At 36.3% G+C, this 55,879-nt stretch carries 70 protein-coding genes (1 of these 70 cut by a window edge); 53 read left to right on the top strand and 17 right to left on the bottom strand.

Features of this window, described 5'->3' with window-relative positions:
• From iscA to rplQ, 34 genes are all read left to right on the top strand, one after another.
• Positions 1-136 carry the 3' end of an iron-sulfur cluster assembly protein IscA gene (iscA, locus tag B6C99_RS08460; protein ID WP_086359425.1) on the top strand. 188 nt of this gene lie to the left of the window's left edge, so 136 of the gene's 324 nt are visible here — the last part of the coding sequence; its start codon lies off the left edge, out of view; its stop codon occupies positions 134-136.
• A 13-nt stretch (positions 137-149) separates the two neighbouring features.
• Complete coding sequence (gene hscB / locus B6C99_RS08455; RefSeq protein ID WP_158092460.1) at positions 150-668, top strand: co-chaperone HscB; 519 nt, start codon at positions 150-152, stop codon at positions 666-668.
• A gap of 38 nt (positions 669-706) precedes the next feature.
• On the top strand, positions 707-2,566 hold the full coding sequence (gene hscA / locus B6C99_RS08450; protein WP_086359423.1) for a Fe-S protein assembly chaperone HscA: 1,860 nt from the start codon (positions 707-709) through the stop codon (positions 2,564-2,566).
• A gap of 14 nt (positions 2,567-2,580) precedes the next feature.
• Complete coding sequence (gene fdx / locus B6C99_RS08445; RefSeq protein ID WP_086359422.1) at positions 2,581-2,919, top strand: ISC system 2Fe-2S type ferredoxin; 339 nt, start codon at positions 2,581-2,583, stop codon at positions 2,917-2,919.
• A 168-nt stretch (positions 2,920-3,087) separates the two neighbouring features.
• Positions 3,088-4,179 (top strand): PfkB family carbohydrate kinase, encoded by a 1,092-nt coding sequence (locus tag B6C99_RS08440; RefSeq protein WP_216819431.1) that lies wholly within the window; start codon positions 3,088-3,090, stop codon positions 4,177-4,179.
• Complete coding sequence (locus tag B6C99_RS08435; protein ID WP_086359420.1) at positions 4,176-5,111, top strand: pseudouridine-5'-phosphate glycosidase; 936 nt, start codon at positions 4,176-4,178, stop codon at positions 5,109-5,111. Before B6C99_RS08440 ends, B6C99_RS08435 begins: the two co-directional genes overlap by 4 nt.
• A gap of 357 nt (positions 5,112-5,468) precedes the next feature.
• Positions 5,469-5,780, top strand: coding sequence for a 30S ribosomal protein S10 (gene rpsJ / locus B6C99_RS08430; protein WP_006120582.1), 312 nt, complete (start codon positions 5,469-5,471; stop codon positions 5,778-5,780).
• A gap of 31 nt (positions 5,781-5,811) precedes the next feature.
• The gene (gene rplC / locus B6C99_RS08425; RefSeq protein WP_086359419.1) at positions 5,812-6,438 is read left to right on the top strand and encodes a 50S ribosomal protein L3; all 627 of its coding nucleotides are present in this window, start codon (positions 5,812-5,814) and stop codon (positions 6,436-6,438) included.
• Between the two features lie 16 nt (positions 6,439-6,454).
• Complete coding sequence (rplD, locus tag B6C99_RS08420) at positions 6,455-7,057, top strand: 50S ribosomal protein L4 (protein WP_034902381.1); 603 nt, start codon at positions 6,455-6,457, stop codon at positions 7,055-7,057.
• Entirely contained in the window at positions 7,054-7,356 is a 303-nt protein-coding gene (gene rplW, locus B6C99_RS08415) for a 50S ribosomal protein L23 (protein ID WP_034885052.1), read from the top strand. The genes rplD and rplW overlap by 4 nt, the downstream gene beginning before the upstream one ends.
• A gap of 18 nt (positions 7,357-7,374) precedes the next feature.
• Positions 7,375-8,199 (top strand): 50S ribosomal protein L2, encoded by an 825-nt coding sequence (gene rplB, locus B6C99_RS08410; RefSeq protein WP_065561019.1) that lies wholly within the window; start codon positions 7,375-7,377, stop codon positions 8,197-8,199.
• Between the two features lie 19 nt (positions 8,200-8,218).
• The gene (rpsS, locus tag B6C99_RS08405; protein WP_024496505.1) at positions 8,219-8,497 is read left to right on the top strand and encodes a 30S ribosomal protein S19; all 279 of its coding nucleotides are present in this window, start codon (positions 8,219-8,221) and stop codon (positions 8,495-8,497) included.
• 13 nt (positions 8,498-8,510) lie between these two features.
• Positions 8,511-8,843 carry a 50S ribosomal protein L22 gene (rplV, locus tag B6C99_RS08400; RefSeq protein ID WP_034884235.1) on the top strand — a complete coding sequence of 111 codons (333 nt, stop codon included), beginning with the start codon at positions 8,511-8,513 and terminating at the stop codon, positions 8,841-8,843.
• A gap of 14 nt (positions 8,844-8,857) precedes the next feature.
• Complete coding sequence (rpsC, locus tag B6C99_RS08395; RefSeq protein ID WP_034884234.1) at positions 8,858-9,595, top strand: 30S ribosomal protein S3; 738 nt, start codon at positions 8,858-8,860, stop codon at positions 9,593-9,595.
• A gap of 12 nt (positions 9,596-9,607) precedes the next feature.
• Positions 9,608-10,018 carry a 50S ribosomal protein L16 gene (rplP, locus tag B6C99_RS08390; RefSeq protein ID WP_025314389.1) on the top strand — a complete coding sequence of 137 codons (411 nt, stop codon included), beginning with the start codon at positions 9,608-9,610 and terminating at the stop codon, positions 10,016-10,018.
• Positions 10,019-10,210, top strand: coding sequence for a 50S ribosomal protein L29 (gene rpmC / locus B6C99_RS08385; protein WP_034902373.1), 192 nt, complete (start codon positions 10,019-10,021; stop codon positions 10,208-10,210).
• A 1-nt stretch (position 10,211) separates the two neighbouring features.
• The gene (gene rpsQ, locus B6C99_RS08380; protein ID WP_025314391.1) at positions 10,212-10,472 is read left to right on the top strand and encodes a 30S ribosomal protein S17; all 261 of its coding nucleotides are present in this window, start codon (positions 10,212-10,214) and stop codon (positions 10,470-10,472) included.
• Positions 10,473-10,667: 195 nt separating this feature from the next.
• Positions 10,668-11,039, top strand: a complete 372-nt coding sequence (rplN, locus tag B6C99_RS08375) for a 50S ribosomal protein L14 (RefSeq protein ID WP_025314392.1) — start codon at positions 10,668-10,670, stop codon at positions 11,037-11,039.
• Positions 11,040-11,049: 10 nt separating this feature from the next.
• Positions 11,050-11,364: a 50S ribosomal protein L24 gene (gene rplX / locus B6C99_RS08370; protein WP_065651344.1), complete on the top strand. Its 315-nt coding sequence runs from the start codon at positions 11,050-11,052 to the stop codon at positions 11,362-11,364.
• 17 nt (positions 11,365-11,381) lie between these two features.
• Positions 11,382-11,921: a 50S ribosomal protein L5 gene (gene rplE / locus B6C99_RS08365; RefSeq protein WP_025314394.1), complete on the top strand. Its 540-nt coding sequence runs from the start codon at positions 11,382-11,384 to the stop codon at positions 11,919-11,921.
• Between the two features lie 11 nt (positions 11,922-11,932).
• On the top strand, positions 11,933-12,238 hold the full coding sequence (rpsN, locus tag B6C99_RS08360; protein WP_065634459.1) for a 30S ribosomal protein S14: 306 nt from the start codon (positions 11,933-11,935) through the stop codon (positions 12,236-12,238).
• Positions 12,239-12,255: 17 nt separating this feature from the next.
• On the top strand, positions 12,256-12,648 hold the full coding sequence (rpsH, locus tag B6C99_RS08355) for a 30S ribosomal protein S8 (protein ID WP_034902370.1): 393 nt from the start codon (positions 12,256-12,258) through the stop codon (positions 12,646-12,648).
• 11 nt (positions 12,649-12,659) lie between these two features.
• Positions 12,660-13,193 (top strand): 50S ribosomal protein L6, encoded by a 534-nt coding sequence (gene rplF / locus B6C99_RS08350; protein ID WP_086359418.1) that lies wholly within the window; start codon positions 12,660-12,662, stop codon positions 13,191-13,193.
• Between the two features lie 9 nt (positions 13,194-13,202).
• Entirely contained in the window at positions 13,203-13,556 is a 354-nt protein-coding gene (gene rplR, locus B6C99_RS08345) for a 50S ribosomal protein L18 (RefSeq protein ID WP_086359417.1), read from the top strand.
• Positions 13,557-13,570: 14 nt separating this feature from the next.
• A complete protein-coding gene (rpsE, locus tag B6C99_RS08340) occupies positions 13,571-14,071 on the top strand; it encodes a 30S ribosomal protein S5 (protein ID WP_025314399.1) in 501 nt (166 codons plus the stop codon).
• Between the two features lie 6 nt (positions 14,072-14,077).
• On the top strand, positions 14,078-14,257 hold the full coding sequence (gene rpmD / locus B6C99_RS08335; protein ID WP_025314400.1) for a 50S ribosomal protein L30: 180 nt from the start codon (positions 14,078-14,080) through the stop codon (positions 14,255-14,257).
• A gap of 5 nt (positions 14,258-14,262) precedes the next feature.
• A complete protein-coding gene (gene rplO / locus B6C99_RS08330) occupies positions 14,263-14,697 on the top strand; it encodes a 50S ribosomal protein L15 (protein WP_086359416.1) in 435 nt (144 codons plus the stop codon).
• Between the two features lie 8 nt (positions 14,698-14,705).
• Positions 14,706-16,043, top strand: coding sequence for a preprotein translocase subunit SecY (secY, locus tag B6C99_RS08325; RefSeq protein ID WP_086359415.1), 1,338 nt, complete (start codon positions 14,706-14,708; stop codon positions 16,041-16,043).
• Between the two features lie 26 nt (positions 16,044-16,069).
• The gene (rpmJ, locus tag B6C99_RS08320) at positions 16,070-16,183 is read left to right on the top strand and encodes a 50S ribosomal protein L36 (RefSeq protein WP_034884218.1); all 114 of its coding nucleotides are present in this window, start codon (positions 16,070-16,072) and stop codon (positions 16,181-16,183) included.
• Between the two features lie 170 nt (positions 16,184-16,353).
• Complete coding sequence (rpsM, locus tag B6C99_RS08315) at positions 16,354-16,710, top strand: 30S ribosomal protein S13 (protein ID WP_034884217.1); 357 nt, start codon at positions 16,354-16,356, stop codon at positions 16,708-16,710.
• Positions 16,711-16,725: 15 nt separating this feature from the next.
• Positions 16,726-17,115 carry a 30S ribosomal protein S11 gene (gene rpsK, locus B6C99_RS08310; RefSeq protein ID WP_025314405.1) on the top strand — a complete coding sequence of 130 codons (390 nt, stop codon included), beginning with the start codon at positions 16,726-16,728 and terminating at the stop codon, positions 17,113-17,115.
• A 46-nt stretch (positions 17,116-17,161) separates the two neighbouring features.
• The gene (rpsD, locus tag B6C99_RS08305) at positions 17,162-17,782 is read left to right on the top strand and encodes a 30S ribosomal protein S4 (protein WP_065577881.1); all 621 of its coding nucleotides are present in this window, start codon (positions 17,162-17,164) and stop codon (positions 17,780-17,782) included.
• Between the two features lie 25 nt (positions 17,783-17,807).
• On the top strand, positions 17,808-18,797 hold the full coding sequence (gene rpoA / locus B6C99_RS08300) for a DNA-directed RNA polymerase subunit alpha (RefSeq protein ID WP_086359414.1): 990 nt from the start codon (positions 17,808-17,810) through the stop codon (positions 18,795-18,797).
• Positions 18,798-18,826: 29 nt separating this feature from the next.
• Positions 18,827-19,213 (top strand): 50S ribosomal protein L17, encoded by a 387-nt coding sequence (gene rplQ / locus B6C99_RS08295; protein ID WP_034884211.1) that lies wholly within the window; start codon positions 18,827-18,829, stop codon positions 19,211-19,213.
• Between the two features lie 290 nt (positions 19,214-19,503).
• Here rplQ and B6C99_RS08290 read toward each other — a convergent pair whose 3' ends face one another.
• From B6C99_RS08290 to slyD, 3 genes are all read right to left on the bottom strand, one after another.
• On the bottom strand, positions 19,504-19,707 hold the full coding sequence (locus B6C99_RS08290) for a SlyX family protein (protein ID WP_086359413.1): 204 nt from the start codon (positions 19,705-19,707) through the stop codon (positions 19,504-19,506).
• A 49-nt stretch (positions 19,708-19,756) separates the two neighbouring features.
• Positions 19,757-20,428 carry a DNA repair protein RadC gene (gene radC, locus B6C99_RS08285; RefSeq protein ID WP_086359412.1) on the bottom strand — a complete coding sequence of 224 codons (672 nt, stop codon included), beginning with the start codon at positions 20,426-20,428 and terminating at the stop codon, positions 19,757-19,759.
• A gap of 168 nt (positions 20,429-20,596) precedes the next feature.
• Complete coding sequence (gene slyD / locus B6C99_RS08280; protein ID WP_086359411.1) at positions 20,597-21,169, bottom strand: peptidylprolyl isomerase; 573 nt, start codon at positions 21,167-21,169, stop codon at positions 20,597-20,599.
• A gap of 274 nt (positions 21,170-21,443) precedes the next feature.
• Between slyD and ppnP the strand changes: the two genes are divergently transcribed.
• Positions 21,444-21,734 (top strand): pyrimidine/purine nucleoside phosphorylase, encoded by a 291-nt coding sequence (gene ppnP, locus B6C99_RS08275; protein WP_086359410.1) that lies wholly within the window; start codon positions 21,444-21,446, stop codon positions 21,732-21,734.
• A gap of 109 nt (positions 21,735-21,843) precedes the next feature.
• Here ppnP and fabI read toward each other — a convergent pair whose 3' ends face one another.
• The gene (gene fabI / locus B6C99_RS08270; RefSeq protein WP_086359409.1) at positions 21,844-22,632 is read right to left on the bottom strand and encodes an enoyl-ACP reductase FabI; all 789 of its coding nucleotides are present in this window, start codon (positions 22,630-22,632) and stop codon (positions 21,844-21,846) included.
• A 193-nt stretch (positions 22,633-22,825) separates the two neighbouring features.
• On the opposite strand from fabI, the gene tehB reads away from it, so the two are divergent.
• Positions 22,826-23,686, top strand: a complete 861-nt coding sequence (gene tehB, locus B6C99_RS08265; RefSeq protein ID WP_086359408.1) for an SAM-dependent methyltransferase TehB — start codon at positions 22,826-22,828, stop codon at positions 23,684-23,686.
• A 37-nt stretch (positions 23,687-23,723) separates the two neighbouring features.
• Here tehB and fmt read toward each other — a convergent pair whose 3' ends face one another.
• From fmt to B6C99_RS08250, 3 genes are all read right to left on the bottom strand, one after another.
• A complete protein-coding gene (gene fmt / locus B6C99_RS08260; protein WP_086359407.1) occupies positions 23,724-24,689 on the bottom strand; it encodes a methionyl-tRNA formyltransferase in 966 nt (321 codons plus the stop codon).
• 127 nt (positions 24,690-24,816) lie between these two features.
• Positions 24,817-25,158 (bottom strand): hypothetical protein, encoded by a 342-nt coding sequence (locus B6C99_RS08255; protein ID WP_086359406.1) that lies wholly within the window; start codon positions 25,156-25,158, stop codon positions 24,817-24,819.
• A gap of 57 nt (positions 25,159-25,215) precedes the next feature.
• Positions 25,216-27,084: an SLC13 family permease gene (locus B6C99_RS08250; RefSeq protein ID WP_086359405.1), complete on the bottom strand. Its 1,869-nt coding sequence runs from the start codon at positions 27,082-27,084 to the stop codon at positions 25,216-25,218.
• Positions 27,085-27,346: 262 nt separating this feature from the next.
• Between B6C99_RS08250 and B6C99_RS08245 the strand changes: the two genes are divergently transcribed.
• Positions 27,347-29,068: a thiamine pyrophosphate-dependent enzyme gene (locus B6C99_RS08245; RefSeq protein WP_086359404.1), complete on the top strand. Its 1,722-nt coding sequence runs from the start codon at positions 27,347-27,349 to the stop codon at positions 29,066-29,068.
• Between the two features lie 91 nt (positions 29,069-29,159).
• Here the strand turns inward: B6C99_RS08245 and edd are convergent, their stop codons facing one another.
• The gene (gene edd / locus B6C99_RS08240) at positions 29,160-30,965 is read right to left on the bottom strand and encodes a phosphogluconate dehydratase (protein WP_086359403.1); all 1,806 of its coding nucleotides are present in this window, start codon (positions 30,963-30,965) and stop codon (positions 29,160-29,162) included.
• A gap of 47 nt (positions 30,966-31,012) precedes the next feature.
• The gene (locus B6C99_RS08235; protein ID WP_216819428.1) at positions 31,013-31,579 is read right to left on the bottom strand and encodes a gluconokinase, GntK/IdnK-type; all 567 of its coding nucleotides are present in this window, start codon (positions 31,577-31,579) and stop codon (positions 31,013-31,015) included.
• Positions 31,580-31,985: 406 nt separating this feature from the next.
• On the opposite strand from B6C99_RS08235, the gene gatA reads away from it, so the two are divergent.
• The 8 genes from gatA to B6C99_RS08195 all read left to right on the top strand — a co-directional run bounded on the left by gatA (position 31,986) and on the right by B6C99_RS08195 (position 38,769).
• Positions 31,986-32,438, top strand: coding sequence for a PTS galactitol transporter subunit IIA (gene gatA / locus B6C99_RS08230; protein WP_086359402.1), 453 nt, complete (start codon positions 31,986-31,988; stop codon positions 32,436-32,438).
• 17 nt (positions 32,439-32,455) lie between these two features.
• Positions 32,456-32,740 carry a PTS galactitol transporter subunit IIB gene (gene gatB, locus B6C99_RS08225; protein WP_086359401.1) on the top strand — a complete coding sequence of 95 codons (285 nt, stop codon included), beginning with the start codon at positions 32,456-32,458 and terminating at the stop codon, positions 32,738-32,740.
• A gap of 4 nt (positions 32,741-32,744) precedes the next feature.
• Positions 32,745-34,094: a PTS galactitol transporter subunit IIC gene (locus tag B6C99_RS08220; protein WP_086359400.1), complete on the top strand. Its 1,350-nt coding sequence runs from the start codon at positions 32,745-32,747 to the stop codon at positions 34,092-34,094.
• 108 nt (positions 34,095-34,202) lie between these two features.
• Positions 34,203-35,246 (top strand): alcohol dehydrogenase catalytic domain-containing protein, encoded by a 1,044-nt coding sequence (locus B6C99_RS08215; RefSeq protein WP_086359399.1) that lies wholly within the window; start codon positions 34,203-34,205, stop codon positions 35,244-35,246.
• A gap of 92 nt (positions 35,247-35,338) precedes the next feature.
• Entirely contained in the window at positions 35,339-36,112 is a 774-nt protein-coding gene (locus B6C99_RS08210; RefSeq protein WP_086359398.1) for a DeoR/GlpR family DNA-binding transcription regulator, read from the top strand.
• A gap of 184 nt (positions 36,113-36,296) precedes the next feature.
• The gene (locus B6C99_RS08205; RefSeq protein WP_086359397.1) at positions 36,297-37,235 is read left to right on the top strand and encodes a hexose kinase; all 939 of its coding nucleotides are present in this window, start codon (positions 36,297-36,299) and stop codon (positions 37,233-37,235) included.
• A 21-nt stretch (positions 37,236-37,256) separates the two neighbouring features.
• Positions 37,257-38,111: a tagatose bisphosphate family class II aldolase gene (locus B6C99_RS08200; protein WP_086359396.1), complete on the top strand. Its 855-nt coding sequence runs from the start codon at positions 37,257-37,259 to the stop codon at positions 38,109-38,111.
• A gap of 1 nt (position 38,112) precedes the next feature.
• Positions 38,113-38,769, top strand: coding sequence for an HAD-IA family hydrolase (locus tag B6C99_RS08195; protein ID WP_086359395.1), 657 nt, complete (start codon positions 38,113-38,115; stop codon positions 38,767-38,769).
• Between the two features lie 332 nt (positions 38,770-39,101).
• Here the strand turns inward: B6C99_RS08195 and B6C99_RS08190 are convergent, their stop codons facing one another.
• The 3 genes from B6C99_RS08190 to B6C99_RS08180 are packed head-to-tail and all read right to left on the bottom strand — an operon-like array spanning position 39,102 to position 41,951.
• The gene (locus B6C99_RS08190; protein WP_216819427.1) at positions 39,102-40,262 is read right to left on the bottom strand and encodes an ABC transporter permease; all 1,161 of its coding nucleotides are present in this window, start codon (positions 40,260-40,262) and stop codon (positions 39,102-39,104) included.
• On the bottom strand, positions 40,259-41,395 hold the full coding sequence (locus B6C99_RS08185) for an HlyD family secretion protein (protein ID WP_086359394.1): 1,137 nt from the start codon (positions 41,393-41,395) through the stop codon (positions 40,259-40,261). The genes B6C99_RS08190 and B6C99_RS08185 overlap by 4 nt, the downstream gene beginning before the upstream one ends.
• Before the next feature lie 58 nt (positions 41,396-41,453).
• Positions 41,454-41,951: a MarR family winged helix-turn-helix transcriptional regulator gene (locus tag B6C99_RS08180; RefSeq protein WP_065614700.1), complete on the bottom strand. Its 498-nt coding sequence runs from the start codon at positions 41,949-41,951 to the stop codon at positions 41,454-41,456.
• Between the two features lie 280 nt (positions 41,952-42,231).
• Between B6C99_RS08180 and nirB the strand changes: the two genes are divergently transcribed.
• From nirB to cysG, 4 genes are all read left to right on the top strand, one after another.
• The gene (gene nirB / locus B6C99_RS08175; protein ID WP_086359393.1) at positions 42,232-44,754 is read left to right on the top strand and encodes a nitrite reductase large subunit NirB; all 2,523 of its coding nucleotides are present in this window, start codon (positions 42,232-42,234) and stop codon (positions 44,752-44,754) included.
• Positions 44,755-44,757: 3 nt separating this feature from the next.
• Positions 44,758-45,090: a nitrite reductase small subunit NirD gene (gene nirD / locus B6C99_RS08170; protein WP_086359392.1), complete on the top strand. Its 333-nt coding sequence runs from the start codon at positions 44,758-44,760 to the stop codon at positions 45,088-45,090.
• 22 nt (positions 45,091-45,112) lie between these two features.
• Entirely contained in the window at positions 45,113-45,880 is a 768-nt protein-coding gene (nirC, locus tag B6C99_RS08165) for a nitrite transporter NirC (protein ID WP_086359391.1), read from the top strand.
• A gap of 109 nt (positions 45,881-45,989) precedes the next feature.
• Positions 45,990-47,363, top strand: a complete 1,374-nt coding sequence (gene cysG / locus B6C99_RS08160; RefSeq protein ID WP_086359390.1) for a siroheme synthase CysG — start codon at positions 45,990-45,992, stop codon at positions 47,361-47,363.
• Positions 47,364-47,500: 137 nt separating this feature from the next.
• Here cysG and B6C99_RS08155 read toward each other — a convergent pair whose 3' ends face one another.
• From B6C99_RS08155 to narX, 3 genes are all read right to left on the bottom strand, one after another.
• Positions 47,501-48,523, bottom strand: a complete 1,023-nt coding sequence (locus B6C99_RS08155; RefSeq protein WP_086359389.1) for a DUF4272 domain-containing protein — start codon at positions 48,521-48,523, stop codon at positions 47,501-47,503.
• Between the two features lie 202 nt (positions 48,524-48,725).
• Positions 48,726-49,379, bottom strand: coding sequence for a two-component system response regulator NarL (narL, locus tag B6C99_RS08150; protein WP_086359388.1), 654 nt, complete (start codon positions 49,377-49,379; stop codon positions 48,726-48,728).
• 3 nt (positions 49,380-49,382) lie between these two features.
• Positions 49,383-51,188, bottom strand: coding sequence for a nitrate/nitrite two-component system sensor histidine kinase NarX (gene narX / locus B6C99_RS08145; RefSeq protein WP_086359387.1), 1,806 nt, complete (start codon positions 51,186-51,188; stop codon positions 49,383-49,385).
• Between the two features lie 232 nt (positions 51,189-51,420).
• Between narX and rplU the strand changes: the two genes are divergently transcribed.
• The 4 genes from rplU to cgtA all read left to right on the top strand — a co-directional run bounded on the left by rplU (position 51,421) and on the right by cgtA (position 54,217).
• Entirely contained in the window at positions 51,421-51,729 is a 309-nt protein-coding gene (gene rplU / locus B6C99_RS08140; RefSeq protein ID WP_034883717.1) for a 50S ribosomal protein L21, read from the top strand.
• Positions 51,730-51,744: 15 nt separating this feature from the next.
• Positions 51,745-52,005 carry a 50S ribosomal protein L27 gene (gene rpmA / locus B6C99_RS08135; RefSeq protein WP_034883716.1) on the top strand — a complete coding sequence of 87 codons (261 nt, stop codon included), beginning with the start codon at positions 51,745-51,747 and terminating at the stop codon, positions 52,003-52,005.
• An 86-nt stretch (positions 52,006-52,091) separates the two neighbouring features.
• Positions 52,092-53,057 carry a DMT family transporter gene (locus B6C99_RS08130; RefSeq protein ID WP_086359386.1) on the top strand — a complete coding sequence of 322 codons (966 nt, stop codon included), beginning with the start codon at positions 52,092-52,094 and terminating at the stop codon, positions 53,055-53,057.
• Positions 53,057-54,217, top strand: a complete 1,161-nt coding sequence (cgtA, locus tag B6C99_RS08125; RefSeq protein WP_086359385.1) for an Obg family GTPase CgtA — start codon at positions 53,057-53,059, stop codon at positions 54,215-54,217. The genes B6C99_RS08130 and cgtA overlap by 1 nt, the downstream gene beginning before the upstream one ends.
• Before the next feature lie 337 nt (positions 54,218-54,554).
• Here cgtA and smrB read toward each other — a convergent pair whose 3' ends face one another.
• Positions 54,555-55,100 carry an endonuclease SmrB gene (smrB, locus tag B6C99_RS08120; RefSeq protein WP_086359384.1) on the bottom strand — a complete coding sequence of 182 codons (546 nt, stop codon included), beginning with the start codon at positions 55,098-55,100 and terminating at the stop codon, positions 54,555-54,557.
• A gap of 6 nt (positions 55,101-55,106) precedes the next feature.
• Positions 55,107-55,745, bottom strand: a complete 639-nt coding sequence (nth, locus tag B6C99_RS08115) for an endonuclease III (RefSeq protein WP_086359383.1) — start codon at positions 55,743-55,745, stop codon at positions 55,107-55,109.
• Positions 55,746-55,879: the final 134 nt, after the last annotated feature.

Here is a 55,879-nt window from a genome sequence, read left to right as displayed (position 1 = left end):
CGTTGACAAAAAGAGCTTAGTTTATATTGATGGAACAGAGCTTGATTTTGTCAAAGAAGGTCTAAATGAAGGCTTTAAATTCAATAACCCTAACGCTAGCAATGAATGTGGTTGTGGCGAAAGCTTCAATGTTTAATGGGACATGAATTGTGATTAATTACTTTGAATTATTTCAATTACCAATCCAATTACCTATTGATAGTGGTCAGTTAACGGCCAATTATCAACAATTGCAACGTCAATATCATCCCGATAACTTTGCCAATGCAAATGATAATGAAAAAGTGGCCATTATTCAGAAATCAGCGATGATCAATGATGGTTATCAGACCCTGAAAAATCCGATAAAAGCGGCTGAATATTTTTTATCTTTGCAAGGTTTTGATGTGGCAACAGAGCAAAATATTATTCATGATGCTGATTTCTTAATGGAACAATTTAGTTTACGTGAAAAATTGGACGATATTGAAAATCAGAATAATATTGATCTGTTAGATGATTTTCATTCGGAAATTTCGCATCGAAAAAAGCAAGTCTATCATCAGCTATTGCAACATATGTCCCAACAAGATTGGCAAAGTGCAGTTAATCAAATCTATAAAATCCGTTATCTGGCTAGATTGATTGAACAGATCGAAAAGTTACAAGATAAGCAATTTGCTTTATAATTTAAGATTAAGTAACACATCAACTAGAGATAGATCAAATGGTATTATTACAGATTAGTGAACCGGGACAAACACCAGAACCTCATCAACGTCGATTAGCTATTGGCATAGATCTAGGTACAACTAATTCTTTAGTGGCAACAGTTCGTAGCGGGCAAGCGGAAGTTTTGCCTGATTTAGACGGTAATGCATTATTACCATCTGTTGTGCATTATGGCCTAGACCATGATGATAATACTATTATTACGGTCGGTAAAAATGCTAAAACTAATGCAGCCAATGATCCATTTAATACGGTTAGTTCCGTAAAACGCTTAATGGGAAGGAGCTTAACTGATATTGATAGTTCGCGCTTTCCTTATACTTTTTCACAAACTGATAATGGTGTTCCTTTATTAAATTTACCTAATCAACAAGTTAATCCAGTACAAGTTTCAGCTGAGATTTTGATTGCTTTGGTTGATCGAGCTAAACAAAGCTTAGGTGGTGAGATTGATGGTGCAGTAATAACAGTTCCAGCTTATTTTGATGATGCGCAAAGACAAGCAACTAAGGATGCAGCTAAATTAGCCGGATTACATGTTTTAAGATTACTGAATGAACCAACAGCTGCTGCTATCGCTTATGGCTTAGATTCAGGTAAAGAAGGTGTTATTGCTGTTTATGATTTAGGTGGTGGTACATTTGATATCTCTATTTTACGCCTACATAAAGGTGTATTTGAAGTTTTAGCAACTGGAGGCGATTCAGCACTTGGTGGTGATGATTTTGACCGATTACTTGCTGATTTTTTAAAAACACAGTTAGGTTTAAATAACAATTCTGACCCATATATAAACCAGAAAATTATTGATGAAGCTGTTAAAATTAAAATTGCACTAAGTCAGCAAGATTCTGCTTTAGTCAATATAGAAGGGCAGTCTTTCACAATAACTCGTAAACAATTTGAAGGCTTAATTGAGCCTCTAGTTAAACGAACATTGGCTGTTTGTCGCCGAGCGTTGAAAGATGCGCAAATTGATTTTGATCAAGTTAGTGAAGTAGTGATGGTCGGTGGTTCAACTCGAGTGCCATTAGTAAGGCAATTAGTTGGTGACTATTTCAAGACAGAACCATTAACGTCGATTGATCCTGATAAAGTTGTTGCTATTGGCGCAGCAATTCAAGCTGATATATTGGTTGGCAATAAATCTGATTCAGACATGTTATTGCTGGATGTTATTCCTTTATCATTAGGGATTGAAACTATGGGGGAATTAGTTGAAAAAATTATTCCTCGTAATAGCACAATTCCATGCGCTCGAGCACAAGAGTTTACCACATTTAAAGATGGCCAAACGGCGATGATGATTCATGTTTTGCAAGGTGAACGAGAAAGTGTTGCCGATTGCCGTTCGTTAGCAAAATTTACTTTGCGAGGGATCCCTCCTATGCCAGCAGGTGGTGCGCATATTCGAGTTACCTTTCAAGTCGATGCTGATGGTTTATTGAGTGTTACGGCAATGGAAAAATCGACAGGAGTTGAGGCGGCGATTCAAGTTAAGCCTTCTTATGGACTGTCTGAACATGAAATTGCTAGCATGATTCAAGATTCAATCAATTATGCAAATCAAGATAAACAACTAAGAAAGCTCGCCGAACAGAAAGTAGAGGCAGCCAGAGTACTTGAAACATTACAATCTGCACTAGATAAAGATGCTGATTTATTAGATGAAGAAGAACTTAATCTTATCTTGAATGCTAAACAACAACTGCAACAAGCAACGGAATCTGATGATTGTTCTTTGATTGAGCAGCAAATAAAGATTGTTGATAACGCAACACAAACATTTGCTGCTAAACGTATGAATAGATCAATACGTGATGCCTTAACTGGGCATAGCGTTGATGATATTTAACCAATGAGATTATTATGCCAAAAATTACCTTTTTACCAAATGCCGATCTTTGCCCTGAAGGAAAAACTGTAGAGGCAGAAGAAGGCGAATCCATTTTAGAAGTCGCTTTGCGCAATGACATCGAAATAGAACATGCTTGTGAAATGTCTTGTGCATGTTCAACTTGTCATTGTATTGTTCGAAAAGGATTTGACTCACTTGAAGAAAGTGATGAACAAGAAGATGATATGCTAGACAAAGCTTGGGGTGTCGAGCCTCATAGTCGTTTAAGTTGCCAAGCTAGGGTGACCAATGAAGATCTTGAAGTGGAAATCCCAAGATATAGCCTAAATCATGCTAAAGAAGATCATTAATTAGTCGCCTTGATGGCGACATCATTCTGTAAAAACCCCTTTCCTCAAATTTTTTGCTTGTGATAATTATCACATTTTCTTTACCTAATTTACTTAACTGCTTTTAACTTAATAACGATTCTGATATAGTCGTAGTCTAAACATATGCTTAAAAATAAACAGGTGTTTATGAATAAAAGAGAAAAGCAGATCCTCACGATTATTCGCAAAGATCCCTTCATCCAACAACAAGCGATTGCTGAAATGTTAGGAATTACCCGTTCTAGTGTCGCTGGTTACATTATGACTTTGACTCAAAAAGGTTATATAAAAGGAAAAGGTTATCTTTTGTCTGAACATAATCATGTAGTTGTTGTTGGTTCTTGTAACATGGATGTGACTGGATATTCAGATGAAAAATTAGTTTATCAAGATTCTAATCCAGGTAAGATTCGTTGTACTCCTGGTGGTGTGGGGCGAAATATTGCTGAAAATTTGGCGCTTTTAGGACTTGATACCCATCTTATCTCAATGATCGGTGATGATTTTTATGGTGCCCAGCTTATTGAACATACCCGAAAAGCAGGTGTTAATATGGAGCATTGCCATGTAATAAAAGGCGATAGTACTTCAACTTACCTCTCTCTGCTTGATGAATCAGGAGAAATGGTGATAGCTATTAATGATATGGATATTATTAACAAGCTAACACCAAGTTTATTAAATGAATCTAAGCAGTTAATTCAGCATGCTAAATTACTGGTTATCGACTGTAATTTGCAACAAGAAGCATTAACATGGCTGTTTAATAATGCAGGAGAAGTGCCTATTTTTGTTGATACTGTATCTGCATTTAAATCTCATAAGATTAAACCTTGGTTGTCATATATTCATACTTTAAAACCTAACCGATTAGAAGCTGAAATTTTAAGTGGAATAAAAATCGAAACCAATGACGATATTCCTAAAGTGGTTGACTGGTTCCATCAGCAAGGTGTGCAACGAATTGCAATTAGTGCTGGTGCTGATGGTGTTTATTATAGCGAAATCAATGGTGATCGTGGTTGGTCTGCATCCATTCCAACTGATATTGTCAGCGTTACTGGTGCTGGTGATGCCATGCTTGCAGGGCTTGTTCAAGGTTACTTGAATGGACTGAGTTTTTATCAAAGTGTGCGATTTGGTCAAGCTTGTTCGGCATTAACATTATCATCTGAATTTACTAATAATCCTAATTTATCAATTAATTGTGTTCAAAATATTTTGGAGTCCCTTTCATGAACAATGTGTCTAAATATAATCAATATCTTGATATTTCGCCTGAAGTTAAACAAGCTCTTGAAAATAATCAACCGGTTGTGGCATTAGAATCTACCATTATTTCACATGGTATGCCATATCCACAAAATGTTGAAACGGCATTAAAAGTAGAAGAAATTGTCAGAAAAAATGGCGCGATACCTGCCACTATTGCTGTAATTAATGGTCGTTTAAAAGCTGGTTTGTCAAAAGAAGAGATAACAATTCTTGGTAAAGAAGGATTAAATGTAACTAAAGTGAGTCGTCGAGATTTACCAGTAGTTGTAGCTAATAAACAAAATGGTGCAACTACCGTTGCAGCAACTATGATTATCGCTGAATTAGCCGGTATTCGTGTGTTTGCAACCGGTGGTCTAGGTGGTGTTCATCGTGGGGCAGAACATACATTTGATATTTCAGCCGATCTCCAAGAACTTGCGAATACTAGTGTTGCAGTTGTTTGTGCTGGTGCTAAATCAATTTTAGATTTAGGTTTAACTATGGAATATCTAGAAACATTTGGTGTTCCTGTGGTTGGCTATCAAACTGATAAACTACCATCATTCTTTAGTCGAACCAGCCCATTTGATGTTAGTGTCAAACTAGATAGTGCAAAACAAATAGCTGAAATGATTAAGGTAAAATGGGATTTAGGCTTAAATGGTGGAGTTGTAGTTGCTAATCCTATTCCATCAGAATATGCAATGGATGAAGAGTTAATTTCAACAGCAATTGAAAAAGCATTAAAAGAATCAGTTGAACAAGGCATTAAAGGTAAAGAAACTACCCCATTTTTATTGGCAAAAGTGGTGGAATTAACTGGTGGTGATAGTTTAGAAGCAAATATCAACCTAGTCTTTAATAATGCAAAATTAGCTTCTGAAATTGCGATGAATTATTGCAATAGTAAATAAATTTAATGCAAATAAAGATTGTATTTTGTAATCTAAACTGCTTTTAAATAATGAAACAGCATCACTATGATTACTGTTTCATTATTAGCTAATCAATTAGATAATTATACACAAGTTTTTATAATTACTCCTTGCATTAGCAAATAAATCCCGTATAATTGTCGCACTTTGTTTGCTGATTGTTCAATAAACAAATGCGTAAAAAGATATAGTCTTTATGTAAAAATATTGAATTATATCAACAATATCCCCGATTTGGGGGTTACGAAAAGAACGGATTACACTCTCCTGTCAATCGAAACAGGGCAAGAGGAGTAATCTTTTGTTATAACTTTTAAATAGTGGAGCTCTGGTCTCATGTCGAACCAAAGAATCCGTATCCGGTTAAAAGCGTTTGATCATCGTTTGATTGATCAATCAACTGCTGAAATTGTAGAAACTGCGAAGCGCACTGGCGCACAAGTTCGTGGTCCTATTCCATTACCGACACGCAAAGAGCGTTTCACAGTATTGATTTCTCCGCACGTTAATAAAGATGCGCGTGATCAATATGAGATTCGCACTCATAAACGTCTAGTTGATATTGTAGAGCCAACTGAAAAAACAGTTGATGCTTTAATGCGTCTAGATCTTGCTGCCGGTGTTGATGTGCAGATCAGTTTAGGTTAATCCTAAGCTGAATGATTGAGAGGTCGAAACAATGATTGGTTTAATCGGTCGTAAAGTAGGAATGACACGAATCTTCACCGAAGAGGGTGTTTCTATTCCTGTCACCGTAGTTGAAGTTCAAAGCAACCGCGTTACTCAAGTTAAAACACTTGAAAATGACGGTTATCAAGCTATTCAGGTTACTACTGGCAGCAAAAAAGCAAGCCGCGTAAACAAACCTGAAGCAGGTCATTTCGCTAAGGCTGGCGTTGAAGCTGGTCGTGGTCTATGGGAATTCCGTTTTGAAGAAGGCGAATATACTGTAGGTCAAAGCATTAACGTTGATATTTTCGCAGACGTTAAAAAAGTTGATGTTACTGGTACATCTAAAGGTAAAGGTTTCGCTGGCGTAACTAAACGTTGGAATTTCCGCACTCAAGATGCTACGCATGGTAACTCTTTGGCACACCGTGGTCATGGCTCTATTGGTCAAAACCAAACTCCAGGTAAAGTGTTCAAAGGTCGTAAAATGGCAGGTCACTTAGGTAATGAACGTGTAACTGTTCAAAACTTAGATATTGTACGTGTTGATGCTGAACGTAACCTTTTATTAATTAAAGGTGCAGTACCAGGCGCGATCAATAGTGACGTAATTGTTAAACCGGCAATCAAGGCTTAACGTCGAGGAGATAGAGATGGAATTAGTAGTAAAAGACGCGCAAGCGCTTTCTGTTTCCGAAACTACCTTCGGACGTGAGTTTAATGAAGCGTTAGTTCACCAAGTAGTTGTTGCTTATGCATCTGCTGCTCGTCAAGGCTCTCGCGCACAAAAAACTCGTGCAGAAATCGCTGGTTCAGGCAAAAAACCATGGCGTCAAAAAGGCACAGGTCGTGCTCGTTCAGGTTCTATTAAGAGCCCAATCTGGCGTAGTGGTGGTGTAACATTTGCAGCAAAACCACAAGATCATAGCCAAAAAGTTAACCGTAAAATGTATCGTGGTGCATTAAAGAGTATTTTCTCTGAATTAGTGCGTCAAGAACGTTTAATCGTGGTTGAAACATTTACTGTTGAAGCACCTAAGACTAAATTATTAACTCAGAAATTAAATGACATGAACCTAAAAGATGTTCTAATCATTACCTCTGAAGTTGATGAAAATCTTTTCTTAGCAGCACGTAACTTATATAAAGTTGATGTGCGTGATGTGGCAGGTATTGATCCAGTTAGTTTGATTGCATTTGACAAAGTGGTTATCACTGTTGATGCCGTTAAACAAGTAGAGGAGATGTTAGCATGATTCGTGAAGAGCGTCTGCTTAAAGTCCTGCGAGCACCACATGTTTCTGAAAAAGCATCTATTTCAATGGAAAAAACAAATACATTAGTATTGAAAGTTGCTAAAGATGCTACTAAGAGAGAGATTAAAGCCGCAGTTGAACAACTATTTGAAGTCAAAGTAGATGACGTTAATACTCTTGTTGTTAAAGGCAAAGTAAAACGTCGTGGTCAACAAATCGGTCGCCGTAGCGACTGGAAAAAAGCTTACGTTACTTTAGCAGAAGGTCAAAATTTAGACCTTGCTGGCGTCGCTGAGTAATTCGGAGGAGTAAGAACAATGGCAGTTGTTAAGTGTAAACCTACATCTCCGGGTCGTCGCCACGTTGTTAAAGTGGTTAACCCAGAGTTGCATAAAGGTAAGCCTTATGCACCGTTGCTTGATTCAAAAAGCAAAACTGGTGGTCGCAATAATAATGGTCGTATCACTACCCGTCATATCGGTGGTGGTCATAAACAACATTATCGTATTGTCGACTTTAAGCGTAATAAAGATGGTATTCCAGCAGTTGTTGAACGTTTGGAATATGATCCGAACCGTAGTGCAAATATTGCATTGGTTCTATATAAAGACGGTGAACGTCGTTATATTTTAGCGCCTAAAGGCTTAAAAGCAGGTGATCAGATCCAATCTGGTGTTGATGCAGCGATTAAAACAGGTAACTGTTTACCGATGCGTAATATTCCAGTAGGTTCTACCGTGCATAATATTGAAATGAAACCAGGTAAAGGCGGACAACTTGCTCGCTCTGCTGGTAGTTATGTTCAAATCGTTGCGCGTGATGGTGCTTATGTAACATTACGTCTACGTTCAGGTGAAATGCGTAAAGTATTATCTGATTGCCGCGCCACTATCGGTGAAGTGGGTAACTCAGAACATATGCTTCGCGTACTAGGTAAAGCGGGTGCAACGCGTTGGCGCGGTGTTCGTCCTACTGTTCGTGGTACAGCAATGAACCCGGTAGACCATCCACATGGTGGTGGTGAAGGTCGTAACTTTGGTAAACATCCTGTGTCTCCATGGGGTCAAAAAGCCAAAGGATTGAAAACGCGCAGCAACAAACGTACTGATAAGTATATTGTTCGCCGTCGCAATAAGAAATAATTAATATAGAGGATTAGCTATGCCACGTTCTCTCAAGAAGGGTCCTTTTATTGACCTACACTTGCTGAAGAAGGTAGAGAAAGCGGTGGAAAGCGGGGACAAGAAACCAATTCGTACTTGGTCCCGTCGTTCAACGATCTTTCCTAACATGATCGGATTGACCATCGCTGTCCATAATGGTCGTCAGCACGTTCCTGTTTATGTTTCCGACGAAATGGTTGGTCATAAATTAGGTGAATTCGCGCCGACTCGTACTTATCGCGGCCACGCTGCGGATAAGAAAGCTAAGAAGAAATAAGTAGGAGAAAGAGATGGAAACAATTGCAAAGTACCGCCACGCTCGTTCTTCTGCACAAAAAGTTCGCTTAGTTGCAGATCTTGTTCGCGGTAAAAAAGTGTCTCAGGCACTTGATATTTTAACGTACACCAATAAAAAAGCGGCTGTACTTGTTAAAAAAGTATTAGAGTCTGCTATTGCTAATGCAGAGCATAACGATGGTGCTGATATTGATGATCTAAAAGTTGCGAAAATTTTCGTAGACGAAGGCCCAACCATGAAGCGTATTATGCCTCGTGCAAAAGGTCGTGCAGATCGAATTTTGAAGCGTACGAGTCACATCACCGTGATCGTCTCAGATCGCTAGGCTGGAGAATAGCAATGGGTCAAAAAGTAAATCCAAATGGTATCCGACTAGGCATCGTCAAGCCTTGGACATCTACATGGTATTCGGGTACAAAGACATTCGCTGATAATTTAGAAAGTGATTTTAGAGTGCGTGAATTCTTGAATAAAGAGTTAGCACAAGCATCAATCTCTAAAATTGTGATCGATCGTTCAGCAGAAACTAACGTTCGCATTACTATTCACACTGCTCGTCCAGGTATTGTGATTGGTAAAAAAGGTGAGGACGTTGAGAAATTACGTAATGCCGTAGCTTCTATTGTCAATAAATACAAAGACAAAAAAGAGAAACGTGATGTTGCAGTACAAATTAATATTGCTGAAGTTCGTAAACCAGAACTAGACGCAAAATTAGTTGCTGACAGTATTACTTCTCAGTTAGAACGCCGTGTTATGTTCCGTCGCGCAATGAAACGTGCGGTACAAAATGCAATGAAGGCGGGTGCTAAAGGTATCAAAGTTGAAGTAAGTGGTCGTTTAGGCGGCGCTGAAATTGCTCGTAGTGAGTGGTATCGTGAAGGTCGCGTACCATTACATACATTAAGAGCGGACATCGACTATGGTTTATCAGAAGCATTGACAACCTATGGTATTATTGGTGTTAAAGTGTGGATCTTCAAAGGTGAGATCCTTGGTGGTATGGCTGCCGTTGAACAAGCAGAAAAACAACCTGCTGCTCAACCGAAAAAGCAGCGCAAAGGCCGAAAACAATAAGGAGCGTCGCTGATGTTACAACCAAAGCGTACAAAATTCCGTAAAGTGCACAAGGGCCGCAATCGTGGTCTTGCTGTGAGTACTGATGTAAGTTTCGGTACATTCGGTCTTAAGGCTGTGGGTCGTGGTCGTTTGACTGCGCGCCAGATCGAAGCAGCACGTCGTGCAATGACTCGTGCAGTTAAGCGTCAAGGTAAAATCTGGATTCGAGTTTTCCCTGATAAACCGATTACTGAAAAACCACTTGAAGTGCGTATGGGTAAAGGTAAGGGTAACGTTGAATACTGGGTTGCTCAGATTCAACCAGGTAAAGTCCTTTATGAAATGGACGGTGTACCGGAAGAAGTTGCTCGTGAAGCATTTGCGTTGGCAGCTGCAAAACTGCCAATTAAAACCACCTTTGTGATTAAGACGGTGATGTAAATGAAAGCAAAAGAGCTACGCGAAAAAAGCGTTGAAGAGTTAAATACTGAACTTCTTAATTTATTACGTGAGCAATTTAACTTACGTATGCAATTAGCTGGAGGTCAGTTAACACAAACTCATATGTTAAAACAAGTGCGTCGTAATATTGCACGAGTTAAAACGTTATTAACTGAGAAGGCGGGTGCGTAATATGACTACTGAAGTAAAAATTCGTACTCAGCAAGGTCGTGTTATTAGCGACAAAATGGATAAATCTATTACTGTAGCTATTGAACGTAAAGTGAAGCATCCGTTATATGGTAAGTTCATTAAACGTACGACTAAATTGCATGTACATGATGAAAATAACGAGTGTGGTATTGGTGATACTGTAGAAATCAAAGAGTGTCGTCCATTATCAAAAACCAAATCTTGGACTCTTGTTCGAATCGTTGAAAAAGCAGTTAGCTAATCTTTATTGATTAAAAACTGTACATAATATAATAAACGGCTTACCGGCCGTTTATTTTATGCTATCCATTTCATTTGAGTGGTGTTATACTATGCGCCCTCACGTAAGTGGGTTTTTGGTTGTCTATTCTTATCCATGGTAGTTGAGGTGGATGAAGGTAGATTAGACAATAATTAATTTATACGGAGCATTAAAATGATCCAAGAACAGACTAGGCTCGATGTTGCTGATAACTCTGGCGCACGTAGCGTAATGTGTATCAAGGTTCTCGGTGGATCGCATCGTCGTTATGCAGCGGTAGGTGATATCATCAAAGTTACCATTAAAGAAGCTATTCCACGTGGTAAAGTTAAAAAAGGTGATGTACTTAAAGCTGTGGTGGTGCGCACTCGAAAAGGTGTTCGTCGTCCTGATGGATCTGTCATTCGTTTCGATCGCAATGCTTGTGTTATTTTAAATAATAACAGTGAGCAACCGATTGGTACGCGTATTTTTGGACCGGTCACTCGTGAACTTCGTTCTGAGAAGTTTATGAAGATCATTTCATTAGCACCAGAAGTACTGTAAGGAGCGGGTAATGGCAGCTAAAATCCGTCGAGAAGATGAAGTTATCGTGTTAGCCGGTAAAGATAAAGGTAAACGCGGTAAAGTAAAAAGTGTTTTGTCTACTGGTAAAGTGATTGTTGAAGGTATCAATTTGGTGAAAAAACACCAAAAACCAGTACCTGCATTAAATCAAGAAGGTGGAATTGTTGAGAAAGAAGCGCCAATTAACGTTTCTAACGTAGCAATTTTTAACCTTGATACAGGCAAAGCAGATCGCGTAGGCTTTCGTTTTGAAGACGGTAAAAAAGTCCGTTTTTATAAGTCTACTAATAAATTAATCAATTAAGTAATTTGGAGTGTACGATGGCGAAACTGCATGATTACTACAAAGCACAGGTAGTAAATAAACTGCAAGAACAGTTTGGCTACAAATCTGTCATGCAAGTCCCTCGGATCGAAAAGATCACCTTGAATATGGGTGTGGGTGAAGCAATTACTGATAAGAAATTATTAGATAATGCTGTTGCAGATTTAGCAGCAATCAGTGGTCAAAAACCACTAGTCACTAAAGCACGCAAATCAGTTGCTGGTTTTAAAATCCGTCAAGGGTATCCTATTGGTTGTAAAGTCACTTTACGTGGCGAACGTATGTGGGAATTTTTTGAACGTCTAGTTTATATTGCTCTTCCTCGTACTCGAGATTTTCGTGGTTTAAGCGCAAAATCTTTCGATGGTCGTGGTAACTATAGCATGGGTGTTCGTGAACAAATCGTTTTCCCTGAAATCGATTATGATAAAGTTGATCGTGTTCGTGGTTTAGATATCACTATCACAACAACTGCACAATCTGATGAAGAAGGCCGAGCTTTATTATCTGCCTTTAACTTCCCATTTCGTAAGTAAGGTAGGGCATAATGGCTAAACAATCAATGATTGAACGCGATAAGAAACGCGTAAAGCTAGCAGAAAGATATTTTGCAAAGCGTCAAGAATTAAAAGCGATTATCTCTGATCTTAATGCATCAGATGAAGATCGTTGGAATGCAGTGCTTAAATTGCAAACGCTTCCTCGTGATTCTAGTCCATCACGTCAACGTCGTCGTTGTCGTCAAACCGGTCGTCCTCATGGCGTCCTTCGTAAGTTTGGTTTAAGCCGTATTAAGGTTCGTGAATCAGCCATGCGTGGTGAGATTCCTGGTCTTAAAAAGGCAAGTTGGTAATCAGGGGAGTGTTATAGATGAGCATGCAAGATCCTATAGCAGATATGTTGACCCGCATTCGTAACGGTCAAGCTGCGAATAAAGTTGCAGTCACCATGCCTTCCTCTAAGCTAAAAGTGGCAATTGCCAATGTGCTAAAAGAAGAAGGTTATATCGGCGACTATAAAGTAGTTGGTGACACTAAACCAGAATTGGAAATCACCTTAAAATATTTCCAAGGTAAGGCTGTAGTAGAAAGTATTAAACGTGTTAGCCGTCCAGGTTTACGTATTTATAAACGTAAAGATGAATTACCAAAAGTAATGGCTGGATTAGGTATTGCAGTTGTTTCTACTTCTAAAGGTGTTATGACTGATCGTGCAGCACGCCAAGCAGGCCTTGGTGGTGAAATTATCTGCTACGTAGCGTAAGGGAGAAAAAAATGTCTCGTGTTGCAAAAGCACCTGTCGTTGTTCCTGCTGGCGTAGAGGTAAAACTCAATGGTCAGGTAATTACGATTAAAGGTAAAAATGGCGAGTTATCTCGCACTATAAATAATGCTGTTGTAATTAATCAAGAAGAAGGTCAAATTAAATTTGCACCTCGTGACGGTTTTGCTGATGCTTGGGCTCAAGCAGGTACAGCTCGTGCATTGATTAATGCAATGGTAGTTGGTGTTACTGAAGGTTTTACTAAAAAACTTCAGCTAGTTGGTGTCGGTTATCGTGCACAAGTTAAAGGTAATACAATTGGTTTATCTCTTGGATATTCACATCCAATTGATCATCAATTACCTGCAGGTGTAACAGCTGAATGTCCTTCACAAACTGAAATCATTCTGAAAAGCGCTGATAAACAGTTGATTGGACAAGTAGCTGCCGATATCCGTGCTTATCGTCGTCCTGAACCTTATAAAGGTAAAGGTGTTCGTTACGCAGATGAAGTTGTGCGTACTAAAGAAGCTAAGAAAAAGTAAGGTAACACTATGGATAAGAAATCAGCTCGTATCCGTCGTGCAACTAAAGCGCGTCGTAAGATGCATGAACTACTTGCAACTCGCTTAGTGGTTCACCGTACTCCGCGTCATATTTATGCGCAGATTATCGCACCAAACGGATCAGAAGTACTGGCAGCGGCTTCAACAGTAGAAAAAGCTATCAGTGAAAGTTTAAAATACACTGGAAATAAAGATGCAGCAGCAGCAGTTGGTAAAGCAATTGCAGAACGCGCATTAGCGAAAGATATAAAAGAAGTTTCTTTTGATCGTTCAGGTTTCCAATATCATGGTCGAGTTCAGGCGCTAGCAGATGCTGCTCGCGAAGCTGGCCTACAGTTCTAAGGTAGGAGTTAAAGATGTCAAACATCGAAAAACAAGCTGGTGAACTGCAGGAAAAACTAATCGCAGTTAACCGAGTTTCTAAAACCGTAAAAGGTGGTCGTATTTTTAGTTTTTCTGCACTAACAGTGGTTGGTGACGGTAATGGCCGCGTTGGTTTTGGATATGGTAAAGCACGTGAAGTGCCAGCAGCAATCCAAAAAGCAATGGAAAAAGCACGTCGTAATATGATTAACGTTGCTTTAAATAACGATACTTTACAGCATCCAGTTAAAGGTGCTCATACAGGTTCTCGTGTTTACATGCAACCAGCATCAGAAGGTACAGGTATTATCGCCGGTGGTGCAATGCGTGCTGTATTAGAAGTTGCAGGTGTTCGTAACGTTCTAGCTAAAGCATATGGTTCTACTAACCCAATAAATGTGGTTCGTGCGACTATTGATGGCTTAGAAAATATGAAATCTCCAGAAATGGTTGCAGCTAAGCGTGGTAAAACCGTCGAAGAAATTTTGGGGTAATTAGCCATGGCAAAGACAATTAAAATTACACAAACTCGTAGTTCTATTGGCCGTCTACCGAAGCATAAAGCGACGTTAGTTGGTTTAGGATTACGTCGAATTGGTCATACTGTTGAACGGGAAGATACACCAGCAATCCGCGGTATGGTAAACCAAGTTTATTACATGGTTAAAGTTGAGGAGTAATAGTAATGCGTTTAAATACTCTATCTCCTGCTGAAGGTTCAAAGCATGCTTCTAAGCGTCTTGGACGAGGAATTGGTTCTGGACTAGGTAAAACTGGTACTCGTGGTATCAAAGGTCAAAAATCTCGTTCAGGTGGCGGCGTTCGTCGCGGCTTCGAAGGTGGTCAAATGCCTTTATATCGTCGTTTACCAAAATTTGGTTTTACCTCACGTAAAGCTATGGTAACAGCACAAGTTCGTCTTTCTGATTTAATGAAAGTTGAAGGCGATATTGTTGACCTAAATAGCTTGAAAGTTGCTAATGTGATTAATTCACAAATCGAATATGCAAAAATCATGTTATCTGGAGAAGTTACAAAACCAGTAACAGTTCGTGGTATTCGAGTAACTAAAGGTGCTAAAGCTGCAATTGAAGCTGCTGGCGGAAAAATTGAGGAATAATTAGAAAGATGGCAAAGCAACCAGGATTAGATTTTCAAAGTACACGAGGCGGTAGTGGTGAGCTTAAAAGGCGATTATTATTTGTGCTTTTAGCGCTTATTGTTTTCCGTCTTGGTTCTTACGTTCCGGTTCCTGGTATTGATACTAAAGCGTTATCGGACTTACTACAAGCATCATCTAATGGTATTGTTGGTATGTTCAATATGTTCTCTGGTGGTGCTTTAAGCCGTGCTTCAATTTTTGCTTTAGGGATAATGCCTTATATATCTTCATCAATTATTGTGCAGTTATTAACGGCAATTAATCCTAAATTAGCAGAATTGAAGAAAGAAGGTGAATCAGGTCGTAAAAAAATCAGTCAGTATACCCGTTATGGCACATTAGCTTTAGCGTTTGTACAAGCAGTTGGTATTGCGACTGGTTTACCGAATATTCCTGGTTATAGTCATGTTGTTATTAACCCAGGATTTTCTTTCTATTTTATTGCATCGATTAGCTTAGTTACTGGCACTATGTTTCTTATGTGGTTGGGTGAGCAAATTACAGAACGCGGTGTAGGTAATGGTATTTCAATCATTATCTTTGCTGGTATTGTGGCAAGCCTTCCTCATGCTATATATGAAACAATTGAACAAGCTCGTTCTGGTAATTTGCATCCGATTTTATTATTAGTAATTGCAGCATTAGTGGTTGGAGTGACTTATTTTGTTGTTTTTGTTGAACGTGGTCAGCGACGTATCGTTGTTAATTATGCTCAAAGACAACAAGGTCGTCGTGTGTATGCCGCACAAAGTACTCATTTACCATTAAAAATTAATATGGCAGGTGTTATTCCTGCAATATTTGCTTCAACAATAATTATGTTACCATCAATGATGGCTTCTTGGTTTCAAGGTAATGGTGAAGGATGGAGATACATCTTTGTTCTAATTGGACAATATTTTTCTCATGATCAGCCGTTATACATAATCTTTTTTGCAGCTGCTATTATTTTCTTCTGTTTCTTTTATACAGCATTGGTTTTTAATCCTAGAGAGACAGCAGATCAGTTGAAAAAATCTGGTGCATTTATTCCAGGTATCCGTCCAGGTGAACAAACATCGAAGTATATTGACAAAGTAATGACACGTTTAACGCTAATTGGCGCTATTTACATTACTTTTGTATGTTTGGTACCAATGTTTATGACAAATGCAATGAAAGTTCCTGTGCAATTTGGTGGAACATCATTATTAATTGTAGTTGTTGTAATCATGGATTTTATGGCACAAGTACAGACTCTAATGATGCCAAATCGTTATGAGTCAGTGTTAAAGAAAGCGAATCTTAAAGGTTATGGCCGATAAGTTAGCTAGAAGTTACGGAGAAAAAAATGAAAGTTCGTGCTTCAGTCAAGAAATTATGCAGAAATTGTAAAATCATCAAACGCAATGGCATTGTTCGTGTTATTTGCATTGAAGGTAAACACAAACAACGTCAAGGTTAATATTATTTAACTTTGAAATTGAACTTTGCATATTTTACTTGCCAAAGTATAGTAAAGCTGGCTAGAATAGCCAGCCTAAAATTTTTTTGTAGATCCACTGTTTGAGTATCCTGAAAACGGGCTTTTCAGTATGGTGGATTTGCTGAACGTTAATAATAAAGGAGTGCATAGTGGCCCGTATAGCAGGCATTAACATTCCTGATCAACAACATACTGTGATTGCATTACAAGCAATTTATGGTATCGGTAATACTCGCGCTAAGACAATTTGTGCTGAAGCTGGTATTCCTGAACATGTTAAGATCAGAGAACTATCTGAAGATCAGATTGAAAAGTTACGTGAACAAGTCGCTAAATTCACTGTTGAAGGTGATTTACGTCGTGAAGTAACTATGAGTATCAAGCGTTTATTAGACCTTGGTTGTTATCGTGGTGTGCGTCATCGTCGTGGACTTCCTGTCCGTGGTCAACGCACAAAGACTAACGCTCGTACCCGTAAGGGCCCGCGTAAGCCAATCAAGAAATAATTGAGGTGATAATAAATGGCAAAGACACCTGTTCGTACACGTAAACGTGTTAAAAAGCAAGTTTCTGATGGTATAGCTCATATTCATGCATCATTTAACAATACAATCGTAACAATTACCGATCGTCAAGGTAATGCGTTGGGTTGGGCAACCGCTGGTGGTTCTGGTTTCCGTGGCTCTCGTAAATCAACACCTTTTGCAGCTCAAGTAGCAGCAGAACGTTGTGCCGAAGCTGTAAAAGACTACGGAATTAAGAATCTGGAAGTTATGGTTAAAGGACCTGGTCCTGGTCGTGAGTCAACAATTCGTGCATTAAATGCAGCGGGTTATCGCATCACTAATATTACTGATGTTACTCCGATTCCTCATAACGGTTGTCGTCCACCAAAGAAACGTCGTGTTTAATTTTTTATTAAACATTGAATGTTTATAGGATTATTGGAGAAAAAAAATGGCAAGATATTTGGGACCAAAACTCAAATTAAGTCGTCGTGAAGGTACAGATTTATTCCTTAAGTCTGGTGTCCGAGCGGTTGATAGTAAATGTAAGTTAGAACAAGCTCCTGGACAACATGGTGCGCGTAAACCGCGTTTATCAGATTATGGTGTTCAGTTACGCGAAAAACAAAAAGTTAGACGTATTTATGGAATTCTAGAGCGTCAATTCCGTAATTACTACAAAAATGCAGCACGTATTAAAGGTAACACTGGTGAAAACCTACTTGCTCTTTTAGAACGTCGCTTAGATAACGTTGTTTATCGTATGGGATTTGGTGCAACTCGTGCTGAAGCTCGTCAATTAGTTAGTCATAAAGCTGTTCTTGTTAATGGTCACGTTGTGAATATTGCATCTTATCAAGTTTCACCTGAAGATGTTATTAGTGTTCGCGAAAAATCAAAAAAACAAGCACGTATTAAAGCCGCTTTAGAGTTAGCTGAACAACGTGAAAAACCAACATGGTTAGAAGTTGATGCTAGCAAAATGGAAGGTGTGTTTAAACGCTTACCAGAACGTTCAGATTTATCTGCTGACATCAACGAACATTTGATCGTCGAACTTTACTCTAAGTAAAGTTTAGCACTTAAGAGAGGACATAATGCAGGGTTCTGTAACAGAGTTTTTAAAACCTCACCTAGTTGACGTTGTTCAATACAGCCCAACTCATGCAAAAGTGACTTTAGAGCCACTTGAGCGTGGTTTTGGACATACTTTAGGTAATGCACTACGCCGCATTTTATTATCATCTATGCCGGGATATGCAGTGACCGAAGTTGAAATTGACGGTGTTCTGCATGAGTATAGTACTAAAGAAGGCGTTCAAGAAGATGTGCTTGATATTCTGCTTAATTTGAAAAAATTAGCAGTTCGTGTACATACCAAAGATGATGTTATGCTGACTTTAAATAAATCAGGTATTGGTGCTGTAACTGCATCAGATATTACTCACGATGGTGATGTAGAAATTGTTAATCCTGATTTAGTAATTTGTCATCTTACTGATGCCAATGCTGCAATTAGTATGCGTATTCGTGTGCAACGAGGGCGTGGTTATGTCCCTGCTTCTGCTCGAGTTAAGTCAGAAGATGAAGAGCGACCTATTGGTCGTCTATTAGTTGATGCATGTTATAGTCCAGTTGAGCGTATCGCCTATTCGGTCGATGCTGCTCGTGTGGAACAACGTACCGATTTAGATAAACTTGTTATCGATATGGAAACTAATGGTACCATCGATCCAGAAGAATCTATTCGTCGTGCATCTACTATTTTGGCTGAACAACTTGAAGCTTTTGTTGATTTACGTGATGTACGTCAACCAGAAGTCAAAGAAGATAAACCGGAATTTGATCCAATTCTTTTACGTCCAGTAGATGATTTGGAATTAACTGTTCGGTCTGCTAATTGCTTAAAAGCAGAAGCAGTTCATTATATTGGTGATTTAGTGCAACGTACCGAAGTTGAGTTACTTAAAACCCCTAATCTTGGTAAAAAATCTCTTACCGAAATTAAGGATGTGCTCGCATCTCGTGGTTTATCTTTAGGCATGCGTCTTGAGAATTGGCCACCAGCAAGTATTGTTGAAGACTAAGATAAAATTTATATAAGAAGGATAAAGTTATGCGCCATCGTAAAAGTGGTCGTCAACTGAACCGAAATAGCAGCCATCGTCAAGCGATGTTTCGTAATATGACAAGTTCATTAGTTGAACATGAAATTATCAAAACAACATTGCCTAAAGCAAAAGAGTTGCGTCGTGTCGTTGAGCCGTTAATTACGCTAGCTAAAAGCGATAGCGTAGCTAATCGCCGTCTGGCTTTCGCTCGTATCCGTGATAAAGATACAGTAAAAAAATTATTTTCTGATTTAGGCCCACGTTTTGCTACCCGTCCAGGTGGTTATGTTCGCATTTTAAAATGTGGTTTCCGTGATGGAGATAATGCTCCAATGGCTTATATTGAATTAGTTGATCGCCCTGCAGTAGAAGCAGAAGCAGCAGCTGAATAAATAATTAAAGCTTAAATTAAAACCGGCTATTTAGCCGGTTTTTTATTATCTAGATATTACCTAATTGAGTATTTTTATTATTACAATTTTACGATTTGCTTTGCAATAATCATGATTTTAGAGCCGGTATTTACAACTTTGGCTGGCGTAATTGTTTATTTTGAACCTATGCGCCATGGACAAAATGGATTAGTTGCTTCTTGATTTTAATTTCTCTGCTTTCTTATCGAGAGTATAATTTTATTGGTAAAAAGTAGATTTTAGAGTCCCTCGAATTAATAAACTCGTAGTTAATAATGAGGAGGCGGTGTTTCTTCTGATAAATTAGCAATATTTGAGGTTTGTGTTGCCTGTAACTTTTGTGACAATAACATTAATTGTTCTTTAAGTTTGCTGATATCTGCTTGAAGATTAACAACCATCTGATTGAGTTCATCAATGGTCATTTCTTGGAATGCGACTTTAGTTTCTAATAATTCCAGTTGTTGGTTCATAGTTTATTCATTAATTGGTTTAGTAATTTTATATTGTAAGTAAAAGTAATTATAAAATCCATCCTCGTTCTGCAAAAGAAACATACTCTCCCTTACCAATCACAAGGTGATCAACAATGCGAACATCTATTAATTCACAAACTTGTTCAATTTTCTTTGTTAATATCCGGTCAGCTTGACTTGGTTCAGCCAATCCTGATGGATGATTATGAGCTAAAATTAATGCTGCTGCATTGTGTTGTAATGCCCGTCTAGCTACTTCTCTCGGATGAACCTCTACACAATTATAGGTTCCAACAAACATCTCTTCAGAAGTAATGACATGATGCTGATTGTCTAAAAATATCACCATAAAAATTTCACGATCTTTATCCATTAAGCGACTAGCTAGGTAATGATGGGTCAAGCTTGGTGATGTTAAGTAATTTTCATGGCTTATTTTAACTTTCAAATAACGATTAGAAAGTTCAACAACCGCTTTTAATTGAGTATATTTTGCAGTTCCAAGACCTTGCTTTTTACAAAATTCGTCGTGGCTAGCATTTATTAAATGATAAAATGAGCCAAATTCATTTAATAATTTTTGCGATAAATCTAGGACAGGTAAATTACGTATACCTGTGCGCAAGAAAAGGGCGAGTAATTCCGCATCAGATAGTGTTTCGACACCAAATAGTAATAATTTTTCTCGGGGCATTAAGGTAGTTTTTTTTTCTGGCATAATTGGATTCTTGTTATTCACACAAAATGTGATTATTAGCTGACTTGTGAAAAATAATAAGTAGAGATATATAACGTTGTGAACAAGCTCGCAGTAATAAAATTATTTTTACAGCAAATAAAAAAGCGCTTGTTAGCGCTTTTTAACTGGTTATTTATTCGAAAAAAATTAATGACAGCCACATCCGCCGTGACCACCGCCACAACAACCTCTTTCTTCTTCATCTTCATCATGGTCATGTCCGCCACAACCGCAGCCACCATGCCCATGGTCGTGACCGTGTGCACCATGAATATGTCCATGCGATATTTCATCTGGTGTTGCTTCACGAATTGCCAATACTTCGACATTGAAATTTAGATCTTGGCCTGCCAGCATATGATTTCCATCGATAGTTACACTATCGCCATCAATTGCAGTAATTTCAACAGGTAAAGAGCCTTGATCAGTGTCAGCAAAAAAACGCATACCGACTTCAAGTTCGTCAACACCAACAAAAACGTCACGTGGCACATTTTGTACTAGTGCATCATTAAAATCACCATAAGGATTGACTAGTTCAACGTCAAATTTATCACCAACTTGATGGCCTTCTAAGGAATTTTCAAGATCTTGTAATAAGTTTCCTGCACCGTGTAGATATTCGAGTGGTGCAACTGTTGTTGCTTCATCAACTAAAACACCATCTTTAGTACGAACTTGATATGCTAAACTTACCACTGTGTTTTTTGCTATTTTCATGTTTTCTCCAACAAACTGTTACCGAGCAAATAGTGTTAGATTTTAACGGAAAAAAATCCATCTGTATGCTATTTTTTCCTATTTTAACAAGTTTTGCTAATGTTTTATTTTTTGAAGTGCTTTTGTTTCAAGAGACCAATTTTAATTGGTAAATAATAGTTGGATAGCTAGTTGAAATCAATTAAGCTGATAGCGTTAATTTTACACAATACTTTATTGTAACTAATATTAAATTATTGCTAATGACTAAAAATAGTAAGGAAAGGGGGATTTTATGTTGAAAGTTAATGATTATTTTGAAGGGAAAGTGAAATCTATCGGCTTTGAAAATGGTTCTACCGGTAAAGTCTCTGTTGGCGTGATGTTGCCAGGTGAATATATTTTTAATACTGATAATCCAGAGGAAATGACCGTCATAACCGGTTCACTTAAAGTGTTATTGCCTACGGCAAATGATTGGCAAATATTTGAAGCTGGACAAGTTTTTCATGTGGCCAAAGAAAGCCAATTTGATGTGCAGGTTGTCGAACCGACGGCTTATTTATGTCGATATTTGGCAAAATAGCAATGATATTTAAAATTAAACTAAAGAATATATTCGTTGAAATATCTGCATTGATGTAATAAAAAGGGCCAATTTTACAATTAGCCCTTTATAAAAATGTTCTACTCAATCATTTAAGTTCTAATTCATTCATAGCAGCGATGCTAAACCCACCATCTACATGAATAACTTCACCGGTAATACCTGAAGATAGGTTCGAACATAAGAATGCTGCTGAATTACCCACATCTTCGATGGTTACTGTACGACGAATAGGGGTAACTGATTCACAATGTGATAACATCTTTTTAAAATCTTTAATACCTGATGCAGCTAAAGTACGAATAGGACCAGCTGAAATCGCATTTACACGTATACCTTCAGGTCCCATTGCATTTGCCATATAACGTACATTTGCTTCTAAAGATGCTTTAGCAAGACCCATAACATTATAGTTAGGAATTGCACGTTCAGCACCTAGGTAAGAAAGAGTAACTAATGCTGAATTAGGATTAAGCATTGAACGACAAGCTTTAGCCATCGCAACAAAGCTATAAGAACTGATATCGTGGGCAATTGCAAAACCTTCACGCGTTACAGCATTAATATAGTCACCATCTAATTGATCTCCTGGCGCAAAAGCAATAGCGTGTACAAAACCATCAAATTTATCCCATGTTTTTGCTAACTCAGTAAATAATGATGTGATACTGTCATCATGTGCCACATCGCAAGGTAAAACGATTTTAGAATTAAAATCAGCAGCAAATTCTTCAACGCGGCTTTTTAATTTTTCGCTTTGATAAGTAAAAGCTAATTCAGCGCCTTCTCGATGCATTGCTTTTGCAATACCATAAGCGATAGAACGGTTGCTTGCAACGCCGGTAACCAGAATGCGTTTACCTGTTAAAAATCCCATAAATTATTCCTCTAATATTTTTACTATAAAGTATAGAATGCTGATGATTATATGTTGATATAGTTAACTTCGCTACTATAAATTTATTTTTACCTATTTAATTGTCATTTTATTTCTAAAAAAGAAGTTGTTTATTGTGTTAATAGTTGACTATAATACTCAACTATTAAATTGCTTGGTTTGGTATTTTATGATGAAGGATTTAGTTTGCTATAAAACGCTACCAGTTTGGGATGCAACAACTTTACCGAAAATGTTTTGTGAAAAACATAATACACAAGTAGGAACATGGGCAAAATTAAACGTTATTAAAGGTCGTATGAATTTTGATATGTTAACCGAGCAAGGTGAGATCATTTCTCAATATGTTTTTGATGTTGATCATCAACCTCCATTTATTTTGCCTCAACAATGGCATCGAATTGCGCAAGTATCCGATGATCTACAGTGTCAACTGGCTTTTTATTGTCAACCTGAAGATTATACCCAGAAAAAATATCAAATGACTAAAACGCATTCTGATGTGTTAGATGTTTGCCAAATTATTCAAGCTGGAAAAGCTTTAGATTTAGGGTGTGGTTCTGGTCGCAATTCACTCTATTTGCAGCTACTTGGCTTCGATGTTGATGCTGTTGACAAATCGGAAATGAGTATCAGTAATTTACAACAAATTATTGCCAATGATGATCTATCTCATATCAAGGCATCTATTTATGATATAAACCAAGCTGATTTAAAAGGTAATTATGATTTAATTATTTCAACCGTTGTGATGATGTTTTTACAACCAGATAGAATTCCCGATATTATTCACAATATGCAAACGATAACTAAATCAGGTGGTTATAATTTAATTGTTTGTGCTATGTCAACAGATGATTTTCCTTGCACAGTTGGCTTCTCGTTTACGTTTAAAGAGAATGAACTACGTAATTATTATCAGGATTGGCAGATTATAAAATATAATGAAGATGTTGGTGAATTGCATAAAACGGATATCCATGGCAACCGAATAAAGCTTCGTTTTGCGACTTTACTGGCAAAAAAACGATAATATTACAGGATATCATCCTGTAATATTTTGTTTTTGACTATTGATTACTACCTAGTATTTTACCCACTTCAAACCAAGATTTACGAGAGTTTAGTAGGTCTTGGGCGGACATTGGTTTTTTACCTGCTGGTTGTAATATTGTCATATTTAATGATCCATCACTGGTGGCAATACAAATTCCTTTCTTATCAGCCTGTAAAATGGTGCCAACGGGTTGATTATGTTGAGTTGCCATAACTTGAGCTTGCCAAACTTTTATAGGTTCACCATTTACTTCAAAGTAACTAACTGGCCAAGGGTTAAATGCTCGCACACATCGTTCCAGTTGTATTGCTGATAAATTCCAATCTAATTTAGCCTCTTGTTTAGATAATTTTTCTGCATAAGTGGCTTGTGATTGTTGTTGCTTTTCAGGTTTAATTTTTCCTTGATTAATCTGTGTTAGTGTCTCAAGTAATGCTTGTGGCCCTAATTTAGCTAACTTTTCATATAGTGTTGCACTGGTGTCAGACGATTCAATTGGGCATGCTAACTTATAAAGCATATCACCAGTATCAAGTCCGGCATCCATTTGCATAATGGTGATACCTGTTTCACTATCTCCAGCCCAACACGCACGCTGAATTGGCGCTGCACCTCGCCATTTAGGCAATAAAGAACCATGGACATTTAAACATCCAAGTTTTGGCATATCAAGTACTGCTTGAGGTAAAATTAATCCATAAGCAACCACAATCATAATATCGGCATTAAGATTGGCAATGATGTGCTGATTTTCTACGGTTTTGAGTGTGGCTGGTTGATAAATGGGAAGATTGTTTTCGATTGCTAATTGTTTTACGGGGCTTGCCGTTAACTTATTTCCTCGACCTGCGGGCCTATCTGGTTGGCTGAAGACGGCGATGACATTATGGTCTGAGTCAATTAGGGCTTTTAAATGCGTGGCAGCAAAATCAGGTGTACCTGCAAAAATAATATTTAAGGGTTTAGTGGTTTGTGGCATGTGCAATATATCCATAATTAAAATATGGAAGATATTATACTTTAAATTGAAATAACAATCTCTAGTCACAAAAGTGTACCCTTAATGGAAAGTCACTTTTGTGTCATAGTTAAAAAGTATGGGTTCGTTATAGCGGTAAATTACGTTGGATCATAGCATTTTTGTAAATTTCATAAGAGTCGGTAAAAAGTTTTTTGATGAAAAAATAGTAAATAAATCCACAAACACCTCCGCCTATAAATATGCCCATAGTAATAGATGTTATAATTATTATAGATTTATTATCTAGGTGTTTTTTCTTATCATTATACAGCTTGATTAAGGTTTCATCGGTCATTTTATCTTTACTTACTGTGCTTTTTACAGTTAACGTATGTAATACGATTAATACATACATAAATAAACTAAAAGCGGCACCTATGCATGTCATTATGCCTATAAACATAAAAAATTGTTGAGTATCACTCATTTTCCTAACTCCTTAATCTAACTCTATTAATTTAATTAATGATAAAATATATTTTATTTAAAATGAAAAAAATATTGGTACCAATGCTATATCCACCAACATTACCAAAAATGTTAATGGTACACCAACTTTGACAAAGTCACTAAAGTTATACCCACCAGGTGCAACGACCATTGTTTTTACAGGTGAGGAAACCGGTGTAATAAATGAAGCAGATGTTGCAATAGCAACTGTCATAGCAAATGGATATGGTGAATAACCAAATTTCATCGCTAAATCAATTGCAATTGGTGCAATCAAAATCGCAGTTGCGGTATTAGAAATAAATAATCCTACCATTGAACATAATAAAAAGATAAAAGTTAACACCATGTAAGGACCAAATGGACGTAAATGGATTTCTAGCCATGCTGATATGAGTGAAATCCCTCCCGTTTTATTTAACGCGATCGCGAAAGGCATCATACCGATAATTAGAATTAACGTTGGCCAATGAATCGATTTATAAGCATTCGCCATATCGATGCAGCGGGTAGCGCCCATTAATAAACACGCAATCAGTGCAGCAACGACATTTGGGACAATACCTGTAACCATTAAAACAATCATTATTGCAAGATTAAATAGTGCGACAAAAGCCTGAGAGCTTGCAGGTGCAACATCATCAATGTCTGAAGGGTAATCTAATACCACAAAATCGCTAGTACGAGTTTGTAGTTTTTGTATTGATCCCCAATCTCCACACACTAAAAGTGTATCACTCATTTCTAAACGTTCTTGGAATAAGTTATTGGTTTCAACGGGTGCATGGTTTCGCCAAATCCCAATAACTGTCAAAAAATATTTTTCTCTAAAATCAATTTGATTCAGCGTTTTTCCACATAATGATGATTCAGGTAACAGTGCGACTTCAGCCATACCAACTTCTTTGACTTGTTCAGAAAAATATTCACCACGTAGTACTTTTGGTTCAAGATTGTTAGTGGTTAGAAAGGTACGGTAATCAGCTTCGGAATGTGACATGTCCAATAAAAGAATGTCGTTTTCCCTAAATTCGGTACTACCATTAACAGGGATAAGTACTTTTTGAAATTTTCGCCAACGTTCAATACCAATGACATTTACCCCGTGTTCGGTACGCAAATGTAATCCATCAATAGTTCGACCAACAAAAGGTGAACCGGGAAGAATTTGTGCACGATGAGCTCGGCCAATTAGTTTGTAATCTCTAATTAAATCAGTAATTTTACGTCTTTGTGGTTGACTGTTGTTAGCCGTGATTTGGTCAGCTGTAAGTAACCAATTGCGAGTTAACAAGCAATATATAATGCCTACAATTAACACACCAAGTCCTATTGGGGTAATAGAAAAGAAACTAAATTCGGTTAATGCTGCTCGATTAAGTTCACTATTCACAACAAGGTTTGGTGCTGTTGCAACAAGGGTCATCATGCCACTAATTAATGCGGCAATACACAAAGGCATCATCAGTTTTTTTACATGAATACCCGTATGGTTAGCAATACTAATAACTACAGGAATAAAAATTGCAACTACACCGGTTGAGCTCATGATTGACCCCAATAAAGCCACACCCAACATAATGAATGTAATTATCCGTATGTCATTTTTACCAGCTGCTTTTAAGATATATTCACTCATTTTGTAAGAGATGCCTGTTCTGACTAAGCTTTCTCCTATTACGAATAACAACGCAATGAGAATTATATTGGGATCACTGAATCCTGAAAGCGCTTCGGCTGGGGTTAATATGCCAGTAATGGTTATTGCGGTTATTGTTAGTAGAGCAATAATATCCATTCTTAATTTGCTTAATGAAAACAATAAAATAGCAATAAAAAGTAAAAAGCAAACAGTTATAAGTGGGCAATACTCAATTATATAATTAGGTAAAAAAGCAGACATTAATGATAAAAAACTATGCCCAGATGACGTATGTTCCACAAAGATAGCTCATGAAGTCGATTAGATTTTCGACATAATACCTTGATTTATTATAATAGGGAATATCTTAACTTAAAGATTATTAAAAGCAAATTTTGGTTATGCTGACATTTTTAACATTTTTTGCTATTTTTATATCTAAACTATTCGCATTCATAAAACTTAGGTGTAATTTAGTCTATTTGAATTATTTAATTTTTTTAAACCATTTTTAGGAGATAGTATGTCATCAAAAAAGTCTGTTGCACAAATTATTGTTGAAGTTTTATCTCAAGCTGGTGTCAAACATTGTTACGGTATTGTTGGAGATACTTTAAATCAAATTACCTCTGCTATTAAAAAAAGTGATATTGAGTGGGTGCATGTTCGCCATGAAGAAGTTGGTGCTTTTGCGGCGGGAGCTGAAGCTTATCTTACCCAGCAAATAACTGCTTGTGCTGGATCTTGTGGGCCAGGAAGCTTACATTTTATCAATGGTATTTATGAAGCACAACGTAATAAAGTACCACTTATTTTATTAGCAAGCCAGTTAGTTACATCTCAACAAGGAACAGATTTTCCGCAAGAAGTTGACTTTGAATCTATTTATAAAAACTGTTCTGTCTTTTGTCAGCAAATTTCTGATCCAACACAAGCAAGACGAATTACTACAGCAGCGGTTCAAGCTGCGATAAATGAACAAGGTGTTGCAGTTTTAGTGATTCCTTATAATATTAGTTTAGCTAAAGTTGAGGATAATAGCGGACATAAAATTTATCACCCTAAACCTGTTATTCGACCATCTGATGAAGAGTTGGCTCAAATATCTGAAGTTTTAAATAAAAGCAGTAAAGTCGCGATATTTGCTGGTCATGGTATATCCGAAGCTCATGATGAGTTAGTTGCGCTAGCCAAAAAATTAAAATCTCCGATTGTTCATACTTCAAGAGCTAAAGATTTTGTCGAATATGATAATCCGTATAATGTGGGTATGACCGGTATGTTTGGTATGGAATCTGGCGCAACGGCAATTAAAGAATGTGATGTGCTTTTGATGTTCGGTGTTGATTTTGCGTGGTCACAATTTTATCCGGAGGACGCGACAATTATTCAGGTGGATATTGACGCAACCCATCTTGGTCACAGGCATAGTGTAGATATTGGTGTAGTTGGTGCAAGTAAACCAACCTTAGCTGCTTTATTACCATTAGTTTATGAAAAGGGAGATACGGCATTTTTAGACAAATGTCGTGAATTACACACTAAAGCAATCGATAAATTAAATAAAAAAGCGATACCATCTAAAACAGTAATTCACCCACAATATTTAACCGAACTTATTGATAAATATGCTAATGATGATGCTGTACTTTGCGCAGATGTTGGATCTGCTATGGTTTGGGCGTGTCGTCATTTTTCAACTAATGGTAAAAGACGTACTGTTATTAGTTTAAAACACGGTACTATGGCCAATGCGATGCCACAAGCATTAGGTGTGCAAAAGGCTTTTCCTCATCGACAAGTGATTGCTTTATCTGGGGATGGTGGTATTAGTATGCTGTTAGGTGATTTATTAACAACAATCCAAGAAAACCTAGCAATTAAAGTGGTTGTTTTGAATAATAGTTCACTCAACTTTGTCGAATTGGAACAAAAATCAGAAGGCCTTATGGATCATTTTACTGATTTAAAAAATCCTGATTTCGCTAAAGTAGCTGATGCAATGGGACTATTTGCTATTCGTGTTGATAGTTCTGATTTACTTGAAGCTGCGGTGCAATCATTTTTAGCTCACCCTGGGCCTGCGTTATTAGATGTTAAGACAAACGAATATGAATTAGTTATGCCACCTGAAATTCATACCTCACAAGTAATGGGAATGGCGCTTTATAGTGTAAAAGCATCATTGAACGGAAAAATGAAAGATGTAGTTAATTTATTGGTAGATAATTTTGTGAAAAAATAAATGGCATTTTATTTTATCTAAAAAGTTTAAGAACGGGGTTTTTGAAACGATTTTAACAACAACTGCCGCATTTTGCGGCAGTTAAGTTACGTTAAAAACTAACAGCCCCTTCTTCTGCTGAAGTTAGATTTTCTCTAATAACGGTATAAAGTTCTCGACCAAAGCCTTGGTGTGAATTGGTCAAATCAATTGGCTCAACTTTTCGTGCTGCCAGTTCGGCCTCATCAACCAGTAAAGTTATTTCACCGGTTTGACCGTTGACGCGAATCATATCACCTTGTTGAACTTTGCTTAATAACCCACCAGCATAGGCTTCCGGTGTAACATGAATAGCCGCTGGTACTTTACCTGAGGCACCAGATAGTCGCCCATCAGTTAATAAAGCAACTTTATAACCACGATCTTGCAAAACGCCCAATGGTGTTATTAATTTATGCAATTCTGGCATCCCGATAGCTTTTGGCCCTTGATAACGCACCACTACAACACAATCTTTGTTAAGATTGCCAGCTTTATATTCTGCATCTAAATCATACTGACTATTAAATACCACGGCTGGCGCTTCAATTATTTGGTGCTCAGCCGTAACCGCAGACGTTTTCATTATGGCTCGACCTAAATTACCCGACATCACCTTTAACCCACCATGCGAGTTGAAAGGTTTGTTGATTGAAGCAATAACATTTTCATCTAAGGATTTGCTTGGGCCTTCACGGAAGATAAGTTTACCATTTTCCAAAATGGGTTCTTTAGTATAACGGCTTAGTCCACGACCAACTACCGTTTCAACATCTTCGTGTAATAAACCACCAGATAATAATTCTCTAACCAATAAAGAAGTGCCGCCAGCGGCTTGGAAGTAGTTGATATCAGCTGGGCCATTTGGGTATATTCGGCTTAATAACGGCACAACAGTGGATAAGTCTGAAATATCATCCCAATTAATAATAATACCGGCCGCTTTAGCCATGGCGACGATATGCATAGTCAGATTGGTTGAACCGCCTGTTGCTAAGAGTGCAACTAAACCATTAACTATCACTTTTTCATCAACCATTTTACCAACAGGCATATAGTTACCGGATTGATTAGTTAACCGAGTGATCTGTTTTGCCGCAGCATTGGTGAGTTCATAACGTAATGTGGTCTCAGGATGCACAAAGGCCGCTCCAGGTAGATGTAATCCCATTAGCTCAATGACCATTTGATTACTATTTGCGGTACCATAGAAAGTACAAGTCCCACTGGTATGGTATGAGGCTGATTCAGATTCTAATAGATCTTCGCGTGAGGCTTTTCCTTCCGAATAAAGTTGACGAATACGTACTTTTTCTTTATTTGGTAACCCTGAAGGCATAGGCCCAGAAGGGACAAAGATTGCCGGTAAATGGCCAAATGATAAGGCACCAATAAATAACCCTGGTAAGATTTTATCGCAGACACCCAAATAAAGTGCGCCATCAAACATATTATGTGATAACCCAACAGCAACTGACATGGCAATCACATCTCGGCTCATTAGCGAAATTTCCATACCCGGTTCGCCTTGGGTTACTCCATCACACATAGCCGGTACACCACCAGCCATTTGTCCAACCGCACCTATTTCGTGTAATACTTTGCGAATTTGTTCTGGATAAAATTCATAAGGTTTATGCGCTGATAACATGTCGTTATAAGAACTAATAATGCCAATATTACTTTTTAATATATTTTTAAGATCATTTTTTTCATCAAGACAACAAGCGGCAAACCCATGAGCTAGGTTACTACATGGTAAGCTTGCCCGCGTAACTTTTTTTAACATAGCGTGTTCTATTTTTTGCAGATAAGCTTCACGTGTTGTTTTAGATCGATCGATAATGCGCTGAGTTACAGCTAAAATAGTGGAATTCACATTTACCTCTGGATTATATTTATTATAATTTTTTAGTAACCATAAATTTATTCACAATGACATATTGAATTAATCACCTTTGTGGCATCGTGAATAACATCATTTAGCGACTGTTCAATATTGATAGCATAGACATCTTTTTCATCAGCTGATGGTTCTTCTAATGTGTCAAATTGCGACTGTAACATGCCGGTTTTTTGATAATGTCCTTGACGTTTGGCTAAACGCTGTGAAATAACATCAAAACTTCCTTTTAAATAAATAAAGTGCACATTTTCATTTTCACCACGAATAATATTGCGATACTGTCTTTTTAGCGCCGAACAAATAATGATCGAAATGTTATTCACATTACTCATTGCAAATGCAGCATTACTAATTAAATTTAACCAAGGCATCCTATCCTCATCATTTAGTGGCGTACCACCGCGCATTTTCAATATATTGGCTTTTGGATGTAAAAAGTCACCATCCAAAAAAGCGGCATTTAGGTTATCGGCTATCTGTTTTGCCACAGCTGATTTACCACTACCTGATACACCCATGAAAACGAAAACATGTTTCTTTTGTTGCGTCATTGCTTCTTTCTCCAAAGAATCTGTTACGGGTAACATTTTGTCACTATAATCCTTTATTGCAATATAAAAAAGTTTTTTTTGTGATTTAGATCATATTTTTGTTAACCGTTAACTAGAGATTTTTGGGATAACTATAAGCTAAAATAAATCTAAAAATAAATAAGTTGATAATTTATTTATATTTTTAAAAAAATTGTATTTTAGCCATCATCGCCAATTTTTGAAATTAGAAAATAAATTCATTCTTATCTTACAGAACAACCCATCCCTACCTAATCGAATCAACTTTCGCTTTTTAACTTTTTTTTAAAAAAATAGATTTCGATCACAAAAACAATATTTGTCATTTGCTTTTAATTTCGAAAGTAAATAATCTTTCGTTATGATTTTTGATTTCGAAATATAACGAAAGTTAAATGTAAAGTGATAATGGAGATCAAATATGAATGAATGTCAATTTTTGCTAGAAGACAATATCAAGTTTAAAGATGAGCGTGATGCTTTAACATATATTAGTGAACAATTACAACAAAAGAATATTGTTAAAAAAAGTCATCTAAAAGCGTTAATAGAGAGAGAAGCTCTATTTCCTACCGGTATTGCACTTGATGGTTATGCTGTGGCTATCCCCCATTGTGAAGCTGAACACGCTATTAGTCCTGCTATTTATATAATTCGTCCTCAATCTCCAGTTGTTTTCAATCGTGCTGATGAAGATAGTACGGTTGAAGTTTCATTAATCATTTCACTGGTTGTTACTTCTCCGGAAGATCAACTGAATCTATTGAAAGCACTTTTTTCAAATTTACAAAATAAAGAGTTTTATCACTTTTTAATTAGTGCTGAAGCAAACGAAGTCGCTGAGCATTTTAAAAAAGTGATTATTAACCAATAAATTGACTAGGAGGCATTATGAAAAAAAAGATTATTGTGGCATGTGGAGGAGCTGTTGCGACTTCAACACTGGCAGCAGAAGAAATAAAAGAGTTGTGCCAAGAAAACAGTATAGATCTCGATCTGGTTCAATGTCGTATTAATGAAATTAATACATTTATTGATGATGTTGATTTGATCTGCACTACAGCAAGGATGGATCAAACCTTTGGGAATATTCCTATCGTTCATGGTATGCCTTTTGTTTCAGGCGTTGGGATTGAGCAGCTTAAAGATAAAATATTATCGATTTTAAAAGGATGAATATATGTTTACTGAAATTATGCAGTACATTTTGGATCTTGGCCCATCAGTAATGTTGCCGATTGTTATTATTCTATTTTCATTAGTATTAAGAATGAAAATTGGTGATGCATTAAAAGCAGGTATTCATATTGGTATTGGATTTGTTGGTATTGGCTTAGTGGTTGGATTGCTAACTAGTTCGGTAGGACCAGCAGCGCAAGCCATGGCGGAAAGATTTGATATCAGTTTAAAAGTGGTTGATGTTGGTTGGCCGGGAGCAGCGCCAATGACATGGGCTTCGCAAATTGCTTTAGTTGCGATACCTATTGCTATTGCGGTTAATATCCTGATGTTAGTTCTGCGATTAACAAGAGTTGTCAATGTGGATATATGGAATATCTGGCATATGACCTTTACCGGTGCACTTGTCTATATTGCTACCGATTCTTACTACTTAGGTATAGTTGGCGTCATTGTGCACGCGGTTATCGCTTATAAATTGGGAGACTGGTTCGCTAAAGATACTAAAGAATTTTTTGAACTTGATGGTATAGCTGTACCTCATGGTACCTCAGCCTATTGTGGACCTATAGCGGTATTTGTTGATGCAGTTATTGAAAAAATCCCCGGTGTTAACAAAATTAATTTTAACGCTGTCGATATGCAAAAGAAATTTGGTGCTTTTGGTGAGCCGGTAACCGTTGGTTTATTTATGGGGATCTTATTAGGTTTATTGGCAGGGTATGGCGTGAAGGAAACATTACAACTTGCTATTCAAACCGCCGCGGTGATGTTACTCATGCCACGAGTAATCAAACCAATTATGGATGGATTGACACCAATATCCAAACAAGCTCGCAAACATTTACAATCTAAATTTGGGGGCCAAGATTTTCTTATTGGTTTAGATCCGGCCTTATTATTAGGCCACTCAACAGTTGTTTCGGCAAGTTTAATCTTTATTCCTTTAAGTATTTTTATTGCCATTATCCTTCCTGGTAATGAGGTTTTACCATTTGGTGACTTAGCAACCATTGGCTTTTTTGTTGCTATGGGGGTGGCTATCCATCAAGGCAATTTATTTAGAATTGTTATATCGGGGGCAATCATTATTGCCATTACATTATGGATTGCGACACAAATGATTCCATTAACCACACAATTGGCAGTTGATGCCGGCACGATTGCGGCAGATAACAATATTTTGGTTGGGGCAATGGATCAAGGCGGGTCACCAATTACTTACCTTATGGTTCAGTTGGTTAATTTAAAACAACCTATAGGTTTTGTTCTTATTGGATTGTTTTATCTATTCTGCTTATTTTTGACATGGAAAAGAGCACGTAGATATCAATTATCAGTTAAAGAATAAATAGATTAAAAATTAACAACAATCAGTAAGTATTTCATTTGCAAGCTTTCACTGGAAAGCCAGTGAAAGCCATAAATAAACATCATTTATTAGCTATAAGGAAAAAAGATGAAAGTAGTTATCGTTAATAATGGGGGTAATTTATCTGTTACAGAAATGGAAAAACCCAAAATAACATCTTCAGATCAAATTTTAGTTAAAGTGGCTTATTCTGGACTATGTGGTTCAGATATTCCAAGAATATTTCATCAAGGCGCTCACTATTATCCAATAACCCTTGGTCATGAGTTTAGTGGTACGGTAACGGAAATTGGCAATGATGTTACAGAATTTGCTATTGGTGATTTAATCTCTTGTGTACCTTTATTACCTTGCTTTAAATGTGATGAGTGCCAAAAACATTACTACTCACTTTGTAAAAATTATACCTTTGTTGGTTCAAGAATCAGTGGTGGCTTTGCTGAATATATAGTATTAAATAAAAAAAATGCCTTCAAATTACCCAAAGGTGTAACTCCTCTTGAGGGGGCTTTCTTTGAACCAATGACTGTTGGAATGCACGCGCTGTTATTAGCAGATGGTTGCAGAGATAAAAATGTCATTATAGTCGGCGGCGGAACAATTGGATTACTTGCCATGCAATGTGCCAAAGCCATGGGGGCTAAATCAATAGCTGTTATTGATATTAATGACACGCGTTTAAATCTTGCTAAATCATTAGGGGCCGATCAAGTTTACAACTCTAAAAATCTTAGTCCAGAAGAAATATCTCAGGCGTTATCAATAAATCGATTTGAGCAGATTGTTCTAGAAACAGCGGGCTCACCGGTTACCGTTAAGTTAGCCATTGAGATAGCCGGTCCTAGAGCAAAAATTGGTTTAGTTGGTACTTTACATAATGACATTACACTTTCTGAAAAAACTTTCGGCTTAATTTTACGAAAAGAATTACACATTTTGGGTAGTTGGATGAATTATTCTGCACCATGGCCGGGAGAGGAATGGCAACTTGTGAGCCAATTTTTCCTTGAAGGAAAAATAAAACTTGAACCACTTATTACCAGTATTGGTGACTTTCATACATTTATTGCACAAGTTACCGAATTAAATGGTCATCCTATGAATGGGAAGATTTTACTAAATTGCATGTAGTTTTTGATTTAATTTAATCGTTGAAAATGAAAACTTATCTTTTGATTTTGTTTGTTATACACTGCTGAAATAATTTCGAAAAAGGAAATATTATGAATGCAAGTGAAAGACGCCAAGAAATAATAGAGCTTCTTAATATGAACAGTACCGTGTTAGTGAGTGATTTATCCAAGAAATATGATGTTTCTGAAGTCACCATACGGACAGATCTTCGATTATTAGAAAAGCAAGGAGTGCTTACTCGATTTCATGGCGGTGCAACCAAAATTATAGATAACGATGACATTAAATCATTTAAAGAGCTGCAATTAGAAGAACGTTATCAGCGATTTATTGAGGCTAAAAAACGTATTGCTATTGAGGCAGTTAAACAAGTGAAAGAGGGTGATATTATTATTTTAGATAGTGGTAGTACAACTATGTTGATAGCAGAAGAGTTGGTAAAACTTAAACACATTACAGTTATTACCAATAGTCTTACCTCTGCTTTTATCCTATCTGATAATAGTGACATTATGTTATTAATTTGTGGTGGTACACTTAGACACAAAACCCGCTCTTTTCATGGAAAAATTGCCGAGCAATCTTTAGATGGTATCTCTGCTGATATTTTATTTGTTGGTGCTGATGGTATTGATGCACAAAGAGGAATAACAACATTTAATGAAGGTTATACAATTAGCAGTGTAATGGCGAATGTCGCAAAGAAAGTCGTTGCAGTTTTGGATTCATCTAAATTTGGGCGTAATGGTATTAATATTGTATTACCATTGAATAAACTTGATGTCATCATCACAGATACCAATGTAGATAATAAATACAAGCAAGAGTTTGCAAAGCAAGGCATTAATTTAATAGCGGTTTAATCGTGTCACTGTCGATTTTTAAACTTTATTTAATATTGATCTCAAATAATTGGCGAGATAATAAATTGTAATTCATTGCAATATGAAATTTTTTCATAGTTGTCGATGAATTCAAGCATATTGGCAAATGAAGATCATTTAAGATTGTTATTTCTCACAATGATGTAAATGCATAGGTGAGAAAATGATATTAACAATTACGATGAATCCATCAGTCGATATTTCATACTCTTTAGATAAATTAGTTATTAATGATGTCAATCGGGTATCAAATACAAGAAAAACCGCTGGTGGTAAAGGTCTTAATGTTACGCGAGGAATAAATTTTTCAAATATTCCTGTTTTAGCGACAGGAATTATTGGTGGCACTACCGGTAAATTTATTCAAGAGCAGTTAGATGAAGATAATATAGCTTATAACTTTTATGTAACCCAAAAAGAATCAAGAAATTGCATAGCAATTTTACATCAGGGTAATCAAACCGAGATTCTTGAGGCCGGTCCTCGGTTAGATAATGATGATGTTGAACAATTCTTACAACACTATAAAAAGTTACTCAATCATGTAAAAATTATTACGATTTCCGGATCATTACCTCTTGGTTTTCCCGTCAATTTCTATGTGAATTTAATTGAGGTAGCTATTGAATATCAAATCCCGGTTTTGCTTGATTCTTCGGGACAAATGTTACTAACCACCCTCAAATCTCAATATAAACCTTATTTAATAAAACCCAATCAAGAAGAATTAAAACAGATTATTCAGATGGATTTAGATGTTAATAATAGCCATTCATTAATAAAAGCACTCAAACACGACTCTCTTGATGATATCCCTTTGATTGTTATTTCATTGGGTAAAAATGGTGCTTTTGCTCGTTGTTTTAATCACTTTTATCAGGTTTCCATCCCGAAAATCAATGTTGTTAATCCAGTAGGCTCTGGTGATATCACTTTAGCAGGGCTTGCGGTCAGTCTACATGAAAATGAATCAATAGAGGTTATGTTAAAACGTGCCATGACTATGGGAATGTTAAATGCCATGGAGGCTCAAACTGGGTTTGTTAATATGAATAACTATCATGAATATTATCAACAAGTTGAGATTAAAGAAATTATTTAAAATTTTAATTAGGAGTAAATTATGTATCTTATTTCCAGCCAAGAAATGTTAAAAAAAGCTCAACGTGAGCAGTATGCTGTTCCTGCGTTTAATATCCATAATCTTGAAACAATTCAAGTTGTGGTTGATACCGCTAAAGAGTTAGGTTCTCCAGTTATACTTGCGGCAACGCCTGCTACCTATAGTTATGCCGGTACACCATATTTAATTAGTATCTGTAAACAAGCCGCTGAGATTCATCATTTCCCATTTGCTTTGCATTTAGATCATCATGAAAATTTGAGTGATATTAAATCTAAAATCGAAGCAGGTATTCGTTCAATTATGATTGATGCTTCTCATTATCCATTTGAAGAAAATATTGATATAGTAAGAGAAATGGTTGTTTTCAGTCATAAATATAATGCAAGTGTTGAAGCTGAACTTGGTCGTCTAGGTGGACAGGAAGATGATTTGATTGTCGATGATAAACAAAGCGCTTTTACCGATCCTGATGCTGCTAAAGAGTATGTTGAAAGAACCGGCATTGATTCATTAGCGGTGGCGATTGGCTCTGCTCATGGATTATATAAAGGAGAACCTAAACTTGATTTTCAACGATTAGCAAAAATTCGAGATAAAGTTGATATTCCTTTAGTTTTACATGGTGCTTCTGGCATTCCTGCGGAAATGGTCAAAAAATCTATCTCATTAGGAATTTGTAAAGTAAATGTCGCAACAGAATTAAAAATTGCGTTTTCTGATGCTTTAAAACAAGACTTTAATATACATCCAGATGCTAATGATCCAAGACACTATATGCAACCGGCTAAAGCAGCGATGAAGAAAATAGTTGAAGAAAAAATTCGCATTTGTGGCAGTGCAGGTAAATTATAATATGCAAGCAAAGGGTATTTTATTTGATTTAGATGGTACATTAGTTAACTCATTACCAGCAGTTGAACGCTGCTGGTTAGGCTTTGCCGAGCGCCACCAACTTAATCATTCCTATGTATTAAAAACCATTCATGGCCGTAAAGCTATCGATAATATAAAACTATTCTTACCTAATAAGCCAGAAAGTTTTATCACACAAGAGTATCATTGGCTGGAACAATTAGAGGCTCAAGATATCAAAGATATTGATGAAATATCTGGTGCAAGTCATTTCTTACAACAGTTATCTTCACTTAATATTCCTTGGGGAGTTGTAACCTCTGGTACCAAAAAAGTAGCGGATTCTCGTTTTGCTATTCTCAATGTAGCTAAACCGAAAGTTTTTATTACCGGTGAAATGGTTTTTAAAACAAAGCCTGCGCCTGATGGCTATCTACAAGGTGCAGATTTACTCGGATTACCTGCTGATGAGTGCATTGTTTTTGAAGATTCTAAAGCGGGCATTGAATCAGCATTGAATGCGCATTGTCAAATTATTACTGTTAACACTCCTAACTCACTTGATGATAATCGTATGTTAAATATTAATTCTTTTGACGAGTTAGTCATCAATAAATTAAACCAGAACAATTTTGAAATTTTAAAGAATAAGGTATGAAGTATGATTAGTAAATTTATTGCTTTATTTAATCACATTTGAATCCGCAAATATCTTATTGAGTAATTGTTGATAATATGTTCAATATCTGCTTGATTTGAACATATTATCAACGGTGTTATCCATTATTAATTTATATTATCGATGATCTGTTTAAAGGTCAAAAATCAACAAAAGGTAGGTATTAATTTGACTGCTTCCTAACTCTAATGTTTCTTTAGCAAAATATATTCAATAATAATAGATGCTCTATTACTATGATTATTGAGCCAATTTTGGGGCTCTATTTTTACCATTGGTAGTTTTTCTTTAAGCTATATACCATTTTTCTTTTATTCTACTTGGCTATTTTTACTGCGATTAACAAACATCATCACGGCAAAAGCAATAACGGTTAAATAGATAATGAAGATACCATATGTTGATAACATATCGATAAATGAACGTCCGCGTATACCTATGTCACGAAAGAAGCGAAATAACCAAACTAATGGAAAGGCATGACTAACATAAAAGGCCCATATTGGCATAATGCCTACTGCCATGGTTGAACCACCCATAATAAAGCCAGGAGGGACAAGGAAAATCATTTTACTTGCTCCTTCGCCGGGATGGTTTGTTTTCCAAGATAGTAGTAAACCTAACCAACCAAAAGCTAAACCAGTCATAAAAATGCTTGGTACGAAGGTAAAATAGTTACCATCAAAACGTAATTGACCAAATATTACTAGTATTGCCGTGATTAAGGTTAAAGCAGTGGTATAAAATAGGGCATAAGGCACTGTTCTGGCTAATAATGGTAAAAATCCTCGTTCAATTACTGTATTCCACATCCCCATGGTTTTTAATCGACCAATAATCATTAACGAGGTTAAACCATAGGTTAATGATGAAAAGAAGTAAACAAAATAGATAATCGTGGATATTGTTGATGAACTAGCCGGATTAAACATGGTTCTCGTTTTTAATTGCATTGGTGATAAGGTCGCTTCTGTTGCTTCTCGACCTAGTCCTAATGCTGCTACTTTACCAACACTTAATTCTGCACCTGATTCAGGGATAATTTCATTAAGGCTTTGCATTACTTTGGCATTTTGGGCATCATTTGAGTCATCAGCAAAATAACCTAATTTAACCGTACGGTCCCCTTTCTTTAATGATTTTTCTAGCCCTTTAGGGATATATAACACGCCTAAATTACGATCATGTGAAACCAAGGTAATTGGATTAACTGGCGATCGAATCACTTCTGTTATTTCAATAAATGGTGATGTATTTACCTTACTGATTAATTCAGTTGAATAATTAGAACCATCAAGATCTATAACGGCAATTTTTCCTTCAAAAACTGAACCATGACTCAGAACAATTGAAAAAATAAGTGATACGATGGCTGCTAAACCTAGGCACACTTTATAATAAGGAATGAAGTGGCCTGACAACATAGCGTCAAGCTCTTCAAGCATAGATTTAATGATGTTTTGTCGCATCATTGATCAACCTCAATTGTCATACCGGTTAATAGTTGTGGAATAGATTCCATATAAATTCTGACTTGGTAAGATGTTAAATCAGCCTGTCCTCGTTCTCGAGTCATGCGTAAGTCAGCAAATGATGGCGCAGCAGTTGCAAATCGAACGGTGCCTTTTACGGTTTTATCTAATGCGATAACATTCGCTTTCACCTTTGTGCCTGGTTGATAATCATTGACCATTTTTTCATTAACATAGATATCGACATATTTGCGATCAGTTTCTAATAATACAGCTGGTGCTCCAGCAGGTGCCATCTCACCATCTTCAAACATCAGTTTTAGAACTTTACCATCTTCTGGCGCAACTAATGTTAGTCGATCGTAATTGACTTGTAATTGTTTTAAATCAGCTTGAGCTTGTGCTAATTGCGCTTTAATTTGAGCAAGCTGATTTTGACGATTTTGCAGTTTTTGTCGATCAATAGTAATTGATTGCAATGTCATACCTGTGGCATTTCTAGTTTGTTCAAACTGGTTAATTTGGTCTGGAGTTGCGCCAATCATTAAGGTTGATAATTGGCTTTCAATCTGTACAACCTGCATTTTGGTACTAATGTAGACATTTCGTGCAGCATCAAGTTGTGATTGAGAAGTACCGCCCGTTTTTCTTAATTGAGTATGGCGTTGAAATTCAGTATTAGCTAGATCACGAGCAGACTTTGCCGCTTCAAGGTTAGCTTTAACTTCCTCAATTTTTCGCCAAGTTGATAACTCATTAAGATTGATTTCATTTTCAGTGATTTCGATTGCTGCTTGTTCTTGATTAACCGCAGCAGTTTGACTATCAACTAATGCTTGCAAGCGATCAATTGATAGCTTGGTATCAATATCTTCAAGTTGCATTAATGGGTCGCCTTTTTTAACGAATTGTGATTCTTGGACAAAGCGTTTAATTACTTTTCCACCTACATTTTGAAAGGCAACATTGATTTCATCAGCGGTTAATACCCCTGATTTGATACTTTTAGCAACAGTTACTGCATCATTTCTTGAACCAAGACAAATTAATGTAGATCCAAATAGAAGTAGCAATAAAAATATAGCAGGAATTTTAATGTTTTTGGGTAAATTTAAGTTTAATTTATTTTTCATTTATTTAGTCAGCTAAGTATATTGTTAAAATATCATGATTATGAATAATTATTGGCAATTATTTACGCAATAATTTGCGTAACATTGCAATTAAAGATTCCTGCTCTTGTGGATTTAAGACTTGAGCAAAAGCACGAATCGATTTTAAGTGATTAGGTAATGCCTTTTGAATAAGATTTTCCCCTGTTGCAGTAAGGGTGATTAGTCGAGAGCGGCCATCTTCTCCACTTTTGGTCATTGATATTAAAGGATCGGGTGCTGCTAACATTCGTTTCACCATTACCGAAACGGTTGCTGGTGTTACGCCAACTCTTAATGCTAACTCGCTAGCGCAAGTTTCTCCTTCACTATATAGTGACATTAACAAGGCAAATTTTCCTTCAGATACATCATAATCTTTGGCTAGTTGTGCATAAATATTTGATCGAATTAAATCGGCGGTGGTGATTAAACTTAAGACAAGATCAACGCCTGAAACCTCAATAATTTCATCATTAAATCTTTGTGCTTTTGCTAAAGTTTCGCGAGAAGGAAGTATTCTTGAATTGTAATTCAATTGTCATTACCTAATTTATTTAGTCGGCTAATTATACTTATTTAATCCTAATTGACAATCCTTTTTTTATTCGTAATTTGTGATGTTTATCATAATAATATTCTAATGTTGCTTGATAGTTAAATAGTGAAAAAAGATAACTCATTGTTTTCAAAATTATTATTTGATCTACTACTAAAGTGGTAACCCTTGAGGATAATTATATTCTGGTTAAAGTTCCTTAAAATATCAATTAGATAAAAATTAACTAATTGAATTAAAAATAAATTTGGAGCTTTTTATGAGTAAAACCAATCTTGTCATTATTGGCAATGGGATGGTTGGACATCGTTTTGTCGAAGAGATTATCGAGAAAATGCAGGCTGATAAGTTCAACATCACTATTTTTTGCCAAGAGCCTAGAGTTGCTTACGATCGCGTTCATCTCTCGTCCTACTTTTCAGGCCATACCGCAGAAGCATTATCTTTAGTTAGAGAAGGTTTATATCAAGAAAATGATATAAATATTCTACTTAATGAGCGGGTTATATTAATTAACCGACAACGTAAAGAAGTGCATTCACAAACAGGACGAATAATCTCTTATGATAAATTGATTATTGCAACGGGATCTTATCCATGGGTACCACCAATTAAAGGTGCTGATGGAGCAAATTGTTTTGTTTATCGTACTATTGAAGATCTTGATGCTATTCGTAATTGTGCCAGCAATTGTAAAACTGGTGCAGTAGTGGGTGGCGGTTTGCTTGGCCTTGAAGCTGCCGGGGCGCTAAAGAATTTAGGCATTGAAACTCATGTCGTTGAATTTGCGCCAGTGTTAATGGCAGAGCAACTTGATTCTATGGGTGGTGAACAATTACGTCGAAAAATTGAGGAGATGGGGGTTGGTGTTCATACCAGTAAAAATACCCAAGAAATTATTCATACGCCATCAGGTAAAATTATGCAATTTTCTGATGGTTCATCACTTGAAATTGATTTTATTGTTTTTTCAACAGGTATTCGTCCTAGCGATCAATTAGCCAAAGCATGTGAGCTTGATATTGGCCCTCGTGGTGGGATTGTTGTTAACGATTATTGTCAAACATCAGATCCCGATATTTATGCGATTGGGGAGTGTGCTTGTTGGCAAGGTAAAGTTTATGGTCTTGTTGCCCCTGGATACAAAATGGCACAGGTCGCGTTAGCCCATTTAATCGGCGAAAATGCTAAATTTGAAGGCGCTGATATGAGTGCTAAACTCAAATTGATGGGAGTTGATGTTGGTAGTATTGGTGATGCCAAAGCGAAGACACTAGGTTGTCGGAGTTATGTTTACTTAGACGAAAATATCCCAGTTTATAAAAAATTAGTGGTTTCAAATGATAATAGTAAATTGCTTGGTGCTGTATTAGTTGGTGATACATCAGATTATAGTAATTTATTACAATTAATGCTTAATAATATGGATCTGCCAGAACATCCTGATAGCTTAATTTTACCTTCTCATGCCGGAGCTAAACCTGTATTAGGCGCTGATGCTTTACCGGATAATGCACAAATATGTTCTTGTTTTGATGTAACAAAAGCAAAAATTGTGCAAGCTATTCATGCTGGTTGTCATACGGTGGCAGCAATTAAAACCGAAACGAAAGCAGGTACTGGATGTGGTGGCTGTATTCCATTAGTAACACAAATCCTTAATTTAGAATTAGCTAAGCAAGGTATTGAAGTTAGTCATGCCCTTTGTGAACATTTTAAATATTCTCGTCAAGAGCTTTTCCATCTTATTCGAGTTGAAGGATTAACTTCTTTCAGTGAAGTGATTACAAAACATGGTACTGGTTATGGTTGCGAAGTTTGTAAACCAACAATTGGGTCAATATTAGCATCATGTTGGAATAATTATATTCTTAAACCAGATCTTGTTCCTTTGCAAGATAGTAATGACATTTTTTTAGGTAACATCCAGAAAAATGGTACTTATTCCATTATCCCACGTAGTGCTGGTGGTGAAATTACACCAGAAGGCTTAATTGCGATCGGCCAGATTGCAAGGAAATATAATCTGTATTCTAAAATCACCGGATCTCAGCGAATTGGTTTATTCGGTGCACAAAAAGACGATCTTCCAGCTATTTGGAAAGAGCTCATAGCCGCTGGTTTTGAAAGTGGTCATGCCTATGCGAAGGCGTTACGTATGGCTAAAACATGTGTGGGTAGTACTTGGTGTCGTTTTGGTGTTGGCGATAGTGTCGGTTTTGGGGTTGAATTAGAAAATCGTTATAAAGGTATTAGAGCACCTCATAAATTTAAACTTGGTGTTTCAGGTTGTACTCGGGAGTGTGCGGAGGCGCAAGGTAAAGATATTGGTGTTATTGCTACTGAAAAAGGTTGGAATCTATATGTTTGTGGTAATGGAGGTATGAAGCCTCGTCATGCTGATTTACTTGCTGCGGATTTAGATAAAGAGACGCTTATACGTTATTTAGATCGTTTTATCATGTTCTATATTCGCACAGCTGATAAATTACAACGAACTTCCGTTTGGTTTGAGAATCTTGAAGGAGGAATCGATTATTTACGTAGTGTGATTATTGATGACAAGTTAGGTATTAATGCCGAACTAGAAAAAGAGATGGATCGGGTTCGACAATTAGTAGTCTGCGAATGGAAAGAAACAGTGGATAACCCAGCAGCACAAATCCGTTTTGCCCATTTTGTTAATAGTTCTAAGCGTGATGATAATGTTCAATTTGTGCCTGAACGCGATCAACATCGCCCAGCAACTCTTGAAGAACGTCAAACTATGTTAGGAGAATAGATTATGAGCCAATGGATTACTATTTGTAAATTACAAGATATTTTACCTGAAACAGGAATATGTGCTCTAGTCGGCAAAGAACATGTTGCAGTTTTTCGTCCCTACAATACTAATGAGCTTTATGCGATTAGTAATATTGACCCTTTTGCGAATGCCAGCGTCCTTTCTCGTGGCATTATTGCTGAACATGAAAATGAGCTATGGGTCGCAAGTCCTCTTAAAAAACAGCGTTTTCGTTTAAAGGATGGTTATTGTCTTGAAAATGAAGATTATTCTGTTACTCATTATGAAGTCAAAGTAGATAATGATGAATTTGTGCAAATAAAATCTAATTAATTAATCGCATTAGGAATACAAAATGTATACAGAAACAATTAACAAATGTGCAGCTAATGCTGCGCGGATCGTTCGACTAGCTAAAACCAATCCAATTGGATTTTGGTTAAGTTCTGCTATGGCAGGTGCTTACGTTGGTTTAGGAATTATATTAATTTTCACACTAGGTAATTTGCTTGATCCATCCGTTAGGCCTTTAGTTATGGGGGCAACCTTTGGTATAGCATTAACTTTAGTGGTAATTGCCGGCTCAGAATTATTTACTGGCCATACCATGTTTTTAACTTTTGGCGTGCAGGCTAAAAAAATTACTCATTGTCAAATGTGGTGTGTATTGCCACAAACATGGTTAGGCAATTTGCTTGGATCAATTTTTGTGGCCGCTTTGTTTTATTGGGCTGCAAGTCCATTATTGGCAACAGATACTTCGCTTGTGCATACCGCTGCATTGGCAAAAACATCTGCGCCAGCAACAGCATTATTCTTTCGGGGAATTTTATGTAACTGGTTAGTTTGCTTAGCTATTTGGATGGCAAACCGAGTAGAGGGGTCAGCAAAATTTATTGCAATATGGTGGTGTTTATTAGCCTTTATTGCTTGTGGTTATGAACATAGTGTTGCCAATATGACGTTATTTTCACTTTCTTGGTTTGGTAATCATTCTGATTCTTACACATTAGCAGGCATTGGTCATAATTTGTTATGGGTTTCATTAGGAAATTTAGTATCCGGCGCACTATTTATGGGGTTAGGATATTGGTTTTCAACACCTAAATCAGAGCGACCTTAATTATAAATAACAGAAGTTTTTATTGTTCAATTTACTGATTGGTATGGTAATTAGCAATCAGTAAATTGCTCTTAAATCAAAAATATATTAATGGTTGTTTTGAAATTGTATGGATTATTTACCTTTATTTTGCAAATTAGAAAATCGTGATTGTTTATTAGTTGGTGGTGGCGAAATAGCTGAGCGTAAAGCTCGATTATTACTTGAAGCTGGTGCAAAATTAACTGTCAATGCACTTGAATTTAACCCACAATTTATCTGTTGGCAGCAACAAAAGCAGTTAGTTTTAATAAAAAGTGAGTTTAACGAGCAACTGCTAGATAATAAATGGTTAGTTATTGCTGCAACTAACTGTCAAAAAACCAATCAACAAGTTAGTAGAACCGCAGAAAACCGTCGTATCTTTTGTAATGTGGTCGACTCCCCCAAAGATGCAAGTTTTATTATGCCTTCAATTATTGATCGTTCCCCTATTATGGTAGCCATCTCTTCAGAAGGGCATGCTCCTGTATTAGCTCGCTTGTTACGTGAAAAATTTGAAGCAATATTGCCGCAACATATTGGTAAATTAGCCATATATGCCGGTTATTTACGCAATAAAGTAAAAGCAACTTACCGAAGTATGACTGAACGTCGACGATTTTGGGAAAAATTGTTTTCTCATGATAGATTAGCTCAAGCAATAGTGAATAATGATTCAGAAAATGTCGATACATTAACTAATGAATTATTTGATGATTCGTTGGATTGTCGTGGCGAAGTGGTCTTAGTTGGTGCTGGCCCTGGTGATCCAGGATTGTTAACTTTAAAAGGTCTTCAACAAATTCAACAAGCGGATATTATTGTTTATGATAGATTAGTCTCAAAAGAAATAATGAATTTAACTCGACGAGACGCGCAACGAATTTTTGTTGGTAAACACCCCGGTTTTCATTGTGTTCCGCAAGAACAAATTAATCAAATATTATTGGAACAAGCACAAAAGGGCCTGAGAGTGGTACGACTTAAAGGTGGTGATCCTTTCATTTTTGGTCGAGGAGGAGAAGAGCTTGAAACATTATTCAATGCTAATATTCCTTTTTCGGTAGTACCTGGCATTACTGCGGCTTCTGGATGCTCGGCGTATAGTGGAATACCACTAACTCATCGTGATTACGCACATAGTGTACGTTTAATAACTGGTCATCTAAAAGATGGATCTCATCTTGATTGGCGAAGTTTAGCGGCTGAAAAGCAGACTTTGGTTTTTTATATGGGGCTATCGCAAGCAGAAAATATTAAAACGAATTTAATTAAACACGGTATGGATGGTCAGACTCCTATTGCTATTGTTGAAGAGGGTACCACTACTAAGCAAAAAGTCATCAATGGTTTATTATCCGAACTTGGTCAGCTAGCTTTACAAGCTCGTAGCCCTAGTTTAATTATCGTTGGTCCGGTGGTGGCATTACGAGAAAAACTTAACTGGTTTTCACAGAATTAGTATAAATTGACAAGGAAATGATAGGATATCTTATAATATTCTTTATTTTCTTGCCTTTTGTTTCCAAACAATTTGACTAAAAAATATTGTTACAAAGTGTTTTATAACAATATCGACTTTGCCTTTTTTATCAAAATTTAAGAAGGCGTATCGACATCATCCCAATCGGCATTTTCAAAGTTTGTTAGCCAATTTAAAGCATGTTGTCTTTCTTGAATAACGCCTTCCATTATTTCTACAGGTAGTGTTTTATTATTAAGCCGACAATCTCTTGCTAGCCAATGTAATCGGTAATTTAAATCTAATGCATCTAGCAGTTCACTTGTTGGTCTTAAGGTAAAAGTAGATAGTTCGGGATTACTATTTTCTAAACCAGTTTCAACTAATGAAGATACATTACAAAAAGTATCCGCAAAAGGTAATTTTGATTGCCAATTTAGTGCCCATTGTAGTGGTAATAAGGCTTCATAGCGCCAACTCATATTCATAACATCTTGTTCTTGCGGTTGAGGTGCGTGAATAAAATCATATTCAATATTTGATAAAGCAGAAAACCCTAACGGACAACGCGCTTTGAATTCCTCAGGATCTAATGGGGCATTTTCTCGAAAGCTTTCGGCTTGAATTCCTGTTAACATCAGGGCTAAGGCTCGTTTTTTTACTTCATCGGGTGTTCTAAGTATTACTTCAGATTCAGCAACGACAGGAGGTAAGCTTACAAGCGGATGTAATCCTAACGTTGCTAAATACTGCTCAGTTTTTGCTTTGCGTTGTAATGCTTCTGACGGATAAGGCATTTTAACATTTATATCAAATTTTCCATCTGGATCTTGTAAAACATCCATCTTAGGATTGCGAATCGTACCATCGGGGATAAATAAAATAACATTAGCCTGCTCAGCCCAATGCGCTAGTTCATTAAATTGATTTTCTTCTATTTCAAACGTAAACTGATGTTTAGTTTTTTGAATATGTCGATAAAGTTCATAACGGCGGGAATTCATTTCACCGTCACCTGCTTGCATAACATAGCCAATAAAACCATTAAGATGATCTGTAAAATTGAGTGAGTTCAATCCACGTTGATTTAATTTTTTACAACTAAAATTAATTGCGGTTGGATTTGTGAGTGTAGAGTAAGCATTGACTAATAGAGACATTTACAACTTCATCCTATTTTTTAATTTTGTTCAATAAATCAATTTAATTGATTTAACTAATTATAAATATTGTTTTTCAATTGAATCAAGTAGAAGAAAACGGTTGTTATAGAAAATTTTTAATGATTAGGATTAGATATTCTATCCAATTAAAAGTGTAAGCGGATATATGATATAAATCGGCATTAATACATTGCCAAGGTTATTCTTTACTCTGCAAATACCATACAGTCATTTCCATACGTGACTTAAAGTTGAGTTTTTTAAAAATACTTTTGATATGAACTTTTACCGTACTTTCAACAATATCTAACTCTTTTGCGATAAGTTTATTCGATAATCCTTGCACTAATAAGTTAAATGTTTCATGTTCTCTTGGGGTAAGTAAATTGATATCATGGGATTGGTTGGTTGTCTGGTTTTTATCATCACGCATATAATTAAGAATGATATGTGAAATAGCTTCATCCATAATGACTTTCCCTTCCGAAATATCCTTTAAGGCTTTAAGAAAATCTTCCGGTTCCATATCTTTTAACAAATAACCATCAGCACCAGTTTTGAGCGAGGTAATAATATCTTCTTTGGCGTCTGAGACAGTAAACATAATGATTCTGCTTGAAATGTTTTTCTCGCGTAAATAGCGTAGAATTTCTAGTCCACTGACATCATTCATATTGATATCTAACAAAATAATATCAGGATCAAGTGTTTCAGCCAGCTTAACTCCTTCTATCCCTGAACCAGTTTCACCGATAATTTCAAAATTATTGATGGTGTTAATAAGTTGCTTTACCCCATTTCTTAACATGGGATGATCATCAATAAGTAATATTGAACTTTTAACTTGATCCATTGGTTACTCTTTTATCATCTTGCAAGGAATTGTGTTTGTTGCTTTAAATGTTACCACAATTTCTGTTCCCATATTAGGCTTACTATTAATGACTAGATTGCCATTTAATACGCCAACTCTATCACGCATAATAATTAAACCATAGTGATTATCTTGATGTGTATTATTTTGTAAACCAATACCATTATCTTTTATGCTAACGGTAATAATTTGATTCTCATCAATCGTTAAGCTTATTTTGACCTGGGTTGCATTGGCGTGTTTATAGATATTATTTAAAGATTCCCGGACACATTGCAGTAAATGAAAGGCATATTTGCTATTGATGATATTGAGAGGTAATTGATATTCAATCTGAATTGTAAATTTCAATTTTTGATTAAACTCATCAATTAACTCCATGAAACTGGCATAAAAACCAGTTTGGTTAAGACGTAAGCGAAACGAGGTAATTAACTCTCTTAATTGAGAGTAGGTTATATTAACCTCTTTACGCATAGTCGTCAGCAAATCGATACTGGTTTGGGAAGTTAAATCCGATTGCATCTGTAAGCAACTAAGATGTATTTTTAAACAAGAAAGTGATTGCGCTATCGAGTCATGTAGTTCCCTAGCCATTGCTGAACGTTCTTTCATTAATAGATATTGTTTTTGTTGTTCTATTTGCCTATCAAGCATTAGTGCTGTAGTCATTTGTTCAACTAAAGCAGTAATTAAATTTTCTTGTTCTGTACCTAGTTGTACTTTTGATGGCTGTATTGCAAATAAAATGCCAAATTTTTCTCCTTTTTCTTGCAGATACCAATAGCGCTGAAAACCATTTTCTTGATAAGATTTTGAAGGAATAAGACAAGCATTACATTCTGAATTTTGGCAATAAGGGAGTTTTTGTTGGTTGTCATAGCTGAATTGTTGAAAATGTTCTATGTTATCTGATTCATAAAATCGGATTTGAAACTGTGTTAATGGTACTAATTCTTCTAGTCCACGAAGTATAATTAAAAAGCGCTCACATAATGGATCTGAGGTATGGAGTTGCTTGATAGCTTGATATTGAAATGACAAAATTTTATTGATTTGTTGTAATTCAGCTGTTTTTTCTGTGACGCGCTCTTCTAACAACAGATACTGTTGTTCAATTTGTTCCGCCATTTTATCAAAGGCTTGCCCCAGTAAATCAAACTCACTTTTGGTCGTTTTACTGTTAAAGCGTTGACTAAAATTCTGTTGCGAAATCGATTCTGCCATATGAATTAACTTACGCCATGGCGCAAGAAGATAACGACGTAAATAGTAAATTTGTGCCAGAAGAAATAGTGCAATTAGAATGATAAAAATGAGTTGTAATTGTGAAAGATAATGGATTTGATTTTCTGTCTTTTGATCAATTTGATGAACTAGTTTATCAGTGTGAGCAACAAAATTATCAATTTCATTTTTTATCTCATTTATATTGTTTGCTTGTTGAAGTTTCGGAACAATATGCTTGAACCACTGCGACTGTAATTGATTAAAATCATCAATTAACTGATAACGTTCAAATAATTTTAATTGTTGTGATGATGGGATATCATTAAAAATGTTAAGTCGATAAATATCCTTTTTTTCTATAGGTGTCATTGCTAAAAGTTGATAGCTCTTCATTCTGATTAATCCTAATTGATTAATCATATAAGCGCTACCTTTAGTATCATTAGCGACTTGTATTGACAAAAATAGCGCCAATAATGCCATAGCTCCTAAAAAGAGCATTAAAAGTGTTAAACGATTAATAATAGAAGCACTGTAGCGAAATTTTCTTTTTAGCATATAGGTACTCAATATTTTTGCGTTAAATATTATGCAAATAAATAATAATTTAACTATATTGTAGCGTGAAAATAGCTGGCCTAAGATCTTTTTTGTGACTTTTTGCGATCTTTTATTAAACAGCGCTTGCAACAAGCATAAATTTTGCGTAAAATTCACGCCCTATAAGATTAATCAATGCAGACATATATTTTTAATCAGGAATCGTCTGCTTTTTATTGCGGAGTTAAGTATGTACGCAGTTTTCCAAAGTGGTGGTAAACAACACCGAGTTAGCGAAGGACAAGTCGTTCGCTTGGAAAAAATTGAAGTCGAAACAGGTGCAGAAGTTGTTTTCGATAAAGTTTTAATGGTAGCAAATGGTGAAGACATCAAAGTTGGTGCTCCGTTTGTTGAAGGTGCAACAATTAAAGCAGAAATTGTTGAACACGGTCGTGGCGAGAAAGTGAAAATTGTTAAATTCCGTCGTCGTAAACACTATCGTAAACAACAAGGTCACCGTCAGTGGTTCACTGATGTGAAGATCACTGCAATCGCTTAATAGGAGTATCGAACAATGGCACATAAGAAGGCTGGTGGTTCATCACGTAATGGTCGTGATTCCCAGAGTAAACGTTTAGGTGTTAAACGTTATGGTTCTCAAGAAGTTCTTGCGGGTAACATTTTAGTTCGTCAACGTGGAACTCAATTCCACCCGGGCACTAATGTAGGTTGTGGTCGTGATCATACCCTATTCGCTTTAGTTGATGGGCAAGTAAAATTCGAAGTTAAAGGACCTAAAAACCGCCGTTATGTTAGTGTAGTTGCTAACAGCTAATAAATTCGCGGTTCATAAGTTATAGAAGCCTCACAGTTATTGTGGGGCTTTTTTCATTTCTTGAAATTTATATAAAGTAATTCATTATGATAAAACAGCAAAATGTCAAATTAGGTTTTGCACTAGCCATGTTAACTGCAGTGATGTGGGGACTGGTGCCAATTGCCATGAAATATGCATTAGTTGTTATTGATCCATTAACATTAGCTTGGTCACGATTAAGTATCTCTGCTATCGGTATTACACTATGGTTGGCTTATAAAAAACAGTTTCCTAATTTAGCTATGTTCAAAAAACGTCGCCGTTTTATCTTATTGATGATTGCTGGGTTTGGCCTACTGGGTAATTTTGCACTTTTTGCTACAGCTGTTCAGTATTTATCTGCAACTACAGCGCAAGTTGTTGGCCAAACCGGTATTGTTATATTTATGATTTCAAGTGCTTTTATTTTCAAGGAGAAATTAAGACCCACTCAAATTATCGGTATAACTATATTGTTAATTGGGTTAGGGCTATTTTTCAATGAAAATCTAGCCGATCTTTTTGCTAATATGTCTTCATACGGTAAAGGAGTGTGGTTGGCTTTATTAGCTTCGGTTTCATGGGCCTGTTATGCATTAGCACAAAAAGTATTACTAAGAAAATTACGTGCAGAACAGCTACTTTGGTTGATTTATCTTATATGTAGTATCTTTTTATGGCCACTAGCATCACCGACTAAAATTGCTAATGCTGATTTTAGTCAATTGTTTGCCATTATTTTTTGTGGGTTAAATACCATTATTGCCTATGGTGCTTTAGTGATGGCAATGGAACGTTGGCAAGCAGCACAAGTAAGTGCAATAACCACATTAACACCACTTTTTGCACTGATTTTTTCAGATTTATTTGCTTTACTATGGCCAGAAAAGTTTGCAATGCAATATTTAAATATTTTAGGTTATATTGGCGCAGTATCAGTGGTCGCTGGTGCAATGTTTGCAACGGTTGGACACTACTTGTGGCAACCACGAAAGGGCTGGCTAATTAACCGAAAGAAAGAGGACAAATAATGAAATTTGTAGATGAAGCTTCAATTCGTGTCGAAGCCGGAGATGGCGGAAATGGTTGTGTTGGTTTCCGCCGAGAAAAATATATACCTAAAGGTGGCCCTGATGGTGGCGATGGTGGAGACGGTGGTGATGTATTTTTTATTGCCGATGAAAACTTAAATACATTGGTTGATTTTCAATTTGAAAAAAACTACCGAGCAGAACGTGGTCAAAATGGACAAGGTTCTGATTGTACGGGGAAACGAGGTAAAGATATTACCGTTAAAGTACCAGTAGGAACTCGTATAACTGATAAATATACCGGTGAAATTATTGGTGATTTAACACATCATCAACAAAAAGTTCTGGTTGCTAAAGGTGGTTTTCATGGACTTGGTAATGCCCGTTTTAAATCATCAGTGAATCGTGCTCCACGACAAAAAACCGATGGTACCCCTGGTGAAAAACGTGATGTATTATTGGAATTATTATTGCTAGCTGATGTGGGTATGTTGGGTTTACCTAATGCCGGTAAATCAACATTTATTCGCAGTGTTTCAGCTGCTAAACCTAAAGTCGCTGATTATCCATTTACAACATTAGTACCTAGCTTGGGTGTTGTGCGAATGGATAATCAACAAAGTTTTGTTGTTGCAGATATCCCTGGATTGATTGAAGGGGCATCTGATGGTGCAGGGCTTGGTATTCGCTTTTTAAAACACCTTGAACGTTGTCGCGTATTAGTGCATTTAATTGATATAGCACCAATAGATGGTTCTGATCCAATTGAAAATGCGAAAGTTATTATTCAAGAATTGCATCAGTATAGTGATAAATTAGCAAATAAACCGCGTTGGTTAGTTTTTAATAAGATGGATGTATTAGGTCCTGATGAAAGTGAAAAACGTGCAGCTGAAATTGCGAAAGCTTTAAATTGGGATGAGAAATATTATCTTATTTCAGCGGTGAATCACGAAGGCGTAAAAGCATTATGTTGGGATTTAATGGATTATATTACGGCTCATCCTCGAGAGGCAGAACAAGAGGAAACATCGCCTGAAAAAGTCGAATTTATGTGGGATGATTATCATCAACAAGCAATGGATGATGCATTTGATGATGATTTTGATGATTGGGATGAGAGTGATGAAGAGGGTGTGGAGTTTATCTATCAAAAATAAAACTATTCCCAAAAGTTAATTATAATGGTTTGTTTATAGTTAAGTTTTCCAAAAAGCAGGGGCAAATCACCCTGCTCCTTTCAATTATATTGTTTATAAAAACAAAAAGTTAATACAGTAATACATTTTAAATTGATAAACTTTAATCTTTTTTTGAAAATAGTCAAAAAAATAACTTGCTTTTAATAATGAGAATGATTATCATTCAATTGTACTTTGTTAGAGCGTCGAAAGACTTCTAAAAAAGTATGACATTGCTCACATTGCTTCCAATGTTTGCCAGCCTAGTAAAACTAAGCTGGCTTTTTTATTGTTTACTATATATATCTATTAGTAATTATCTTAGATTAACTGATGGATTATTGATATCAAATAAAACTAATAATGCCGCGTTACCACCAAATTCTTTTGGTGCTTGATGGAAACACATTACATGTGGATGTTGGGCTAACCACATTGGCGTTTGTTTTTTTAATATGTTTTTTCCATGGCCATACATAATACAAGCACAATTGGCATTTTCACGTAAACAAGCAGCAATAAGTGCAGCGATTTCTTTTTTTGCTTCTTGCTGGGTTAATCCATGTAGATCTAAAAAAAACTCGGGTGAATAAAATCCTCGTCGCAATTTTTTTAACTCATTGTTATCCGCATTTTCACGAATGTAACGAATAGGATCTTCTTGTAGAAGTGGTTGGTAATCATCGGAAAAATAAAACTCATTATTTACTTTTTCATGTTGAAGCTTTTGATTATCAATTAGCTTTTGAGATTTTTTTACTGGTTTATGAATAACGGTATCTTGTTTAAGTTGTTTGGCATTCCCAATACTACTTTTAAACAAGTTGATATCTTTATCTTCTAATTTAAATTTATTTGGCATTGATTTTTACTCTGGATAAACTTTTTCTTTATATTCACACAAATCTTCAATAACGCAAGATCCGCAGCGTGGCTTCCTAGCTATACAGGTATATCGACCATGTAATATTAACCAATGATGACAATTTATTTTATACTCATCTGGAACTACTTTAAGTAATTTTTCTTCGACAGCTTCAACCGTTTTACCTGGTGCAAATCCTGTTCGATTACTTACCCTAAAAATATGCGTATCGACAGCAATAGTTGGCCAACCAAACGCGGTATTTAAAACAACATTAGCTGTTTTCCTACCTACGCCAGGAAGAGCTATTAATGAATCAAAATTTTCAGGCACTTCACCTTGGTATTTATCAACCAAAATCTGACAAGTTTTGATGATATTTTCAGCTTTACTATTATATAAACCGATGGTTCGGATATAATCTTTTAATTTATTGACGCCTAACGCCAAAATTTGTTCAGCGGTATTTGCGATAGCGAATAATGGTTTAGTTGCTTTATTCACACTAACATCAGTCGCTTGAGCTGATAATACGACAGCTATAAGTAACTCGAATGGTGTTTTGTATACCAATTCAGTTGTAGGATCTTTAATATGTTCTTTTAATCTTTCTAAAATTTCTATTCTTGTTAATTGTTTCACAATATTTTATAAATAAAAAAAGTTAATTAATATTATATACATTATATGATATTTAACCTTAGGATATATTGAGTTTTTATATAGGTTGAAACTATTAACAGTGTATCTATTTAAAAAAATGAAGATATTTTTAT

This window comes from Gilliamella sp. N-G2, assembly GCF_002142215.1.
Classification (GTDB): domain Bacteria; phylum Pseudomonadota; class Gammaproteobacteria; order Enterobacterales; family Orbaceae; genus Gilliamella.
This window is presented reverse-complemented; position numbering and strand designations above follow the sequence as displayed.

Coding starts and splice junctions, on each gene's coding strand:
- rplO (WP_086359416.1), top strand. CDS start 14,263: ATGCGTTTAAATACTCTATCTCCTGCTGAAGGTTCAAAGCATGCTTCT.
- rpoA (WP_086359414.1), top strand. CDS start 17,808: ATGCAGGGTTCTGTAACAGAGTTTTTAAAACCTCACCTAGTTGACGTT.
- tehB (WP_086359408.1), top strand. CDS start 22,826: ATGAAGGATTTAGTTTGCTATAAAACGCTACCAGTTTGGGATGCAACA.
- rpmA (WP_034883716.1), top strand. CDS start 51,745: ATGGCACATAAGAAGGCTGGTGGTTCATCACGTAATGGTCGTGATTCC.
- B6C99_RS08250 (WP_086359405.1), bottom strand. CDS start 27,084: ATGTCTGCTTTTTTACCTAATTATATAATTGAGTATTGCCCACTTATA.
- rpsE (WP_025314399.1), top strand. CDS start 13,571: ATGTCAAACATCGAAAAACAAGCTGGTGAACTGCAGGAAAAACTAATC.
- rplQ (WP_034884211.1), top strand. CDS start 18,827: ATGCGCCATCGTAAAAGTGGTCGTCAACTGAACCGAAATAGCAGCCAT.
- rplB (WP_065561019.1), top strand. CDS start 7,375: ATGGCAGTTGTTAAGTGTAAACCTACATCTCCGGGTCGTCGCCACGTT.
- rpmJ (WP_034884218.1), top strand. CDS start 16,070: ATGAAAGTTCGTGCTTCAGTCAAGAAATTATGCAGAAATTGTAAAATC.
- rpsJ (WP_006120582.1), top strand. CDS start 5,469: ATGTCGAACCAAAGAATCCGTATCCGGTTAAAAGCGTTTGATCATCGT.
- gatB (WP_086359401.1), top strand. CDS start 32,456: ATGAAAAAAAAGATTATTGTGGCATGTGGAGGAGCTGTTGCGACTTCA.
- B6C99_RS08215 (WP_086359399.1), top strand. CDS start 34,203: ATGAAAGTAGTTATCGTTAATAATGGGGGTAATTTATCTGTTACAGAA.
- secY (WP_086359415.1), top strand. CDS start 14,706: ATGGCAAAGCAACCAGGATTAGATTTTCAAAGTACACGAGGCGGTAGT.
- B6C99_RS08130 (WP_086359386.1), top strand. CDS start 52,092: ATGATAAAACAGCAAAATGTCAAATTAGGTTTTGCACTAGCCATGTTA.
- nirB (WP_086359393.1), top strand. CDS start 42,232: ATGAGTAAAACCAATCTTGTCATTATTGGCAATGGGATGGTTGGACAT.
- slyD (WP_086359411.1), bottom strand. CDS start 21,169: ATGAAAATAGCAAAAAACACAGTGGTAAGTTTAGCATATCAAGTTCGT.
- rpsD (WP_065577881.1), top strand. CDS start 17,162: ATGGCAAGATATTTGGGACCAAAACTCAAATTAAGTCGTCGTGAAGGT.
- gatA (WP_086359402.1), top strand. CDS start 31,986: ATGAATGAATGTCAATTTTTGCTAGAAGACAATATCAAGTTTAAAGAT.
- narX (WP_086359387.1), bottom strand. CDS start 51,188: ATGCTAAAAAGAAAATTTCGCTACAGTGCTTCTATTATTAATCGTTTA.
- rplE (WP_025314394.1), top strand. CDS start 11,382: ATGGCGAAACTGCATGATTACTACAAAGCACAGGTAGTAAATAAACTG.
- nirC (WP_086359391.1), top strand. CDS start 45,113: ATGTATACAGAAACAATTAACAAATGTGCAGCTAATGCTGCGCGGATC.
- B6C99_RS08290 (WP_086359413.1), bottom strand. CDS start 19,707: ATGAACCAACAACTGGAATTATTAGAAACTAAAGTCGCATTCCAAGAA.
- rplU (WP_034883717.1), top strand. CDS start 51,421: ATGTACGCAGTTTTCCAAAGTGGTGGTAAACAACACCGAGTTAGCGAA.
- B6C99_RS08235 (WP_216819428.1), bottom strand. CDS start 31,579: ATGTTACCCGTAACAGATTCTTTGGAGAAAGAAGCAATGACGCAACAA.
- radC (WP_086359412.1), bottom strand. CDS start 20,428: ATGCCAGAAAAAAAAACTACCTTAATGCCCCGAGAAAAATTATTACTA.
- rplX (WP_065651344.1), top strand. CDS start 11,050: ATGGCAGCTAAAATCCGTCGAGAAGATGAAGTTATCGTGTTAGCCGGT.
- rplC (WP_086359419.1), top strand. CDS start 5,812: ATGATTGGTTTAATCGGTCGTAAAGTAGGAATGACACGAATCTTCACC.
- rplD (WP_034902381.1), top strand. CDS start 6,455: ATGGAATTAGTAGTAAAAGACGCGCAAGCGCTTTCTGTTTCCGAAACT.
- rpsN (WP_065634459.1), top strand. CDS start 11,933: ATGGCTAAACAATCAATGATTGAACGCGATAAGAAACGCGTAAAGCTA.
- rplR (WP_086359417.1), top strand. CDS start 13,203: ATGGATAAGAAATCAGCTCGTATCCGTCGTGCAACTAAAGCGCGTCGT.
- B6C99_RS08435 (WP_086359420.1), top strand. CDS start 4,176: ATGAACAATGTGTCTAAATATAATCAATATCTTGATATTTCGCCTGAA.
- B6C99_RS08255 (WP_086359406.1), bottom strand. CDS start 25,158: ATGAGTGATACTCAACAATTTTTTATGTTTATAGGCATAATGACATGC.
- rplF (WP_086359418.1), top strand. CDS start 12,660: ATGTCTCGTGTTGCAAAAGCACCTGTCGTTGTTCCTGCTGGCGTAGAG.
- rplV (WP_034884235.1), top strand. CDS start 8,511: ATGGAAACAATTGCAAAGTACCGCCACGCTCGTTCTTCTGCACAAAAA.
- B6C99_RS08200 (WP_086359396.1), top strand. CDS start 37,257: ATGTATCTTATTTCCAGCCAAGAAATGTTAAAAAAAGCTCAACGTGAG.
- cysG (WP_086359390.1), top strand. CDS start 45,990: ATGGATTATTTACCTTTATTTTGCAAATTAGAAAATCGTGATTGTTTA.
- ppnP (WP_086359410.1), top strand. CDS start 21,444: ATGTTGAAAGTTAATGATTATTTTGAAGGGAAAGTGAAATCTATCGGC.
- smrB (WP_086359384.1), bottom strand. CDS start 55,100: ATGCCAAATAAATTTAAATTAGAAGATAAAGATATCAACTTGTTTAAA.
- hscA (WP_086359423.1), top strand. CDS start 707: ATGGTATTATTACAGATTAGTGAACCGGGACAAACACCAGAACCTCAT.
- rpsK (WP_025314405.1), top strand. CDS start 16,726: ATGGCAAAGACACCTGTTCGTACACGTAAACGTGTTAAAAAGCAAGTT.
- B6C99_RS08210 (WP_086359398.1), top strand. CDS start 35,339: ATGAATGCAAGTGAAAGACGCCAAGAAATAATAGAGCTTCTTAATATG.
- rplN (WP_025314392.1), top strand. CDS start 10,668: ATGATCCAAGAACAGACTAGGCTCGATGTTGCTGATAACTCTGGCGCA.
- fmt (WP_086359407.1), bottom strand. CDS start 24,689: ATGCCACAAACCACTAAACCCTTAAATATTATTTTTGCAGGTACACCT.
- nirD (WP_086359392.1), top strand. CDS start 44,758: ATGAGCCAATGGATTACTATTTGTAAATTACAAGATATTTTACCTGAA.
- rpsQ (WP_025314391.1), top strand. CDS start 10,212: ATGACTACTGAAGTAAAAATTCGTACTCAGCAAGGTCGTGTTATTAGC.
- B6C99_RS08185 (WP_086359394.1), bottom strand. CDS start 41,395: ATGAAAAATAAATTAAACTTAAATTTACCCAAAAACATTAAAATTCCT.
- B6C99_RS08205 (WP_086359397.1), top strand. CDS start 36,297: ATGATATTAACAATTACGATGAATCCATCAGTCGATATTTCATACTCT.
- rplP (WP_025314389.1), top strand. CDS start 9,608: ATGTTACAACCAAAGCGTACAAAATTCCGTAAAGTGCACAAGGGCCGC.
- rpmC (WP_034902373.1), top strand. CDS start 10,019: ATGAAAGCAAAAGAGCTACGCGAAAAAAGCGTTGAAGAGTTAAATACT.
- cgtA (WP_086359385.1), top strand. CDS start 53,057: ATGAAATTTGTAGATGAAGCTTCAATTCGTGTCGAAGCCGGAGATGGC.
- B6C99_RS08190 (WP_216819427.1), bottom strand. CDS start 40,262: ATGATGCGACAAAACATCATTAAATCTATGCTTGAAGAGCTTGACGCT.
- rpmD (WP_025314400.1), top strand. CDS start 14,078: ATGGCAAAGACAATTAAAATTACACAAACTCGTAGTTCTATTGGCCGT.
- B6C99_RS08155 (WP_086359389.1), bottom strand. CDS start 48,523: ATGTCTCTATTAGTCAATGCTTACTCTACACTCACAAATCCAACCGCA.
- rpsS (WP_024496505.1), top strand. CDS start 8,219: ATGCCACGTTCTCTCAAGAAGGGTCCTTTTATTGACCTACACTTGCTG.
- rpsC (WP_034884234.1), top strand. CDS start 8,858: ATGGGTCAAAAAGTAAATCCAAATGGTATCCGACTAGGCATCGTCAAG.
- fdx (WP_086359422.1), top strand. CDS start 2,581: ATGCCAAAAATTACCTTTTTACCAAATGCCGATCTTTGCCCTGAAGGA.
- B6C99_RS08440 (WP_216819431.1), top strand. CDS start 3,088: ATGAATAAAAGAGAAAAGCAGATCCTCACGATTATTCGCAAAGATCCC.
- B6C99_RS08195 (WP_086359395.1), top strand. CDS start 38,113: ATGCAAGCAAAGGGTATTTTATTTGATTTAGATGGTACATTAGTTAAC.
- rplW (WP_034885052.1), top strand. CDS start 7,054: ATGATTCGTGAAGAGCGTCTGCTTAAAGTCCTGCGAGCACCACATGTT.
- B6C99_RS08245 (WP_086359404.1), top strand. CDS start 27,347: ATGTCATCAAAAAAGTCTGTTGCACAAATTATTGTTGAAGTTTTATCT.
- B6C99_RS08220 (WP_086359400.1), top strand. CDS start 32,745: ATGTTTACTGAAATTATGCAGTACATTTTGGATCTTGGCCCATCAGTA.
- narL (WP_086359388.1), bottom strand. CDS start 49,379: ATGGATCAAGTTAAAAGTTCAATATTACTTATTGATGATCATCCCATG.
- rpsH (WP_034902370.1), top strand. CDS start 12,256: ATGAGCATGCAAGATCCTATAGCAGATATGTTGACCCGCATTCGTAAC.
- fabI (WP_086359409.1), bottom strand. CDS start 22,632: ATGGGATTTTTAACAGGTAAACGCATTCTGGTTACCGGCGTTGCAAGC.